The sequence below is a fragment of the Polymorphobacter sp. PAMC 29334 genome (assembly GCF_019431245.1).
GTDB lineage: Bacteria > Pseudomonadota > Alphaproteobacteria > Sphingomonadales > Sphingomonadaceae > Polymorphobacter_B > Polymorphobacter_B megasporae.
Genome location: NZ_CP080242.1, coordinates 228143 through 285813 on the forward strand (window position 1 = coordinate 228143; position 57671 = coordinate 285813).

Annotated in this window: 45 protein-coding genes and 3 pseudogenes; 26 read left to right on the forward strand and 22 right to left on the reverse strand. The window is 60.6% G+C overall.

Going from position 1 to position 57671, the window contains the following annotated elements; translation table 11 throughout:
* Positions 1–256: 256 nt before the first annotated feature.
* Positions 257–1297, forward strand: coding sequence for an IS110 family transposase (locus KZX46_RS01165; RefSeq protein WP_219774122.1), 1041 nt, complete (start codon positions 257–259; stop codon positions 1295–1297).
* Positions 1298–1934: 637 nt separating this feature from the next.
* Here the strand turns inward: KZX46_RS01165 and KZX46_RS01170 are convergent.
* On the reverse strand, positions 1935–2702 hold the full coding sequence (locus KZX46_RS01170) for a PEPxxWA-CTERM sorting domain-containing protein (protein ID WP_219774123.1): 768 nt from the start codon (positions 2700–2702) through the stop codon (positions 1935–1937).
* A 2494-nt stretch (positions 2703–5196) separates the two neighbouring features.
* On the opposite strand from KZX46_RS01170, the gene KZX46_RS01175 reads away from it, so the two are divergent.
* Complete coding sequence (locus tag KZX46_RS01175; protein WP_216711637.1) at positions 5197–5685, forward strand: hypothetical protein; 489 nt, start codon at positions 5197–5199, stop codon at positions 5683–5685.
* 486 nt (positions 5686–6171) lie between these two features.
* Here KZX46_RS01175 and KZX46_RS01180 read toward each other — a convergent pair whose 3' ends face one another.
* Entirely contained in the window at positions 6172–6927 is a 756-nt protein-coding gene (locus tag KZX46_RS01180; RefSeq protein ID WP_219774124.1) for an AraC family transcriptional regulator, read from the reverse strand.
* A 132-nt stretch (positions 6928–7059) separates the two neighbouring features.
* Here KZX46_RS01180 and KZX46_RS01185 point away from each other — a divergent pair, with 132 nt between their 5' ends.
* Complete coding sequence (locus KZX46_RS01185; RefSeq protein WP_219774125.1) at positions 7060–8964, forward strand: S9 family peptidase; 1905 nt, start codon at positions 7060–7062, stop codon at positions 8962–8964.
* A gap of 366 nt (positions 8965–9330) precedes the next feature.
* On the opposite strand, the gene KZX46_RS22620 is transcribed toward KZX46_RS01185, so the two are convergent.
* A complete protein-coding gene (locus tag KZX46_RS22620) occupies positions 9331–10050 on the reverse strand; it encodes a PEPxxWA-CTERM sorting domain-containing protein (RefSeq protein WP_226895882.1) in 720 nt (239 codons plus the stop codon).
* 625 nt (positions 10051–10675) lie between these two features.
* Here KZX46_RS22620 and KZX46_RS01195 point away from each other — a divergent pair.
* Together KZX46_RS01195 and KZX46_RS01200 are read left to right on the forward strand one after the other, a co-directional pair.
* Complete coding sequence (locus KZX46_RS01195; protein WP_219774126.1) at positions 10676–11155, forward strand: DUF2501 domain-containing protein; 480 nt, start codon at positions 10676–10678, stop codon at positions 11153–11155.
* 387 nt (positions 11156–11542) lie between these two features.
* A complete protein-coding gene (locus KZX46_RS01200) occupies positions 11543–13648 on the forward strand; it encodes a M3 family metallopeptidase (protein ID WP_370647446.1) in 2106 nt (701 codons plus the stop codon).
* Positions 13649–13932: 284 nt separating this feature from the next.
* On the opposite strand, the gene KZX46_RS23355 is transcribed toward KZX46_RS01200, so the two are convergent.
* The 7 genes from KZX46_RS23355 to KZX46_RS01240 all read right to left on the reverse strand — a co-directional run bounded on the left by KZX46_RS23355 (position 13933) and on the right by KZX46_RS01240 (position 20037).
* Complete coding sequence (locus KZX46_RS23355; RefSeq protein ID WP_370647436.1) at positions 13933–15552, reverse strand: LysR substrate-binding domain-containing protein; 1620 nt, start codon at positions 15550–15552, stop codon at positions 13933–13935.
* Positions 15553–15673: 121 nt separating this feature from the next.
* A complete protein-coding gene (locus KZX46_RS01215; RefSeq protein WP_219774127.1) occupies positions 15674–16000 on the reverse strand; it encodes an HdeA/HdeB family chaperone in 327 nt (108 codons plus the stop codon).
* Positions 16001–16153: 153 nt separating this feature from the next.
* Complete coding sequence (locus tag KZX46_RS01220) at positions 16154–16492, reverse strand: hypothetical protein (RefSeq protein WP_216711147.1); 339 nt, start codon at positions 16490–16492, stop codon at positions 16154–16156.
* A 771-nt stretch (positions 16493–17263) separates the two neighbouring features.
* Complete coding sequence (locus tag KZX46_RS01225; RefSeq protein WP_216711146.1) at positions 17264–17641, reverse strand: hypothetical protein; 378 nt, start codon at positions 17639–17641, stop codon at positions 17264–17266.
* Between the two features lie 150 nt (positions 17642–17791).
* Positions 17792–18631 (reverse strand): slipin family protein, encoded by an 840-nt coding sequence (locus KZX46_RS01230; protein WP_219774215.1) that lies wholly within the window; start codon positions 18629–18631, stop codon positions 17792–17794.
* A gap of 134 nt (positions 18632–18765) precedes the next feature.
* Positions 18766–19002, reverse strand: a complete 237-nt coding sequence (locus KZX46_RS01235) for an SHOCT domain-containing protein (protein ID WP_216711145.1) — start codon at positions 19000–19002, stop codon at positions 18766–18768.
* 267 nt (positions 19003–19269) lie between these two features.
* The gene (locus KZX46_RS01240) at positions 19270–20037 is read right to left on the reverse strand and encodes a PRC-barrel domain-containing protein (protein ID WP_216711144.1); all 768 of its coding nucleotides are present in this window, start codon (positions 20035–20037) and stop codon (positions 19270–19272) included.
* 234 nt (positions 20038–20271) lie between these two features.
* Between KZX46_RS01240 and KZX46_RS01245 the strand changes: the two genes are divergently transcribed.
* The 3 genes from KZX46_RS01245 to KZX46_RS01255 all read left to right on the forward strand — a co-directional run bounded on the left by KZX46_RS01245 (position 20272) and on the right by KZX46_RS01255 (position 24047).
* A complete protein-coding gene (locus tag KZX46_RS01245) occupies positions 20272–20841 on the forward strand; it encodes a hypothetical protein (protein WP_216711143.1) in 570 nt (189 codons plus the stop codon).
* 522 nt (positions 20842–21363) lie between these two features.
* A complete protein-coding gene (locus KZX46_RS01250) occupies positions 21364–22242 on the forward strand; it encodes an ADP-polyphosphate phosphotransferase (protein WP_216711142.1) in 879 nt (292 codons plus the stop codon).
* 179 nt (positions 22243–22421) lie between these two features.
* Positions 22422–24047, forward strand: coding sequence for a Na+/H+ antiporter (locus KZX46_RS01255; RefSeq protein ID WP_216711141.1), 1626 nt, complete (start codon positions 22422–22424; stop codon positions 24045–24047).
* A gap of 199 nt (positions 24048–24246) precedes the next feature.
* Here the strand turns inward: KZX46_RS01255 and KZX46_RS01260 are convergent, their stop codons facing one another.
* The gene (locus tag KZX46_RS01260; RefSeq protein ID WP_216711140.1) at positions 24247–28533 is read right to left on the reverse strand and encodes a chemotaxis protein CheB; all 4287 of its coding nucleotides are present in this window, start codon (positions 28531–28533) and stop codon (positions 24247–24249) included.
* A 183-nt stretch (positions 28534–28716) separates the two neighbouring features.
* Here KZX46_RS01260 and KZX46_RS01265 point away from each other — a divergent pair, with 183 nt between their 5' ends.
* Both KZX46_RS01265 and KZX46_RS01270 read left to right on the forward strand, forming a co-directional pair.
* Positions 28717–29076, forward strand: coding sequence for a response regulator (locus KZX46_RS01265; protein WP_216711139.1), 360 nt, complete (start codon positions 28717–28719; stop codon positions 29074–29076).
* Positions 29069–29686, forward strand: coding sequence for a chemotaxis protein CheB (locus tag KZX46_RS01270; protein WP_370647437.1), 618 nt, complete (start codon positions 29069–29071; stop codon positions 29684–29686). Before KZX46_RS01265 ends, KZX46_RS01270 begins: the two co-directional genes overlap by 8 nt.
* A 497-nt stretch (positions 29687–30183) precedes the next feature.
* On the opposite strand, the gene KZX46_RS01275 is transcribed toward KZX46_RS01270, so the two are convergent.
* Positions 30184–31755 carry an oleate hydratase gene (locus tag KZX46_RS01275; RefSeq protein WP_219774128.1) on the reverse strand — a complete coding sequence of 524 codons (1572 nt, stop codon included), beginning with the start codon at positions 31753–31755 and terminating at the stop codon, positions 30184–30186.
* On the opposite strand from KZX46_RS01275, the gene KZX46_RS01280 reads away from it, so the two are divergent.
* The 8 genes and pseudogenes from KZX46_RS01280 (at position 31748) to KZX46_RS01315 (ending at position 39549) form a co-directional block, all read left to right on the forward strand.
* A complete protein-coding gene (locus KZX46_RS01280; RefSeq protein WP_370647438.1) occupies positions 31748–32620 on the forward strand; it encodes a glutathione S-transferase in 873 nt (290 codons plus the stop codon). The genes KZX46_RS01275 and KZX46_RS01280 overlap by 8 nt on opposite strands.
* A gap of 118 nt (positions 32621–32738) precedes the next feature.
* Entirely contained in the window at positions 32739–34136 is a 1398-nt protein-coding gene (gene cls / locus KZX46_RS01285) for a cardiolipin synthase (RefSeq protein WP_219774218.1), read from the forward strand.
* A gap of 6 nt (positions 34137–34142) precedes the next feature.
* Positions 34143–34874, forward strand: a complete 732-nt coding sequence (locus KZX46_RS01290) for an endonuclease/exonuclease/phosphatase family protein (protein WP_219774129.1) — start codon at positions 34143–34145, stop codon at positions 34872–34874.
* 289 nt (positions 34875–35163) lie between these two features.
* A pseudogene (locus tag KZX46_RS01295) lies at positions 35164–35918 on the forward strand (IS5 family transposase).
* A gap of 262 nt (positions 35919–36180) precedes the next feature.
* Positions 36181–36546, forward strand: a complete 366-nt coding sequence (locus KZX46_RS01300; protein WP_216711281.1) for a hypothetical protein — start codon at positions 36181–36183, stop codon at positions 36544–36546.
* Positions 36543–36878, forward strand: a complete 336-nt coding sequence (locus KZX46_RS01305; protein ID WP_219774130.1) for a hypothetical protein — start codon at positions 36543–36545, stop codon at positions 36876–36878. The genes KZX46_RS01300 and KZX46_RS01305 overlap by 4 nt, the downstream gene beginning before the upstream one ends.
* Positions 36879–37111: 233 nt before the next feature.
* Positions 37112–38596 (forward strand): FAD-binding protein, encoded by a 1485-nt coding sequence (locus tag KZX46_RS01310; protein WP_219774131.1) that lies wholly within the window; start codon positions 37112–37114, stop codon positions 38594–38596.
* Positions 38597–38598: 2 nt separating this feature from the next.
* Positions 38599–39549, forward strand: a complete 951-nt coding sequence (locus KZX46_RS01315; protein ID WP_216711283.1) for an NAD(P)/FAD-dependent oxidoreductase — start codon at positions 38599–38601, stop codon at positions 39547–39549.
* 313 nt (positions 39550–39862) lie between these two features.
* Here KZX46_RS01315 and KZX46_RS01320 read toward each other — a convergent pair whose 3' ends face one another.
* The 9 genes and pseudogenes from KZX46_RS01320 to hypE form a co-directional block, all read right to left on the reverse strand.
* Positions 39863–40306 carry a hypothetical protein gene (locus KZX46_RS01320; protein ID WP_216711284.1) on the reverse strand — a complete coding sequence of 148 codons (444 nt, stop codon included), beginning with the start codon at positions 40304–40306 and terminating at the stop codon, positions 39863–39865.
* A 47-nt stretch (positions 40307–40353) separates the two neighbouring features.
* Positions 40354–41436 (reverse strand): zinc-dependent alcohol dehydrogenase, encoded by a 1083-nt coding sequence (locus tag KZX46_RS01325; RefSeq protein WP_370647439.1) that lies wholly within the window; start codon positions 41434–41436, stop codon positions 40354–40356.
* A gap of 43 nt (positions 41437–41479) precedes the next feature.
* The gene (locus tag KZX46_RS01330) at positions 41480–42250 is read right to left on the reverse strand and encodes a TorF family putative porin (RefSeq protein WP_216711285.1); all 771 of its coding nucleotides are present in this window, start codon (positions 42248–42250) and stop codon (positions 41480–41482) included.
* Complete coding sequence (locus KZX46_RS01335; RefSeq protein WP_216711286.1) at positions 42250–43701, reverse strand: NAD(P)(+) transhydrogenase (Re/Si-specific) subunit beta; 1452 nt, start codon at positions 43699–43701, stop codon at positions 42250–42252. The genes KZX46_RS01330 and KZX46_RS01335 overlap by 1 nt, the downstream gene beginning before the upstream one ends.
* Positions 43702–43706: 5 nt before the next feature.
* Positions 43707–44057: an NAD(P) transhydrogenase subunit alpha gene (locus KZX46_RS01340; protein ID WP_219774133.1), complete on the reverse strand. Its 351-nt coding sequence runs from the start codon at positions 44055–44057 to the stop codon at positions 43707–43709.
* Positions 44058–44076: 19 nt separating this feature from the next.
* The gene (locus KZX46_RS01345; RefSeq protein ID WP_219774134.1) at positions 44077–45198 is read right to left on the reverse strand and encodes an NAD(P) transhydrogenase subunit alpha; all 1122 of its coding nucleotides are present in this window, start codon (positions 45196–45198) and stop codon (positions 44077–44079) included.
* Positions 45199–45261: 63 nt separating this feature from the next.
* Positions 45262–46644 carry an NAD-dependent succinate-semialdehyde dehydrogenase gene (locus KZX46_RS01350; RefSeq protein ID WP_219774135.1) on the reverse strand — a complete coding sequence of 461 codons (1383 nt, stop codon included), beginning with the start codon at positions 46642–46644 and terminating at the stop codon, positions 45262–45264.
* An 869-nt stretch (positions 46645–47513) separates the two neighbouring features.
* Positions 47514–48125: an adenylate kinase gene (locus KZX46_RS01355; protein ID WP_216711290.1), complete on the reverse strand. Its 612-nt coding sequence runs from the start codon at positions 48123–48125 to the stop codon at positions 47514–47516.
* A gap of 220 nt (positions 48126–48345) precedes the next feature.
* Positions 48346–49391 (reverse strand): annotated as a pseudogene (hypE, locus tag KZX46_RS01360) (hydrogenase expression/formation protein HypE).
* A 400-nt stretch (positions 49392–49791) separates the two neighbouring features.
* On the opposite strand from hypE, the gene KZX46_RS01365 reads away from it, so the two are divergent.
* From KZX46_RS01365 to KZX46_RS01390, 6 genes and pseudogenes are all read left to right on the forward strand, one after another.
* Complete coding sequence (locus tag KZX46_RS01365) at positions 49792–51309, forward strand: NAD(P)H-hydrate dehydratase (RefSeq protein ID WP_216711291.1); 1518 nt, start codon at positions 49792–49794, stop codon at positions 51307–51309.
* An 8-nt stretch (positions 51310–51317) separates the two neighbouring features.
* Positions 51318–52307 (forward strand): zinc-dependent alcohol dehydrogenase family protein, encoded by a 990-nt coding sequence (locus tag KZX46_RS01370; RefSeq protein WP_216711292.1) that lies wholly within the window; start codon positions 51318–51320, stop codon positions 52305–52307.
* Positions 52308–52358: 51 nt separating this feature from the next.
* Positions 52359–52649: a hypothetical protein gene (locus tag KZX46_RS01375; protein WP_216711293.1), complete on the forward strand. Its 291-nt coding sequence runs from the start codon at positions 52359–52361 to the stop codon at positions 52647–52649.
* Positions 52650–52752: 103 nt separating this feature from the next.
* Positions 52753–53442 (forward strand): alpha/beta fold hydrolase, encoded by a 690-nt coding sequence (locus KZX46_RS01380; RefSeq protein WP_219774136.1) that lies wholly within the window; start codon positions 52753–52755, stop codon positions 53440–53442.
* A gap of 166 nt (positions 53443–53608) precedes the next feature.
* Positions 53609–54265 carry an alpha/beta hydrolase gene (locus KZX46_RS23360; RefSeq protein ID WP_216711295.1) on the forward strand — a complete coding sequence of 219 codons (657 nt, stop codon included), beginning with the start codon at positions 53609–53611 and terminating at the stop codon, positions 54263–54265.
* Positions 54163–55022, forward strand: a pseudogene (locus KZX46_RS01390) (peptidase S10); the annotation flags it as partial. The gene KZX46_RS23360 and the pseudogene KZX46_RS01390, both read left to right, overlap by 103 nt.
* Positions 55023–55337: 315 nt before the next feature.
* Here the strand turns inward: KZX46_RS01390 and KZX46_RS01395 are convergent.
* The gene (locus KZX46_RS01395) at positions 55338–55538 is read right to left on the reverse strand and encodes a hypothetical protein (RefSeq protein WP_219774137.1); all 201 of its coding nucleotides are present in this window, start codon (positions 55536–55538) and stop codon (positions 55338–55340) included.
* A 4-nt stretch (positions 55539–55542) separates the two neighbouring features.
* Here KZX46_RS01395 and KZX46_RS01400 point away from each other — a divergent pair, with 4 nt between their 5' ends.
* Together KZX46_RS01400 and KZX46_RS01405 are read left to right on the forward strand one after the other, a co-directional pair.
* Positions 55543–55719: a hypothetical protein gene (locus KZX46_RS01400; protein WP_219774138.1), complete on the forward strand. Its 177-nt coding sequence runs from the start codon at positions 55543–55545 to the stop codon at positions 55717–55719.
* 456 nt (positions 55720–56175) lie between these two features.
* Complete coding sequence (locus KZX46_RS01405) at positions 56176–57402, forward strand: M20/M25/M40 family metallo-hydrolase (protein ID WP_216711298.1); 1227 nt, start codon at positions 56176–56178, stop codon at positions 57400–57402.
* The last annotated feature ends 269 nt before the right edge of the window (positions 57403–57671 follow it).

A 57671-nucleotide genomic window follows, 5' to 3' on the forward strand; every position in this document is an offset into this window, starting at 1 on the left:
AAATCTGCAAGGTCGTGACGCTCTTCCGCCCGATGATCATGATCCATCGCCTGGAGCGAGATGAAAGAATGTCTGGAGTTTGGGAGGGCAAAATGAGCGCTATTTTGGGTCTTCCTGGCATTCCGAGGCAGCTGAACAAAAGTCCGCTTTGCCACGTCGGGCGCCCGTAAGCTGCCAGACGGCTACTGATGCGGTGGACGGCTCTCCTACCCGACCTGCGATATAATCTGCGGGTTGAGCCAGAAGGAGAGCGATGATGACGAAGGCAGTTGTGGCGACGATCGGGCTGGATATCGCGAAGTCGGTGTTCCAGGTGCATGGGGTCGATGGGGCAGGGCAGGTGGTTGTTCGCCAGCGCCTGACGCGAGGTCGGATGCTGGGGTTTTTCGAGAAGCTGGCACCGTGCGTGATCGGGATCGAGGCGTGCAGCAGCTCGCACTATTGGGCGCGGGAGTTGATCGCGCGGGGGCACGACGTGAAGCTGATGCCGGCGCAATACGTGAAGCCGTGCGTCAAGCGCGGCAAGAACGACGCCGCCGATGCCGAAGCGATCTGCGAGGCGGTGACAAGGCCGACGATGCGCTTCGTCGCAGTGAAGACGCCCGAGCAGCAGAGCGTGATGATGCTCCATCGGGTGCGACTGATGCTGAGCCGCCAGCGGACGCAGGTGTCGAACGCGATGCGAGCGCACCTGTCGGAGTTCGGCATCGTTGCCGCCATCGGACGCGGCGGGATCGAGCAGCTCCTGGCGGTGCTCGCGGACCCGAACGATGCGCGCGTCCCGCCCGACGCGCGGCTGTGCCTCGAAATGCTGGCGGCACAGCTGGCGGTGGTGAAGGCGCAGATCCTCGACAACGACCGCCGCATCCGGGAGAGCGCGCGGGAGACCGAGGTCGGTCGGCGGCTGATGGAGATCCCCGGCGTCGGCCCGGTGATCGCCAGCGCTTTCGTCGCCGCGGTCGCCGACCCGGCGGTGTTCAAGAGCGGACGCAACCTCGCGGCGTGGATCGGGCTCGTCCCGAAGCAGAACTCGAGCGGCGGCAAGGAGCGGCTCGGCGGGATCACAAAGGCAGGCAACAGCTACCTCCGCCAGATGCTCGTTGTCGGCTCGATGGCCGTGATCCGCACCGCCGAGCGACATGGCACCCGGCGACCGTGGGTGCTGCAGCTGCTGGCGCGACGTTCGAAGATGGTCGCCGCCGTCGCGCTGGCCAACAAGATGGCGCGGATGATCTGGGCGCTGATGACGAACGGCGAGCGCTACCGCGATCCCGTCGTCGCGACAGCCGCGGCATGAGCATGAGGACACAGAAATAGGCGCACGCACCGACGCGCCGACGAGGTTGGAAAGGGCGGACACGAGATAATGCACCAAGCCGGTCGATACCGCCGGATCAGGAAAACCCAGTGGGGCCGTGGCACCTTCGAGTGCGAGCAATCGATCGGGACCTGAGACGCGCGAATGGCATTATGGCCAGCGGCACATGAAACGGCCGCACCACAGGTCGAACACATGGCCGCACCGACCAACGAACGTGCAGATGCTCAAGAAACCCCTTGCCAACGGAGAGCCGTCCACACACGGCCCCATCCAAACCCAGATGCCGGGCCTGAATGAACGGGTCGGTTTTTGGAAGCCATCGGGCCGCCGAGTGTCGGCTTTTGGGTCTTAGCGGCTTCACGGGCTGCCTGAATGAAGGTCTGCTATCTATATTTGAGCAACCGGAAGCGGACAGGCGGCAACCGTCCCCTTTGCGAACATAAGCTGCGCAAGCCGGACGCTCGCACACCGGTGGGTCATTACCAAGGCGGCGGATCAGTTAGAACCGTTAGGGATTCCCCCCGCGGTCTACTCGTATTCGACACGGCCTGATGCCGGGCGAGGCGGAACGGCCAGGTAGGGCCGCCCCGCGCGACATGAGGAGGTTGGTAGCTTAAGCCGCGACGGTAGTCGGGCGACGGCGTCGAACGCTCAAGCCCACGAAACCGAAGCCCGCGACCATCATCGCCCATGTGGCTGGCTCAGGTACGCCACCGACCGGCGGGGTGACGACGATGTTGCTTGTGTCGACGTTGAAATAGAGCCCCGCACCGGTGACGTTGCGATCGACGTAGAACAAAGTGAAGTTATGCACGCCGGCGGCGAGGACCGATGTCGTCACGGGAGCCGCTGATACACCGTGAATCCCACCTTCTTGAGCGATGACATTGCGGTCGAGCGCAAGGAATGCGTCATCGTCGGCGCCGAAGCTGAAAGTGACCGATTCGGGCGCAGTCAGGTTAAACTGACCCGAAATCGTTGCGCCCTGGAAGCCGTGGGAATCGTCAGTTCCGGTCCCGTTATTCGGATAGAAATTATAGTTCGCGAACGGGCTCGTGACGGTCGCGGTGCCGGTATAGGTGACGTGGTTGTTGAGACCGGGGCTCCACCACGTAATCTGGCCGTCTGGCGTGGTGTCATGGATAAACGGGGCCGTCGAAGCCGTGTTATAAACCGGCAGGCCAAGCGCACCCAACGTCGGCTTGACTTCGTCATAGTAGGTCGGCGTGCAGCAGCCGATCGTGTTGAAATCGGGGTCGCCGCTGCCGCCGCCATAGGTTCCAGCAATCGTATAGTAGTTGATTGTGAACGGGTTAGCAGCCAGCGCCGGCGCGGCGACCGTCGCGGCGACACACAACACAAGTGAAATAGACCTTAGCATGCTGACACCCCTTCATCCTACACAGTGACCGAGCGCGACGTTGCGCGACATCGTCATGATTAATGAATGATTTCAGTGCGTCCGTCTTCCTGCATAAGCAGGCAGGAACTGGTATTTACCTGCATTGCGACGTCGGCTCAGAGCAATTAGCCTCCACGCCAGCTCGGCAGAGCGTCCGATGTCAGCTAATCCCAGATCGATGGCAGAGGGGGCCGAAAGACGCCTGACCGTTTCTCTGCATCGGGTCTTCTAACCATCACCATGTGCCGTCCTTCATCTTGCGCTGCCGCTCGCGCTCGCTGTGCTCATCGGTACCGAAGGCGATAGAACGAACACGATCTTTATTCGGAGCAGAGCGTTTTCAGGCATTAACCTGCATGCAGCTTTCATACAGTGACCCTCTTTGGGGGAACGCATGAACAAGCTTGAAGAAAACAGGTATAGCGGCGGCAATGCTACCGGATCGCAAGAGCTTTGCGGCGTCGAGACTGTTTCGTCGACGGTCATGCGCTTAATTCCCCCACTTCAAAGGCGGTCATTCACGCCTCGTCGGACCATCGCTTGAGCAGCACGTCGGGCGAGTTCTCCATTCAAAACCGCTGATCGATGGTGAAGGTCCCACCGCACTTCAGCGGGGGGATGCGATCGATGCCGCCCGCTCAGCCGAGCCATTGGCGGACGGACACGGCCAAAGCCAGACGCGTAAAAGCCCGATTCTACATCAACAGCCACCAGTCGGCGGCGGCTTCGCGCTGACAGCGTGAGGCTGTCAGCGATCGGTGCCCACAAGACCGTTCCGCCGCTCTCGACGAGAGGGAGGCGGGACATTGTGTTGTTGAGACCGCTGGGCATTGATTATTGTGTCTCGCTAACGGAGGACTCGCGATCGCCGCGACTAGTTCTCAGGGGCGACGCTCGTAATCTGGGTTGACAGAATGTTAACATAGGCACAGCTTGCTTAGGGCGCTTCGTTAGTGCCTCGAGCACGGGGGCGCTGCGACGTCCGCTGGCCCTGATCCCGCACCCATCAGAGCCAGCGGACTAGCTGCGCACCGACGGCCGCGCTTCAGTGACCAATCAACGCGCGGAGTATGACGCAACGCGGCTCGCGGCAGGCCTTCTCGAAGCTGTCGCCGAAGATGTCGAACCAAGTGAGCAGCTGGAAATCGTCAAGCTAGCGATGAGTAGTCGGGCACTGAGACAGGGTCAGTCCGCCGCGCGCCGTGCGCCAAGCCGCTCGCTTTCGTCGCAGATCCGACCGTAATCGAGCCGGCCTTGCAGCGTCTCGTTCGCCTCGTCGACTGCCTCGCCCTCTGGGAGCAGACGGATGCAGTGATGTTTGACTCACTGTCAGGGCGGATTATTGCGTGATCGCGGATATCGGCAAGGTGGTGCCTTACCGTGAGCGTGCGGCCTGTTCGTCGTCGGTGACGGCCAGCGAGAGCGGGGGCAAATCGGCCCGGCCGCCTGATATGCGTCAGAGATTGGATTCAACCGGATGCGGTCGAACGAAGTCGATACAGCCTTGGCCGTCTCGAACCGCCGTAAAGCGCTATCCCGAGCCGAACGGTCGCCCGTGCTTTAGCAGCCGCAGGAAGCGCCGTAACAGCGGGCAGGGCCGTAGCAGCGCGCGGCGGGTAACGCCGGGGCTTGCAGCGGCCACGCGGCAACGGCGCGCCGACTACTTCGAGGCGAGCTTGCACTGGCTCTGTTTAAGGCGAAGCAGAATTTATGGCCCGGCCCGTGACGTACGAAGCATTTTTATCCGACCGAGTTCGTAAAGACAGGCGAGGCAGAATAGCGCCATCGCGCATGGCAAGTTGTTATAGGCGACCGCGCGAAGCACTAGCCTCACCGCGCGGTCTGGGCCGTGGTACAGGGGGGCATACGACTTATTGAAGCAATGAGCATTAATCATCGAACCGCCAAGGCGACCGAATGGCGCGTCCGACCATTCGAGGATCCGCTATGCCATCATCCGCTTCTAGCCTGCCGGCCCTTGCGTGATATTCCGCCATCTCGACATGAGACTTCTTGGCGTCGGGATGGACGGCTTCTTCAGCCCATTCACGGTGCTGACGCTCGCGCTCGGCGTGCCGGTTTCGCGCCTGATCTTTCGTCATAGAGCTCCGATCGCATACGCGGGGAGCGCTATAGCGTCTCTCAGCCAACGACTCGCAGGTGAGTGCCATCGGTACGGCTAGGTACACTGTGCAGCTTGTACTCGCGAATCGGCAAACTTTGTCGTGGACGCGACCGACGCAGTCACCAGTCGACGCGTAGACGGTGCTTTACGCAAAGCCCGCCGAACACCACTGGCTGCGGGGCCTGACGGCAGCTCACCCGTGCAACATCGGCACGCCCCTACCCAACCTCGTCAAATGTTGGACGGCAGGAACTGGGACAGCCCGTGTAACCAGAGGGTCGATGGCTTTTGACTGGGGGCTTGGTATGCTTATGCCGATAACTATCGACCGACCGTTGGAGCAGGCCAATGATACGTATGACTTTTGCTACGCTATTGACGTTTTGCTTGTGTGCCTGTGGTTCGAACGGCACAACCTTCTCGCACGACAGCAATGGTAACGATACGGTTACGACCTCGATGGGCGCTGGTGGGCCGGAAATGAAGGCGACACGTTACGCCAACGCGTCAGTGCCTGCCGACATGCCCGCATGGGCTCCAGCCTACCCGGGCGCAAAAGTGATTCAAGTCGCCGGCGTGGACTTGCCGACTGGTCAAAGCGGTCCAACCGGACTGCAAAAACAGGTACTCTTGATGACGTCCGACCCGGTGGCGACGGTCACGGCATTCTATGACAAAAAGCTTGCCGCACTCGGCATTGTCCCAACATCGTCCAGCAATACGGCGGAAGCCAACGTGCGGATGGTGAGCCCTAATCAATCTCATCAAAGTACTCTGATGGTTGCAAAGAACGACGCCCAGACGAGTATCGTTATCAGCTATGGAACTGCTCACTAAGGCACCGATTTACCGAACGAACTATCTGATTCCGCGCCCCCGTCGGGATCCGTCGATCGAGGCATGGTCGAGCGATCTTGTTATTGATGGTATTTTGGAATGGCTGACCCCGCTGATCCAATCTAGGCTCGAACCCCAACTCCGTTGAGCGGCGTCGGACGCAAGGGGATTAAGAGCAGTTATCGGCGTTATCCGTCGCCTCGTCGGTCGCGCTGACAGCCGTCCAAGGCATCCGCTTCCCCGAAGCTGTTCCCGATTGCTCTTTTTCGAAATTGCCGCTCGGAGATGGAGTAACGGGATGATCGCGCTCAACGAAAGGCGGGTTTTGAGGCCTAGATCGCCAACCTGAGCACCAGAATTTGGGGCATAAGCTCCCGGCAGCGTCGTCAGTCGGCGAACGGCAGTTATGCCGCATTTACAGCCTTAAAGCGGTCAGACCGCTTCCGGCCCCCCCCACAGTCTTAAAACTGCTTTTGCCGTCAACGATTATGAAACGCTCGATCGATACTGCGATGGTGTCACCCCGTGATAAGCGATGAACGTGCGGCAGAGGTGCGAATGGCTGCTGAACCCGCATTCGAGCGCGATCTCAGTTAGGCTTAACCCATGCTGCCGAAGCAGCCGAGCGGCATGTTCGACCCTCGATTGCCGAATGTATGTGCCGACCGGTGTGCCAAAATGCCGGCGGAATTCGCGCGCGAGATGGACTTCGTGGCGACCTGCCGCTGTGGCTATCTCCGCTAAGCCGAGAGGTCGCGCGGCGTTTGTATGAATGAAGTCGAGTGCCGTGCGCAGCCACGCCGGCGGTCGTCCACACGTGCCGTCCTCAATTTCCCGGCCGAACGCCGCCACAATTTCCGCCATGAGCCCGTCACAGGCGAGGGCCGTGAACGCGTCGTCGACGCGCATCTCGCGGATCAGCCGGTCGCCTAGGTGGTGGAGGGCAGCCGAATGCACGTGGGGCGCCCGGTCGAGCGCGACGCGGCTATCCGCGAGGTGCTCGATCCACGCAGCCTGCGGCTCGAAGATGATCTGCCGCGCCCCCCGGGGGCCAAATGCCTGCGCATGGGCCACGCCAGCCGGGAAGAAAGCGGCATGACCGCAGCCGTAGTCGCGCTCGCTGCGGCCGACTTGCTCCTTAAAGCCACCCCGGACGACGATGCTCAACGTCGCCTCGCGGTGGTCGTGCACCGGCATCGCCGTGTCGGCCGGATAGTCACGGAGGCTCGGACGTGTCTGCACGGGCACCTGCCGATCGCGACGACTGTCCGCTGAGATAAGCAGACGCGCTAAGCCCGTGCAAGCGCGCTAGCCCCGCGGAAGACGCCGGTCCCTCGCCGTCCTAAGCAACCATCACGACAGCGAGGTGCGACGATGAACCGGAAGACGATGCTCCATCGGACCGTGGCGCTGGCCATGCTCTCCGCATCCGCCGCCGGCCGATGCGCCGTCGCGGTCTCCACGCCGGCTCAGGCCCTGTCCTACGTTCGCGCGTCCGATCTTCGTCTGTCGCCCGACGGATCGCAGCTGGCCTACGTGGCGGTCAGCTACAACTGGGACGCCAAACCTCATCTCCGCGTCCTCGATATCGCCGCCGGCACGGAGCGGGAGTTGACGCCGGCAGGCAAGTCGGATCGCTCGCCCCAGTGGTCGCCCGACGGGACGACGCTGGCCTACCTGTCCAACGTTGGCGGCAAGACGCAGGTCTACACGACCCCGTCCCGCGGCGGCACGGCGACCGCGCTGACCGCGAGAAAGTTCGGCGTCGACCGCTTTCACTGGTCGCCGGACGGACGGACTATCGCCTACCTCGCGCGGGACGACGACGCACAGCCGCACGGGATCGGGCCCCAGGTCGCCGACCGCGAAGACGACCTCTCCCGCGTGTGGCTGGTCGATCTCGGATCGGCGGCGAGCCGAAAGCTCGGGGTTGACCGTTGGAGGATCGACGAGTTGCAATGGAGGGACCCGACCCATCTGCTGCTCGTCGCGACCGAGCGGCCTAACGTTGAGGAGAACACCGACGCCGTCTACGCCCTCTCGACCGCGACCGGCGCGGTCGAGCGCGTCGCCGCGCCACCGCAGCCGTTTGACGCCCTGCTGGTGTCTCCGGACGCACGGACCTACCTCGTTCGTTCGACCGTCGCCGGCGGCCCGTCGGAGCGCGATCTTCTGGTTGGATCTGTTCGGGGCGGCGAGCTCAAGGCGTTGACTCCGGTGCCGGACCTGGCGATCGCGGAGGTGAAATGGCGGGATCCCTCGGCGGTCTGGGCGCGCGTCGTCGATGGCTTCTGGAACCGGATCGTCCGACTGGCACCGGGCGCGGCTGCGGCGGCCATCGATCTGCCACTCTCGGTCGCCTCGTTCGACGTCGCCAGGGATGGCGAGCTGGTCTTCGTCGGAGAGGACTTCGATCACCTCCCCGAGATCTACCTCCGCACCAATGTCGGCCGTGTGCGGCAACTCACCCATCTCCAGCAGGGCTGGGACGGTGTCCAGTTGGCCATGACCACGGTGTTCCAAACGCGCAGCTTCGACGGCACAATGATCGAGGCGGCGTTGATGAAGCCCGCCGTCGGAGCCGTCAGCCGGGCGCCGCTCGTGCTGCTCGTCCATGGAGGTCCGTCGTCGAATTTCACTGCCGGCTTTAGCTGGGAGGCGGCATGGGCGCAGATGCTCGTCGCGCACGGTTACCAGGTGCTGATGGTCAATCCGCGCGGCTCGAACGGCTACAGTGAGGCGTTCCTCAAGGCCAATCGCGGCGACTGGGGTGGCGGCGACTACAGGGACCTGATCGCGGTGCTCGACGCCGTCATCGCGAAGGGCGAGGTCGATCCGGAGCGCCTCGGCATCGGCGGCTGGTCATACGGCGGGGAGATGACTGCTTGGGCCATCACCCAGACGCACCGGTTCAAGGCTGCGGTCGCCGGTGCCGGCGTGTTCGACCAGCAAGCCGAGTTCGAGACCGAGGCGCATCCGGACGGCGACGAGTGGTACTTTGGCACGCCGTGGGAGCATCCGGACGTGTTCGCGCGCAACTCGCCGGCGACCTACATCCGCAACGCCCGCACGCCGACGCTGATCCTCGACGGCGAGGACGACGCCAGCAATCCGGTCGGACAGTCGAAGGGGCTTTACCGAGCGCTGAAGCACTTCGGCGTCGAAACCGAGATGGTGCTCTATCCAAACGAGGGGCATTCACCGCGGCTCGGCTCGAACAACATCGATATGTTCGAGCGCATTCTCGCTTGGTACGACAGTCATCTTCAGGCCAAGTGAATGAATCGCGAAGGTCAACCAACGTCCGCTTCGTTCCATCCAACTCCATCAAGCTGCCAGGCGGCTTCCGGCCCCAAGGTCGCGCGGGACATCGAAGCCGCGCCAGTGCCCCGTTGCGCGTTGCAAGCCTGACCATTCCCAAAATTCCATCCTTTCCGCGCACGCTCGTGACGCGACCGACCGAGCGCCATCGTCTAGCTGTCGGCGTGCATTCAATACGAATCGATGACCGGAGTTGGGATGTCGGAAACGGGATGCAACGTCCGGCTTCTGGGTCGAGTAAGCAACGCGCCTGAGCCAATGCGACGGCGCATAGCTGTCACAGTAAGTATTGGGGGGCGGAGAGTGTTCACCGCCCCCTCAAGGTCAACTGGAGACCATCACGGCATTGGCTGATCTGCGTCGGACGCCGCCGATGAGAGCGAAGCCGACAAGCATCATCGCCCATTGTCCGGGCTCGGGAACGGCACCCGTACCAAGCGACGACAACGACACTGCGTCTATGCCCATCACGCCGGTCAGGCTCTGGTTGCCGAGCGAAAAAGTGACGCTGTTTGAGAGCGCGGTGAACTCGAGCACTGCGGAAGTGAAGTCGATCACATCGTCGCCGTATGGACCCTCGACCGGAGCAGTGAAAATTTGTTGCGCTAGGATATCGCCGCTTCCGTTCAGGCCGTCGGAAGCAACCACACTGATCCGCCCGTCGGACGCACCGTCGAGATTGGCGAAGTGGACATTAAGTGCGTATTTCTGACCGATCTCGAACCCGCTGACCGACTGTGACTCGATCGATCGAAAGCTTCGGCGATAAACCGCATTGAGGCCAAGATACTGGCTGCCATACGGCGTAGTACCTATGAAGCGGTCGTAGGTGTCAGTAATATTTCCGTTGATTATATACTCATGAGCGTTTCCACTAATACTATTACCCGTGCACCCTGGCGTTCCCGTAAGTGTTATTTCATTCAGGCTATCGGTAGAAAATGCTTCGGACTCAAAGCTACCATTGATAATAATAGGCTTAGATAGAGCTGGCACGGCAATGCCAATACTCGATACAACAAAGGCCACAGCTAAGCGATACATGACTCATATTCCCTATTATTATGAGTGACACAACGGTAATTCTTACCCAGAGGAATTTGATCGTCGACATCTTTTACCACGGTGTCAATTCATTTTAACCAAACTCTTCGCGATCATCGCCGAATTGAGGAGTTGGCCTTCCTGCGGTGCGAAGCGTAGCGAGGGATTCGTCGGGGAGGTGTCGCGACTTGCTGGAACCGCTCTCGGCAAATGCTAAAGGCGACCGCACGCTGCCAGCTAGTAATTGTTCCCACGCACACCCGCTGGCTCTTGGCCCGTTCAGAGCCCATCTCGGGATGGTTCATAAAGCCGCCACGCCTGCGAGATGAATGAGCGTATGTTTTCGAAACTTTGAGAGGGCGAGTTGGATCACCGACTGTGGGTCGAGGCAGCGAGCGCCGCGAGCTGAACCAACGTCCGCTACTGATACATTGTCGCCTCAAAGCTGTCAGGCAGCTAACGGCCCGACGCGGCTTCACGCGATGTCAGGGTGGGTGCGCCAGCCAGAGGCGTTAACACCTATCCCGCCGAGCATTTTACATTGAAAGTGGGCGTGCGAAGCATTGTAGCGTGACCCCGCCGGCCTTCGGCGGTACAGAGAGGAGCCAAGCGAGGGAGCGGGACCATGCAGCATACCCGAAGTACAAGTCTTAGCATCTTGATTGCAACCGCGATCGTCTCGATTGTTGTTACCTCGACCTCCGCCCGCGCTCAGTTCAGCCTTCCCGGCGGTCTTGGCGGTGCGGCGTCCGGCCTCGGGGGCGGCGCCTTGCCGGGCCTTGGTTCCGCCAGCGCGGGCAATGTCACTGGCCTGCTTGGCTACTGCGTCAAGAACAAGCTCGTCAGCCAGACCGGGGCCGGCAGCGACGTGCTCGCCAAGTTGCAGGGACGGCCCGAAACCGTGCAGTCGCCCGACTATAAGGTCGGACTTGCGGGCAACCTGCTCGGTGGCAAGTCGGCTGAAACGGGCCGCGCCGGCACAACCGGCATGCTCGGCGGCCTTACCGGCAGTGCGAACAAGCCCCTCTCGCTCGATAGCCTGCCTGCTGGGGTGCGCACGAAGGCATGTGACACAGTGTTGAGCCACGCGAAAACTCTGCTCTAACGAGACTGGGCGGTGCGAAGCGGATAGGCAGTGATCGGGCACCGGCTGAGCGCTCCGCTCAGACTACGCTAAAACCTCAGCGAATGACCGACGTGATGCGCATGCCGATGGCAGCTATCAAATTCGACGCGTCCAAGAGCAGACAGATAGATACCGGCCCCTTAAAAATGCATGGCCGACCAGCCCGAAAACGCCAAAGAGTCGCGGCAAGTGGTCGAGCATCGTTGAATCGCGAAACTACGGTGTGACCGCCTTGATGGCAGACCGTGTTCATTTTGCTTGATCATACGATTGCAATGTCTCAATTCGGTGTCGAACGGCCGTGCGCCGCATCCAACCCAAAGGGATTTCCGAGTGAGAAGTCGCGGTCTTCGCAATGCCATATTGTTGCTTGGGGCCGGGTGGATCGCCCTGCCGGCGGTAGCGCAGGTTCCGGGTCAATCGCGCGCCAATCCGTTCGTGATGTCCAGCTCGTTACCGTTCGAGGCGCCGCGGTTCGATCTCATTAAAGACAGCGATTACCAGCCCGCCTTCGAGACGGCGATGGCCAATCATCTCGCCGAGGTGGGCGAAATCGCGAACAATCCCGACGCGCCAACCTTCGACAACACTATTGGCGCGCTGGAGAAGTCGGGCCGGATGCTCGATCGCGTCAGCCTCGCCTTCTTCGGCGTTGTCCAGGCCAACACCGACGATACGCTCGACAAGGTGCAGGAAGCCGAGGCGCCGAGGCTCTCGCAGCATCAGGATGCGATCAACCTCAACGCGAAGCTGTTCCAGCGTGTGAAGGCGCTGTGGGATAAGCGCGCCGCGCTCAAGCTGACACACGAACAGATGCAGGTACTCCAAATCTACTATGGCGGCTTCGTCCATACCGGCGCCCAGCTGTCGGTCGCCGATCAGACCAAGCTAAAGGCGCTCAACACTCAGCTCGCCAGCCTAGAAACGAGTTTCCAGCAGAAGCTGCTGGCCGCCGCCAAGGCCGGCGCGCTGGTTGTCGACGAGAAGTCCAGGCTCGCGGGGCTCGACGAGGGCAAGGTTGCGGCTGCGACGAACGATGCCAAGGGCCGAGGACTCGACGGCAAGTGGCTGATCCCGCTCCAGAACACGACGCAGCAGCCGAGCCTTGAGGACATGACCGACCGTGCGACGCGCGAGGCCCTGTTCGCGAACAGCGTGTCTCGCGCCGAGAAGGGTGACGTCAACGATACACGTCCGGTGATCCAGCAGCTGGCTATGCTGCGGGCGCAAAAGGCGCAGCTGCTCGGCTATCCGAACTGGGCCGCGTATACGCTCTACGATCAGATGGCGAAGACCCCACAGGCGGCCGAAGCCTTCATGCGCCAGCTCGCCGCCTCGACGGCGCCCGAGCAGAGGCGGGAAGCCGCCGAACTTCAGGCACAGATCGACAAGGACGGCGACAAGATTCGGTTAAAGCCGTGGGACTGGGACCATTATGCAGCGCAGGTGCGCCAGGCGAAGTATGATCTCGACCAGAGCGAGGTGAAGCCCTATTTCGAGCTGCACACCGTGCTGGAACAGGGCGTGTTCTATGCTGCCAACCAACTTTACGGTGTGACGTTCAAGCGCCGTACCGACATTCCCGTCTATCAGCCGGACGTGATGGTCTATACCGTTTATGACCGGGACGGTTCCGAACTTGGCCTGATGTATTTCGATTACTTCAAGCGCGATAACAAGTCGGGCGGCGCCTGGATGTCGAACTTTGTCGGGCAGTCCAAGCTGCTCGACACCAGGCCGGTGATTTACAACGTCGCCAATTTCCAGAAGCCGGCGGACGGCCAGCCCGCGCTGATCAGCTCGGACGACGTGACGACGATGTTCCACGAATTCGGCCACGCACTGCACGGCCTGTTCGCGAACCAGGTCTACCCGACCGTTTCGGGTACCAACACGGCGCGCGACTGGGTAGAGTTCCCGTCGCAGTTCAACGAGCATTGGGCGCTCGATCCCAAGGTGCTCGCCCATTATGCGAAGAACTACAAGACCGGCGTCGCCATCCCGCAGGCGCTCGTCGACAAGATCAAGAAGGCGGCCAACTTCAACCAGGGCTATGTGCTCGGCGAGGTGATCGCGGCGGCCATGCTCGACATGGACTGGCATTCGCTGCCGGCGAGCGCGGGCAAGCAGGACGTCGATCAGTTCGAGACGGCGGCCCTCGCGAAGACCGGCCTCGACGTGATCGACGTGCCGCCACGCTACAGGTCAAGCTATTTCCTTCACATCTGGGCAAACGGCTATTCGGCCGGCTATTACGCCTATCTATGGACCCAGATGCTGGAGCATGACTCCTATCACTGGTTTGTGGATCATGGCGGCCTAACCCGTGCGAACGGCCAGCGCTTCCGTGACATGATCCTGAGCAAGGGTCACACCGAGGATTACGGCCCGATGTTTCAGGCGTTCTACGGTAAGGACCCGGATGTCGGCCCGATGCTCGAAGAGCATGGGCTGGCGCCGGTCGCTAAGTAAGGCGGTCGCTAGCAGCCATCTCGGCCACCTGCCCGGACGGGAGGTGGCAGATTTGCTTAGAGCGCGGTCTGGGTAATGGTCGACGGCTCAACTAATGGGCCGTCGCTACCGATGAACAGCAATAGGTTCGCGCCGGAGTGCGCTCCGCGAACGTCTGCAATGCCGCATTAAATCCCGAGAGCGGTCAGACTGGTACCGGCCCCCCTCCGGCCGGGCAACTTCGTGTATTGATTGTCCCGCCTTCGCAACGCGGGTAGACCGCGCCCAACTTCGGCGGCCCGCGATTACGCGAACTGCGCTTGCAGGTTGCTGAGCAGCCAAGATCCAGCTCGGCCAAGATGCTGGTCGCGCATGTGCGCTGCATAGATGGTCAGCGATCCCTTTGGGCCGGCCGGATCGTCCGCGATGGCGAGTGGCACGAGCCGGGCCGCAGCGAGGTGCGGTGCCACGAGACGCTCGGGCATCCTGCACCACCCCATTCCTGCCAGCAGGAAGTCGAGGCGGCGGCCGAGATCGACGAAACGCCATTGGCGCGGTCCGACCACACCGTAACGCGGCCCCTCCGGCGCAGAGGGGTCGGACAGGACGAGCTGAACGTGCTCGGCCAAGTCGCTGCGGGTCACCGGTCGGTTGAGACGCGCTAGTGGATGATCGGCAGACACCACTGGAATGAGGTCGATGCCGAGCAGCGGGTGAGCGACGACATGCTCGGGAACGCTCGGCAGCAGGATGCACAACGCAAGCGTTGCCTCGCCGCGCCGCAGCCGCCGCTCGGCACCGCCCAGCCCCTCGGTCGAGAAGCTGACCGACAGGCAGGGGAACTCGGAGCGCAGCGCATGCAGGCTATCGATGAAGGCTTCGGTCGGTACTAGCGGGTCGATCGCGATCGCCAGTTCGGGTTCTACGCCATCGCGCGTCGCGGCGGCCATCGCCTCGAACCTTGCAGCTCCCGACAACACCGTGCGTGCCTGAGCAACAAGGACGCGTCCGGCGTCGGTCATCACCGGCCGAAAGCCCGAGCGATGCCCTGCGCATGCTCGAGCGTCGCGATCATCTGGCTGATCGCCGACTGTGCGCGATTTAGCCTGCGTCCGGCGGTGTTCGGGAAAGGCGTGTTTTAACGCGTTGATCACCAGCTCCGTGACGATAAGTCCGATGCTGACCGATGTATCGGGCGCGACGCTGCTGCCGTCGGCATCAACGGCGATAGCTAACTGATTGTGATCGGCAATCATCGAAGCTCCGATGCTGCGGCAAAGCTGATCAAGGTAAGTCTTAATAGCCACATCTGTCAGATTCGTAACAGCCAAGTGCCGCTGAAGCTCGGCAATCGACATCACTCGACTATGCGCGTTGGTGAGGTGATCGCGGAGCTCTTCAGATTGCGTCTTGCGCGCGCTTTGCATCAAGACGCTGGCGATGATCTGCAGGCTGTTGGCTACGCGATGCTGCAGTTCCTGCAACATGAGGGATTTATCACGGACCAGATCATCGCGCAGCCTATCATTGGCCCGCGCCTCGGTCACATCCGTTATGGAAACGAGCAAACGGACGGCCATTCGGTCGTCGTAATCGACACGATGAGCGCTGAGGCACAACCGGCGAGCACCGCGTTCCCTCAAGTTCAGGTCTAGTTCGTAGTCTTCGACCCTTGCGCCGCCCGAAGCCACCGCCGTCAGCAATGACCGTAGCCGTGGTGAGTCCCACTCCCCTCTTCCAAGCGAGAATATCGCTCGACCACCAACCTGGGCCGGATCGACGTTAAAGTCACGGCAGAATGCATTGCTTGCGGCAACAACGTCGAGATCGCCGTCGATTAGGAGTAACGGCATCGTGGCAGATGTCACCATAGCCACGGCGAGGGGAAGTCCGTCCGAGACTGAGGGCGGCACCGGAAAATTCATGGAATGGCACTTTCAGTGGACCGGTGCTCGCAAGTCGTTAGCAGCTCTCGATTTCACGTAAGATCACAGCATTGGAATGAAATCGCGGCATTAATGTCCACCCCGCGCTTAGATGAAACATCTAAAGGCGGCGATTCACCGAAGCCTCTAATTTTTTCCACGACGCATCAAGCTTTGCCCAGAACGAGGCTTGAGGAGCCGCCGAACACTGTTCCACTATGATCGGAACGACGCGGTCAACAGAAGTGACGTCAATGATCGCATCTTGAGGACGCCCCTTATGCTTCGCGCCTTCGGCCCAATAGACGACCTTCGGCCGCTGCACTTCCGTCAGGGACATGAAGTCACTGCACCTCATATCGCCGCGCAAAGGCGCAGCGGTCACCTGGGATGCAACGCCACCAATCGCGATCAAACAGCCGACCATCGCGGATCCTAAAACCTTCATCGCCGACACACTCCTAAATCATTGTTTGTCATGGATAAGTCGCGCTAAATGATTTGCGATGAGAGCCGCTAAGGTTATCAGGCCAAGGCCATTTGCACGATGAAACATCGCTCGTCAGATAATTCTCAGGTCCGTCGGACGGCGTCCGCAATGTTAATTGCTGACGATCAGTGTCGGAATTTCAAACGGGAAAGTTCTGATGCTTCCGTCCTTGCCTTCGACCGTGGCAACGCCAATTTCAAAATCCACGGCGACAACGCGCTTGGCAGCAAATTGTTTGGAGATGTTGTTCAGAAGCATGGTTTCGACGATACCACGCACTGTCTGCTTTCCCTTCAAACGAGCCTCGACCTGACTTCGTACCGTCGGCGACAGCTGCGCCAATTCTGCGCGCTGAAATGGTGTCGGCATTTCAGCGAAGGCCGTATCGGCCATGAGGAACGTTGTCGCGAGTGCGGCGCCAGCGATGACGCGTCCGGTAATATGTCGCATTTTTCAGCATCCTCGATAGACGACAAGTCTTCTACCGGTCCCGAGTGCGGGTCCGGCTTAGCGTTGGAAACCGTCTTACTAAGGCTTGGGTTAATATTGGAGGCTCGGAAAATACCTACGGTCTTCGGCGCTGACCCTTCGAAGATCATACCATTATCGCGCTGTAATTCCCAGGAGCAGCTAATCAAAGTCGATATGCCAATGTGAGCATTTTCCGAACCTGCAAGGCTTTCCGCAAACGGCCAAAACTGCACGACTTCGAATGCGTGTGTTCAGCTTCTCCGTGGCGCCGCGGGCTTGGCTCCCGATCATCGGAGGGGCCAATCGAGCCAATCTCGCTATGCGAAGGCCAAGCGCGATTATCATGCCGCAACGTATCACTACACCGTCCAGACGGCATTCCGCGAGGTTGTCGACGGGTTGGCCCGGCGCGGACCGATCGTCGCCAGCGCGCAGCGCAGGCTCCGCTGTTTAAATCATCGGCGACCAGCTACAACTTGCCGACGCCCAGTACCGCGTCGGTAGCGACGCTTTCTTCAAGCCCTGATCTCGCAGTCCAGGCTCTATCCGGCGCGCCAATCACAAGTGTCAACCATCCTCGCGGATCTTGATAGCCGTATTCACTCTACGATTGTATCGGATTGTATGATCCTATTTGAACCAATATTAAGGGCCATTGAAGTGTTCTCAAACGACCAGCATGAAAAGGGCTGCACGTCGCGACCGGCGGGAAAACAGCTGCAGACGCTCGAAATCACGTTAGGACAGGGATCAGTTGTAATTTTCTGCGATCTTGGCGACTCGAGTCGAGAAGGATTTCAGTGCATCTTGCTTTCCGGTTTCGTCGAGCGTCCGATCCGTTTTGATTTTTGGGCAGAAGCCGGTGATCAGATAGTTGACTATTTCGCTCGTAGCCGCTTTCGGATGGCGTGCCTTGATCGTAGCGACTGCCGTCGAGATATCGTTTTCGCTACCCGCACCGAGCCGTTCACCGGCGATCGCAATTTGCTTCGGCGATTCACCTAACGTGCTGCCGGCGTTACGACCTTCGGGCAGCGGACATTGCAATTTGGTTTGTGGATGAGAGCAGCTGGTAACGAGTCCGATTAGACATAGCTGGAAGAGATAGGGAGCCACCAAGCGTTTCACGATCATCCTTTCTAAAAGGCAGTTTCTGCTTCTCGTCTGCCCTGCGGGCTTCAACATCAGAAGCCAACGTCGGCCGTCAGCAGAGTAATGACGACTTTGTAAAAGCTCAGCCGGTTGTCAGCCGCAGTGCGGTTCCGAGGCCTGGCTGACCTATCGACTTGCGATGGCGTGCGCAGATTGCGGGGTGGCAGGCGGAGCGACCGGTCTCGCGTCTCCATTCGCTTTGGCGGTCTTCGCGGCCTGCTCGCGCAGGTCGAGGAAAGGCTTGATGATGTCGATCGGCATCGGAAAGATGATCGTCGAGTTCTGCTCGGCGCCGATCTCGGTCAGCGTCTGCAAGTAGCGGAGCTGCATCGCGGCAGGAATACTCGAGAGAATCGTGGCAGCGTTGACCAGTGTCTGCGACGCTTGGAACTCGGCTTCGGCGTGGATGATCTTGGCGCGGCGGTCGCGTTCGGCCTCGGCCTGCTTGGCGATCGCGCGGACCATATTCTCGGTCAGCTCGACTGTCCTGATCTCGACGTTGCTGACCTTGATCCCACAAGTCTCGGTCTGGGCGTCGAGGATGCTCTGCACGTCTGCGCTGAGCTTCTTGCGCTCGGAAAGCATCTCGTCGAGTTCATGTTGTCCGAGGACGGCACGAAGCGTCGTCTGGGCGAGCATATTGGTCGCCGGCAAGTAGCTTTGGACCTGGATTATGGCCCGTTCGGGGTCGACGACCTTAAAATACAGCACCGCGTCGACCTTCATCGACACGTTGTCGCGCGAGATGACATCCTGAGTGGGGATTTCGATGACCTGAATTCGCAGGTCAACGCGCACCATTTCCTGGATGAACGGGATCAGCAAGACCACGCCCGGCCCTTTCACTGCTTGGAATTTGCCCAGCGTGAAGACAACCGCGCGCTCATACTGGCGCAAAATCTTGATCGTCGCAAACAGGCAGGCAACCGCGAAGACGACCAGCAACGAACCGAGGTAGAACGACATAGGAAACATCTGCCTATACCTTCAATATTCGCCTGAGAATTTCTCGGGAGTGAAAGCCATTCCGTTTTTAATCGTCATCGGCTTCGACGCTAACCGGGCTCTCGCGATAGTTACGGGCCGCATCGCCTGCGTGATCATTTTGCGAGTATATCCGCCTTCAACTGCACGAACTGCTCGCGGGTGATTTCACCCCGCGCATATCGCTCGTTGAGAATATCGAGCCCGCTATTGGTTATACCGGAATCGTATCTCCGATGGGCGCGATAGGTGTAACCCCAGTTGCCAAGACCTGAAAAGAACAGGAAGATAAACCCAAACCACAGGATCCAACCCCAACCGAAGTACCAGTCGTTCCAGTAGGTGTGAGTCATCTGCGGAGTCCTCAAATCAAGCAGCAGTTCACTAGGCCGGGCATCAGCGCGAACTCACCACCATGGGCCAAAGTACCCAGCTACCGATTAGCGTTCGCAAGTCGGATTAATACCGACTTTCACGTCACAACCGCTGGATTAGCAACGCTGCCAATTTAGGCCCCATCGTGGGATGTGATAGGTTCGGAAACTACTCAGCTACCACATTAGGCGCGCAAATTTGCCGCTGTGTGCACGACCGTGATACCGTGCGTCGCTTGCGGTCGGCTATGCCGGTTCCAATGCCAGCAAGTCGTCATAGTAACCGTGAAATTGACGTTCATAGGCACGATCAACCGCTTCCGAGCCGTCATACGCAGGGCTGTCCTTGATCTGCTGACGGGTAACGTCGAGATCAACGGTCCGACCAGGCCAATTAGTTTTCAAGACCGACCGTGGCGAAACAAGAACCGCCTTCCCGAACCACCACACAGAAGTGTCGGCGATCAGATAGTGGATACTCCAGTCGCCATCCTCGACAAGGAAATCTGCAACGCAGCCGATCGTGCCATCGGAGGCGTGAATATGATACCCGTCGACTTCGTGCACGCTGCGGAGGTGTCCATCGCTCGCGTTCTCCGGGCCTTTGCTAATAGCCGGTCCGGGCGCGAGCCGAGATGCCGGCTCGACGAGCGATCCAGCATCGGAGTACCCTCCCGTATAAAAACTTTTCGACCAATACGGTCTCCAGCCGTAGTAATTGTAAAGGTCCTTTTCCGTCGCTCGCGAGACGGGCTCGTCGGATTCGACGCCAGGGCTATCTTTGATTTGCTGTCTGGACAGTCGCACGGCGTATTGGTGGCTGACATCATTGGCATAACTCAGGGCGGAGGGCGGAATCAGCACCTTGCGTCCGGGGAGGAGGTCGCCGGTATCCACGACCAGCCAGCGCACCAGCCATGTAATATCGTCGAAGAGGAGATCGACGGTTGACCCGATCGGCCCGTCGGTCGCTACGATGGTGCAGCCTCGAATTTGCGAGCTTCGGATCAACATATCGGGTTCCCAGCCCGCAATCGAGCCTAGCTTGATATGCACAGGAAAAGGTAGATCGGGAGGACTCGGAATCTACGCAGTCCACCCCGATTGTAGCTCGGCAAAAAGCCAATTCCGCCTCGCTTGCACGTCAACCATCAAAAATTACGCTTTTTTACGACATAGGTAGTTTCCGATGCTGAACATCGGCGGCTTTGGCGCTTTATTAGATCTTAGGCATTTTGTTTTTATTACGTGCTCCGCGATACCGAAGACTCAATCAACGGCCGTATCCGTCGATTAAAGGTGAATCTTATGGCTGGAAGCTCTCAATCAACGTCGGCTTTGACCCTGCGGCCTGACTTCGATGCTTTTCTGTTCGCGAGGGTCGATGAGGTTGCGCGCGACGTTCCGCTAAGAGTAGTCTCCGTGCTGGCGCGCCTTGATCTCGACCCATGGGCGGAGGCTGCTGAGCTGACACAAATGCCCAAGGATACCGCAGTTCACCGGCTGACCGCTCTGTTAAACATTCTACCAGATGGTCCGTCCACCGAAACAGAATCGCAAACAATCGCCGCGCGCCTGATAAGCTTGTTGCCCGGTTCGGCCGGCCGTCCCCGCGGCTGGTCCTCGCCCAGCACCGAGGAAGGCGTTCCCGCAGGGGTCAATTTCGCTCTATTAGTTATGATCTCCATGTTCATGATGATGATCATCTCAGCCACAATGCATCTCGCCAGCCGTCCGATGCCGGGCGATGCCAAGGCGGTGCCGGCGGGCCCTCCGGTATCGCCCGTTGCAGAGCGACCGTCAGGCACGTTACCCTGAACACTTTTTAGCCATCAAGCGGCCGACACGATCACGATTACCTCACGAACGCCGGCGAAGTGCTCACTAGCACCGGCTTGGCTGAACGGCCCGCAAGATGACCGCGTCGAAGCCATGTCCGAGAAATCGGGAGTTCGACAATGGTGGAGGTACAAGGAACAGTGCCGCACGCAACGCATCCCACGCGGCAGCGGCGAAGGGCAATGAATATCCGTCGCGAAAAGAGGCGGTCAGCGCAACGCCGGGTTCGCTGCCCTCTTTTCTCGAAGTTCGGTGAGATTCGTTCGCTCATATTCCTGAATAACTCGCGCGGAGTCGAAACTTATGGTCAGGCAAGTAATCGCGGCCGCAGAGCTCTCCGATGCGCGTGCACGATCAACCGAACTTTGCGTTGCGCCTGCAGCCTGAGCGGCAGCGCCGGCAGAGCCGAAGCCGCATCGATAGCCAAGAACGCCCGCCGTGAAAGCCGTTGAGGACCGCACGAGCCAGACCTTGCACCCCTACGCTGTCGAAAGAACGAAGATGAAGATCCATACCGGCGAATTCCGCGTGCATGAGGACGCGACGGTCGATCTCGCCGATTGGCCGACGAACGTCGATCCGGTCTACAAATCGAAGAAGCAATACAAAGCGCTACTCCAAAAACATGTCGACCGGCTTAGCGATGCTCAGCGCCTACACTACGCATCCAACCGCCATGCCCTGCTCCTGATTTTCCAGGCGATGGACGCGGCGGGCAAGGACGGGGCGATTCGACACGTCATGTCCGGCGTCAATCCGCAGGGGTGCCAGGTCTTCAGCTTCAAGCATCCAAGCGCTGCCGAGCTGGAACATGATTTTCTCTGGCGTACCACCCGCGATCTGCCAGAGCGGGGCCGGATCGGGATATTTAACCGGTCCTATTACGAGGAGGTGTTAATCACACGCGTCCATCCCGCAATTCTGACTGCTGAAGGGCTTCCGGATCAAGTCGCGAACGACGACAGCCTATGGCACGACCGTTACCGTTCGATCCGCGACCTCGAGAGACACCTCCACAGCAACGGAACACGCATCATCAAGTTCTTCCTCCATCTGTCGAAGGACGAGCAGCGCAAGCGGTTCCTCGCGCGGATCGACGAGCCTGAAAAGAACTGGAAGTTCAGCATGAACGACATCGTCGAACGCGGCTTCTGGAACGACTACATGAAGGTCTATGGCGAGTGTCTCGGCGCGACCAGCGGCGCGGATGCGCCATGGTACGTCGTGCCGGCCGATGACAAGGAAAACGCTCGGCTGATCGTCTCCCAGATCATCCTCGACACTCTCGATAGCTTGAAGATGGCATATCCGAAAACGACCGTTGCCCGTCGGAAAGAGTTGATGGCGATTCGCAAGAACCTTGAAACGTCGAAGGGTTGATCGGTGAACTTCATGGAGTTTGCGCATCACAGAAGTTTCGATTGCCAATATGGTCTCACTGTCCGTTGACGACGGTCTCGCAATGGCGGCAAGCGCGGGAGCCGAAACGTTAGCTAGAAAGTTCAAAAGTTCGTTTGGTCGGATTGACCGCGCGCATTCCGCGCGCCAGGAATTGAGCGTTGGAAATAATCACGATCGTTCTTGCGCTCCTGGTTGCCGTTGTCGCCAGCGGGATTGCGTCACGCCTCCTACCACTCCCAATACCCCTCCCCCTCGTTCAGATCGTGCTTGGCGGGGTGATTGGCCTGGCGGGCGACTGGCGGGTGACGCTGAACCCAATTGTTTTCTTCTTGCTGCTTCTGCCGCCGCTGTTGTTCCTTGATGGCTGGCGCATCCCACGTGAGAAGGTCCTGCACGATGCTCGACCTATTTTGGGCCTGGCACTGGGGCTTGTCGTTTTCACGGTGTTCGGCGCAGGATGGTTCATCCACTGGCTGATACCGGCAATGCCGTTGCCTGTTGCATTCGCGCTGGCAGCGGTGATTTCACCGACCGATCCTATAGCGGTTTCGTCGATCGCGCAGCGCGTGCCCATTCCCGACAGGATGATGCACATTCTGGAAGGCGAGTCGCTTCTCAACGATGCGTCGGGCCTGGTCTGCCTGCGCTTCGCGATCGCCGCAGCGCTGACCGGCACATTTTCGCTTTCGAGTGCGGCACTCGAATTCCTGTGGCTCGCGGTGGGAGGGCTCGCGATCGGTGCGGGGCTAACTTGGGTCGTCGGTCGAACAAAGAACTTGATCAGCCGACGACTTGGTGAGGATAGCGGCTCCCAGATTTTGATTAGCCTTCTGATCCCGTATGGGTCCTATCTCCTGGCTGAGCGGAGTCACTGTTCAGGGATCCTCGCCGCTGTCGCCGCCGGTCTGACGATGAGCGTCATCGAAGGGGGCGGGCAGGCGCTGGCCACCACGCGCCTGCGTCGCAGTACTGTCTGGGACATAATCCAATTGATCGCGAACGGCATCATCTTCGTCCTATTGGGCGAACAACTGCCGACGATCCTTGCGCGTGTGGGCGATACGGTTCGGCTCGCGGGACACCAGACGCCTTGGTGGTTGGCCTTCTATGTGCTGGCAATAACGCTCGGCCTTGGGACACTGCGATGCGCCTGGGTTTACGTCTCGTTGCGGGTCACCCTATTCCGGAGAAAGGGGGCGTCGGCACCACCCAACTGGCGCGTCGTTGCGGCCATGTCCTTTGCCGGCGTGCGAGGAGCTATTACGCTGGCCGGCGTCCTTACCATTCCACTGACGCTGGCCAATGGATCGCCGTTTCCTGCACGCAACCTGGCGATCTTCCTGGCGAGTGGCGTGATCGTCACCTCGCTGGTTGCGGCAAGCATCGCCTTGCCTTGGCTTCTCGCCGGTCTACAGATGCCGCCAGAGCCTTTGCGGCAGATTGAGGAAGATACCGCGCGGATTGGCGCGGCGAAGGCGGCCATCGCTGAGATCGACCGGGTCCAAAATAGCCGTGCTAAAGGAAGCAGCGACGCGGACCTCTATGTCGCCGCCGCCGCGAGGGTGATGGCAAGCTACCGGCAGCGCATCGACAACCGTGAGGGCAACGCGGAGGCCAACGCATTGGGCCGGCTATCCGAAAAGATCGAGCTTGACCTGCGGCTCGCAGCGCTGAGGGCCGAACGAGCCGAACTGTTTCGAATGGTTCGACGAGGCAAGATTGCGAGCGATGTTGCCCGAAAGCTGGTCAGGGAGTTGGACTTGGTTGAAACGCGTTATGCATAATGGAGCCGCTGGAATTTCATTGGCACCAAAGTAGAGGTCATCTCTCAGCTGGTCGACTGCGAAATCTGAATTGAACCCGACGACTCGAGGTGCACGTACAGACCGGCGTCGATTGAGCTGACGAATGAAAGCGTTGCAGCGTACGTAAGTCAGGCTTTGTTTCGCACGAGCTCGCAGTGAGGCGCTTCGGAGTTTCGCATCAGATGCTAGGGGCCAGCGATTCTCGCGCGGAGAGCGCCATCCGCGCGAGCTCGGGCAATGATTTCGTGTTCGTCTTGTGCATGATCGCCGCTCGATGGTTTTCGACTGTACGCTGACTGATATGTAGGTCTGCAGCGATGTTCTTGCTTGGATGGCCGGCAAGCACGAGGGTCATGATCTGATGCTGACGCGGTGTCAGTCGGGCGACATACTCTGCCGCTGACGCGCGTCGCCGCGCCAGTGCCGCATCGTCGTGATCTGTATCAAGCGCCCGATTGACCGCCGCGACCAACGCGGCTGCGCCGATCGGCTTCTCGAGAAAGTCAATAGCACCGGCTTTCATCGCTTCGATCGCCATTCCGACGTCGCTTTCGCCGGTCATAATGACGGTTGCCAGGGCATGGCCGTCCGCACGTAGGCGGCGCAGCAGATCGAGGCCGCTCAGACCAGGCATATAGGCGTCGAGCAGCAGACATCCGGCGGTATCGTTCGTGTAGCGACTGAGAAATTTCTCGCCCGACGCGAATGTCTCAACTGTGTGGTCGCTACCTTCAAGCACGTCGCGGATGCTATCGCGGACCCCACGGTCGTCATCGACGACGAAGACGGTTCCCAAATTATGCTTGCGAATTAATTTCGACGGTTCGCCTTTGCCCGATAGCATTTGAGCGATCGCCTCGAGCAATTTGCCGATCTTGACCGGCTTGCTCATCTGGCGGCAGTCGTGAGAGGCGACATCGCGCAGCGTTTCAGTCGAGATTTCGCCGGTGAGCACGATGACAGGCGTCGCAACGTTGGCGAGTGACCGGAGGTGGAGGGCCATTTCAAGCCCGTTGAGATCACCGGGCAAGTTATAATCCGTCAGGATTAGATCCGGACGAACGCCGGTCTGCAATAAGACCGCCGCCGCGCCATCCCTCGCAACGAGTGTGTCGTGACCGGCGTCGCGAAGCGCCATATCGAGCAGGTCACGAATTTCCGGATCATCCTCAACGAGTAGGATCAGCGCCTTTTGTTCGGGAAGCGGCTGTGGAAGTGGCTCGGTAACCGCCCGAACCGGTGCGTTGGCGGCGATCGGCACTTCGAGCCAGAAGATCGAGCCGCGTCCAAGCTGCGAGCGCACATGAACCGGGTGGCCAAGAAGGTCACCGAGCCGGCGGACGATCGCCAGCCCGAGGCCGAGGCCGCGGCTGCGTTCTCGGGCGGAATTGTCGAGCTGTTCGTATTCGCCGAAAATACGGCCAAGTTCGGCTTCCGGAATGCCGATGCCGGTGTCTAGCACCTCTACCCTGAGCATCTCGCCATGTCGGCGGCAGCCCAGCAACACCTTGCCGTTTGAAGTATATTTCAGCGCGTTCGATAACAGGTTGCGCAGAATCTGCTCAAGCAGTCGCGGATCGCTCGTTACTAGTTGTGTGGACCCGACAACCCGCAATACGAGCCGTTTCGCCTCGGCGTGGTACGTAAACTCATCCCGCAACCGCTCGAGCAGGGGGCCGATCGCGAGGCTTTCGGTCTGCGCGCGCAATGTGCCGGCCTCGATCTGATTGATGTCGAGCAGCGTGTTGAGCAACCCCGTCATCGCGCCAAGCGTCTCGTCGAACCGGGCAACCAGATGCTGTCCACGATCGTCGTCGACACGGTTCGCAAGCAACCCCTGAATCAGTGCCAATGTTTGCAGCGGCTGGCGCAGGTCGTGGCTGGCGGCGGCGAGAAAACGGGATTTGGCAAGGTTGGCCTCGTCTGCTGTGCGCCGCGCGGAGTCGAGTGCGGCAGCAACGCGTTTGCGTTCGGTGATGTCGGCGAAAGTGATAACGACACCCTCAATGCTGCTGTCCTGCGCCCGGTAGGGAAGTACCGTGCGACACCATTCTCCCGCGGCGGTCACCACCTCGCGCTCGATTGCGGCTTGGCCGGCCATCACTGCCCGGGCATCGTCGGCCAACGCTGCGTCCGCCGCGAACGAATGAAGGTCGGACAACGGCCGCCCAATGTCGCCGGTGATGACATGAAACAGCGCCCTCGTCGCGGGGGTGAAGAAGCGGATCTTCAGTTCTTTATCGAGGAAGAGTGTCGCGACGTCGGTGCTGTAAAGAACGTTCTGCAGATCGTTCGAGGTCGTTCGTTGCGACCCGAGCGTTTCCTGAAGCTGGCCATTGAGGGCAGTCAGCTCTTCGTTGAGAGACTGGAGTTCCTCTTTCGAGGTTAGTAGTTCCTCATTGGTCGATTGGAACTCCTCATTGACCGACAGTGCCTCCTCGTTGACCGATTTCTGGTCGTCGGCGGCGTGCTCCAGATCATCAAGCGCCGAACGCAATTCGAGCCGGGTCGCGGCTAGCTCGTGTTCGAGTTCGGCGATGCGGGTCGCTTCTGGCGCTGAGAGCAGCGTGGGCTGTTTCGCGTTCGCAAGTCGGTCGACGAAGCAGACCAGCGACATCGCCTCCCCGGACGCGACCACGGGCCGGACGACGATGGTATAGCCGGGGCGATCAGCGGTGCCGCGAGGACCGGTAACATCAACTGGTTTGTTGTCGGCGGTGGCTCTACCGATTGCCGCTCGCAGCTTGGCCCGCAGGCTCGGAGCAACCAATCCGCCGATATCGATCGACGGCTGTCCAGCGGATACGGTTAGATATCTTTCGACCGGACCGAGCGAATACAGGACGGTTTGGCGTGCATCGATCAATACGGCAGCGGGGGCATAGTTTTCGAGGACCAGCTTGCGACACACCTCGGCATACAGAGGTATCCGGCGTGGCGTTGGCGTCCCGGTTCGCGACGACACGCGGGCGGCATCGTGCGTCGTCTGGACGCCGAAGCCGCCGGGACGATGGCGGCCAACATGTCGGTACAGGCAAGCGGTTTTCGACACCAGTTCGAAGCGACCGTCGATCTCACCGGGCGTCTCGGCGCAGCCCAGCAGCAGCAGCCCGCCCTCGCGCAGCGAGAAATGCAGCAGCGCGATCACCTTCGCCTGTGCGTCCCGGCCAAGGTAGATCAGCAGATTGCGGCACGACACCATGTCGAGCCGCGAGAACGGCGGATCGGCGAGTAAATCCTGAACGGTGAACACCACTGTCTGACGGAGTTCGGGCAGCGCGCGGTAGGTCTCGTCTTCGCGGACGAAGAAGCGCGCCAACCGTGTGCGCGACACATCGCGTTCAATCGTCTTCGGGTAGATACCGGCGCGAGCCGTCGTCACTGCATCGCCGTCGACGTCGGAGGCGAACATCTGCAGACGCACGCCCCGCTTGTCGTTTGCAATTGCCTCGTGGAACAGCATCGCCAGCGAATAGGTCTCCTCACCGGTACTGCATCCTGCGGTCCACACCCGCAGCGGCCGATCGGCGGGCTGAGCGCGAACCAGTTCGGGAATGATTGTCTGCGCCAATTCGTCGAAGACCGTGGCGTCGCGGAAGAAGCTGGTGACGTTGATTAGAAGGTCCTTGGCGAGAGCGGTCCGCTCGTCCTCGTTACCGCGCAACAGGTCGAGGTAGCGGGCGCGCTCCGTCAGCTTGATGCCGGCTAAGCCCATCCGCCGCTCGATCCGCCGCTGGAGCGTGCCGGTCTTGTACGGGTGGAAGTCATGCGCCGTGCTCGTCTGTAACATGTCGACGATCTTAGTCAGCCACGCTGGCGCCGTATCGTCCGCGTCATCTGGCGCGGTTTCGGCGGGCTTGGCCGTCGTTACGGAACCGCGTGGCGTGGAGAGCGCGGCCGGCATGTCGGCAATTCGGCAAATTCGGTCGACGTGCCCGGTGTCGATCGCTGCTTGAGGCATCCCGGGGAAGTTCGCCTCTTTCGGGTCTTGCGCGAGCACCCGCCCGCCGGCTGCGTGAAGTGCAGCAAGCCCAACACTACCGTCGCTTCCGGTGCCCGACAGGATGATCGCCGTCACGTGGGTCGCATCGCCGAACGCGAGCGATCGGAGGAGGTCATCGATCAATTGGCGGATACCCTTGGCCGTCTCGGGCGGTCCGGTGTGCAGGTGTCCATTCGCCACCGTGAGAGTGGTTCCGGGCGCGATAACATAGACGTGGTTCGGTTCGATCGACGTGTCGTGCCGCGCTTCATCGACCGGCATCGCCGTGTGGCGCGCAAGCAATTCGACCAAAAGGCTGTCGTGCAACGGATCGAGATGCTGGACGATGATAAAAGCGCAGCCCGTGTCGGGTGCGAGAACGTCGAGTAGCAGGCGGCAAGCTTCCAGACCGCCCGCCGAAGCGCCGATTGCGACGATGGGGCATAATGCGTTGGACGATTTACGGCTGCTTGCGGTCGACATCGTAGACGACCCTTCCTTCCGCCGACCGGCGGCCAGATGAGGTAACACGTCATCGGGGAAAATGTCCCGAAGTTAATTTACGGCTTATGGGTAGATTCCGAAGCTGGCAAGCGAAGCACTCCCATGGAATTTCCTTGGTGAGCACATTGGTCCGGTTCGCGGCCGAGGCGGGGACGTTAGCCGATGGGTCTGAACATTCTTATCGTCGAAGACGAGGCAGTCATTGGCCTACTGCTTGGCGAAGTGCTGGCTGAGATGGGCCATCAAGTCTGCGGAATTGCAGCAACGGCAACCGAGGCGATCGCTGTGGCTACTATGCACCGTCCGGATTTGATGATCGTCGACATCAATCTCGCGGGCAAGAACGGCAGTGCTGACGTCGCAGATCTCCGAGCACAATCGCCAACGCCGTGTCTCTTAGTCGGCGGTGACGAGAATATTCTGGAGGTCTTTGCCGGGCGTGGCGACGCCTTGGTCAAGCGTTATCAGCCACAGCAGAGCGAGATCGCTATAATGCGCGAGCTCATCGCCGCCCTTGCTTAAGCCGGTGCCCGCTCGTGAGGTGCCAATCATATGCGTTGGTGGCTCAGCAGGGGGATTGGACGCATATCAGCGCCTTCTGGACCATTTGCCGGTGGATCTCGGGGCGGCAGTCGTCATCGTAAATCATCTCAGGACAGTATCGACGCTGCTTCACGAGATACTCCCACGCCACACGCGCATGCCGGTCGATCTTATCGTTGACGGTCTCGACATTCGACCTAATCGTGTTTTCATCATTCCGCCGCAGCGAGACCTGCACGTCTTGAACGGCGAGTTCCGGTTGCGACCAATATCCAAACCGCGGGGATGGCCAGACGTGATCACGGTCTTTTTGCGGTCGTTGACAAAGCACTGGCATGGCAAACTCGTCGCGGTAATCGTGTCAGGTTATGATGGCGACGGTGCCGACGCATTATGCCAAATCCGCGAGGTTGGCGGTATAACGATTGCTCAGTCGCCCGCCTCGGCAGGCCAGCCAGATATGCCAGATAGCGCCATTGCGAGCGGATGCGTCGATTTCGTTCTGGCACCCGAGCAGATCGCTGCGCAGATTTCCGGCCTGATCAGATCTCCGCCTTTCCGCGAAACGAAACGGTCGCAGTGCGTTTAATGGGTTACGTCCTAACCAGCTGAGGATCGGTTTCGTTATATGTCAGAAACGGATAAGCCGCTGTATGAGCAGATGACCGATGCAATGGGGGCCATTCGCAGACAATTGGACCTACTTCGCTTAGGGCCGAGCGTCGGCGGTCCCTCCGATGACCGCAACGTAATCGCAAATCTTGAAGCTGAGTTTCAGTCGTTGAGAGTAGGTCGGGCCAACCTGGGCCCCGACGATCGCTGAGCCGCCCCTGATTAGATGTGTTAGCAGCTGATTTGTGGTGAAATCGTGTTGGAGTGTGCAATACTTGCGGCATCTGCTCGGAACACGCCGTTGACACGTGCTCACCCGCAAGCCGCAGGTATCCTCACTCAGGTGGCTAGACATCACCACCCAGCGGTCGACGCCTACTGAGAAGCTCTCATCGTCCACCTAGGCACGAATATGACGAGGTTCCAGTTCGACAGCGATCCAAACCCGATAGTCCATAGAGCGAAAGTTGCACGCTACCGATGCAACGTCCGGATCGCATCGACGATCACTTTCGGGCTGTGCAGACCTTTGTACACCGGCGGTGGGGTCTTATCGATCTTGAGCAGCGTATAGACTGCGGTCATCGCGCAGCGCACGGAATATTCTACCGTGAACACCACGTCGTCGGGCTGCTCGGCGTATTGGCCGAGAAAGGCGAGGTTGGTCGATCCATCGGGGACCACCTTTGGCCGGTCGCCGAGCTTACGCATCATGAATTGGCTGGTGATATAAGGCATCGCGCAGGGGATACAGATCGATGCCGCCACGACCGCGGCCTGGTCCGCCGCAACAAAGTTTAGATGGCCGAGCACTTCCTCGAGGATTTCGGCACCGGTGCACTCGACCATCGGTTTCTTGACGAAATCGCCCGGGCGATCATGGAACAGGCCATAGCCCCACCACACCGCAACGCTTTCGGGCTGGTTCGGGAAGAACGGCTGATGATAGATCGAGATGGTGATCAACCAGCTCGAGTCCTTGAAGGTGATGAGCCCGCCGGTGCCGGCCGCGCTGCCGCTGAAGCGTTCCATTAACTGCAGGAACAGCGGGTCCTTGACCGTGACGGTGTACGAGATCCACGAGCTTTCAGCGAGGTTGCCGTTGAACGCGGCCGGATTGCCGAAAGCCGGGCGTCCCTGCGCGAGCTTTTCCCACAGGTTCCACGCACCCGAATGGTTGCTCGGATTAAGGCCGGGCGCTTTCGTCATCGATCCGAACACCTTGTCGGCGGTCATCGAGCCGTTGGTGACGAACACGCGGTCGTCGGGGGCGACCGGAATGATCGCGGTGCCGTCGGCGCCGCGCGTGGTGATGCTGGTGACGGTGATCGCGTCGCTGCCCGACGCGAACCCCAGATCTTCGACGCGGACGCCATAACGGAACTGCACTCCGCGCGCCTTGAGCCAGGTGACGATAGGCACGATGATGCCGTCATACTGATTATAGACGGTGCGATAGATGTCGTGCTGCACATCGATCGTCGAGAAGTGATGCACGAACCGCCGCAGGTAGCGCCTGAACTCGATCGCGCTGTGCCAGGATTCGAAGGCGAACAGTGTGCACCATTCCATCCAAAAATTAGTCTCGAAGAAGTGCCGTTCGAAGCAATCGGTGATGCGCTTGTCGTCGAGCAGGCTCTCGGGCTCGGCGATCAGCTTGGTCAGATCGATCCGGTCGCGCTCAGTGAAGCCCATCGTGTGGGCGTCGGGGATGCTGCCGTCGCGACTGACTAGGCGAGCTTTGGCGTCCCACGGCCATTTGGCGGCGGCGCGGTTCGTTTCTTGCGTCACCGACATGGTCGGGTCGGTCGCCGAGGGAATCGAATCCAGCAGATCAAAGGTGCAAAGGTACTTTGCCTCGAACATGCGGCTACCGCTCATGAAATAGCCGTTCTCGGCATCGCCGTGGGCATCGAATGCACCGCCGGTCTGATGGCTTTCTTCGAGGATCGTTATGTCCTTGCCCTCGACCGCGGCGTCGCGAATGAGGATCACCGCGCCGGCTAGGGATGCGATGCCGCTGCCGACGAAGGTGTGCGTGGCCATCCAGGAACGTCCTTTTTTAAGGGCTCAAACTACCAGAGTCGCTGCGGCGCCCGGCAGCCTCGGAAATTACCTAGGGTCGCGTAAATGCGACGGCATCGACAAGTCGAACGTTCGTCCGTCGGCGGCGTTATGGTCGTTATCCCGATTTGACTGGAACACCTGCATGGCGGACTATGACCTCTACTATTGGCCGGTACCGTTCCTGGGCCAATTTGTGCGCGCGGTCTTGGCGCATTCGGGCAAAACCTGGACCGAAAGCGACCCTGCCGCGATTGCGACACTGATGGACGGGCCTGTAACGCGGATGGCGGTCCCGTTTATGGGCCCGCCACTGCTCGTCGACAAAAAGACTGACTTCGCTATCGCCGAGATGCCCGCCATTTTACTATATCTCGGCGAGACGCTTGACTTGATGCCATCCACCGCTGGCCGTCGAGCCATGAGCATGAAGACGATCAACGACGCCAACGACGTCATCGACGAAATCAATCTCGATGGAGGCCGCCAAATGTGGACGGTCAAACGCTGGGCCGATTTCGTTCCGCGTCTAAAGCGATGGATGGCGTTCTGGGAGGAAACCGGCAGGCGTCACGGCCTAACGGCACACGCGGGCTACCTGTTGGGTGGTGCGACTCCAGGTGTCGCCGACGTCGTAACAGCCACTCTCTGGTCGACAATGACCGATCGTTTTCGACCGATCCACACTATGCTTGAGGATGCCGCGCCAATGACTGCCGCTCTGTCGCGGCGTATTTCCGCGCTCCCCGCTCTAGCGGATCTCACGGCTAAGGCGAAGCAGGACTATGGCGACGCCTTTTGCGGCGGCGAGATCGAGGCGTCGCTGCGCGACGTGATAGAGTCTTGAGACGCGCGCGCGCGCTGGGGGTGATAGCCCCCACAAACTGTCCTGGCACGGATTCTGGTGCCATTACTCGACGGGCTCGGCGACGGTGATAGCCGCGTTTCCGCCCGTTTCGTCGCTTCTGTCGTGGGGTACCGCATATGTGATCGTCATCTGGACGATCCGCCTTGGTTCGATTGTCTTCGTGCCGCTGCGGCGGTCGCCACAGGCCGCAGCGAGCTGGCTGCTGCTGATCGTCTTTCTGCCGATACCGGGATTGCTCGTATACCTCGCGATCGGACGACCGACATTCCCAAAATGGCGGGCCAACCGATTCGCCAAGCTTACTCCCTTCTTTGTCGATACTGCCAGTCGGCTCGCTGAGCACGCGCCTTCCGGACACGGCAACGCTCAGGACATAATCGACCTGGCCACCAGACTTTGCGGCCTGCCGGCTGTCGGTGGCAATGAAATTAAATTCCTCGATGTCTATGACGAAATGATCGATCGGCTGGTGGCCGATATCGACATGGCGCGCCAACATGTCAGGCTTCTCGTCTATATTTTTGCCGACGATTGTACTGGCCGGAAGATCGTCGCGGCGCTGGCACGCGCCGTTGCTCGCGGAGTCGTTTGCAATGTTCTGCTTGACCCGGTCGGGTCGCGGTCTTGGCGCCGACGAACGTTGACGGCGCTCCGTGGCGCGGGTGTCGATGCCCGGGAAACGCTGTCCGTGACTCTGTGGCGGCCACGTGATCGGAATGACATGCGCAATCATCGCAAGCTGTTCATCATCGACGGGCTGATTGGCTATGCCGGTTCGCAAAACCTGATCGCAAAGGACTTTCGCCCTCGCATCACCAACTTGGAGATGGAAGTGCGGGTAACCGGCCCAGTGGTTGCGGCGATGACGTCGATCTTCATCGCCGATTGGTTCATGGAAACCGAGATCATGCTGCAGGCCGTCGTCGTCGTGCCGCAACCCACCGGCACAACAGTCAGCCAGCTGCTACCGAGTGGCGCAACCTATCGGCTATCAGGTTTTGAAACGCTCCTCGTCTGGCAGATCCATAACGCCCGCCATCGTGTTATCCTAACGACGCCATATTTCATCCCTAATGCAGCGCTCATTAGCGCGATGCGCACGGCAGTGGCGCGCAGTGTCGAGGTCGTCCTGATCGTCTCGGCTGTCGCAGACCAGAAGCTCGTGCGTCTCGCACAATGCTCTTATTATGACGATCTCCTGTCTGCCGGTGTCCAAATCTATCTCTTCGGCCACTACCTTCTGCACGCCAAGAACGTGAGCATTGACAGCCGCCTGGGCATCGTTGGCTCAAGTAACGTCGATATCCGCTCGTTCAAGCTTAATGAGGAGGTTAGTTTGTTGCTATTTGACGCTCCGACCATCGCCGAGTTACAGGTTCTTCAGGCCCACGCGCTAGCGCAGAGCCAAGCCATCGACCTGCAGACGTGGCGGCGGCGGCCGATGCTACATCGGGTTGGCGAGGGTCTGGCGCGCCTTGTCAGTCCGCTGCTTTAGCAGAGCATGTTGATCAAGGTCGCGACTTACAACATCCACAAGGCCGTCGGCACCGACGGTCTCTATGCACCCGACCGCATTCTCGCCACGCTCGAAGAAATCGGTGCCGACGTCGTCGTTCTCCAGGAGGCGGATCGCCGATTCGGCACTCGCGAAACCGTTCTGCCGTTGGCGAGGATCGTGGAGCGCACACCCTATCGCCCGGTGGTATTCGGCCATAATTCGGCCAGTCTCGGCTGGCACGGCAATGCGGCGCTGGTCTCGGAACGTTTGACGGTCACGGCCTCGGCTACGCTTGACTTGCCGACGCTCGAGCCTCGCGGTGCCATCCTCATTGAGACGCTAACCGACGGCCACCCGATGCGGATTGGTGGCATGCACCTTGATCTGACCGGCCTGCGGCGACGGCAGCAGGCTCGCTCGGTTCAGGCGCAGGTCCTTGCCCGTTCCACTACGATGCCAACGCTTCTGATGGGCGATCTTAATGAGTGGCGGGCGGCGCGCGGCTGCCTCATCGATTTCGCGGAAAACTATCACATCGCTCCCACCGGTCCGAGCTTTCCCGCGCGCCTTCCATTTGGGCGCCTCGATCGCATCATGGTTGGAAGGGGCATCGAGATCGTCGACTGCGGTACCCATCGGTCATCCTTGTCGCGGGTCGCGTCTGACCATCTGCCGGTCTGGGCGACGTTGCGGCTCAGCCCCAATCAATCGGCAGTATCACTCCTATGTAGTTAAAGCGCATCTGATCCGCGCGGCGTCGCTCGCTAAAAAAAATAAGCATCAGACCCCGAACGGATATGTCTCGTCCTCGCCTGCGGTGACTGATGTGGGCAGAGGGATCATTGCACGGGTCTCGTCAATCAAGCGAAGGCGTCGTATTGATTGGGAAGCGCTGACGAGCTGTAATGGCTCCAGCGCACCGTCTCCGGCGGATGTATGCAAACGATCTAGGCTCAGGACCTATTAAAGTGCTTGCGGAGACGGTGATCGGTTGATTCAATGGCGGCGCTGAGGAGGCGTCGTGATGAGTGATTTGATCTGGTTGTCGGCGGCACAGATGCGTCGGATCGAGCCGCACTTTCCCCTGTCGCATGGGGTGCCGCGCGTTGACGACCGGCGAGTGATCAGCGGGATCATCTTCGTGATCAGGAACGGGCTGCGCTGGCGCGATGCGCCCAAGGACTACGGTCCGCACAAGACGATCTACAACCGCTTCATCCGCTGGAGCCGGCTGGGTGTGTTCAACCGTATCTTTGCAGCGCTGGCGGCAAAAGGCGGCAAGCCCGACCAGTTGATGATCGATGCGACCCACCTGAAGGCACACCGAACCGCCGCGAGCCTCCTCAAAAAGGGGCTCTTCCCCGATGTATCGGACGCACCAAAGGCGGCCTGAACTCCAAGCTGCACGCGGTCTGCGACGGCCAGGGCCGACCGCTGGTCATGCTCCTCACCGAGGGGCAGACCAGCGACTACAAGGGCGCAGCGCTGATGCTCGACGCCCTGCCCAAAGCGAGGGCCATGCTCGGTGACCGCGGCTATGACGCCGACTAGTTCCGCGCCGCCCTGATCGCCAAGGGCATCACACCCTGCATCCCATCGAAGGCCAACCGCAAAACCCCGATCCCGCATGACCGAACTCTCTACCGGCAACGTCACCGCATCGAGAACATGTTCGGCAGGCTCAAGGACTGGCGGCGTATCCACACCCGCTATGACCGCTGCGCGCACGCCTTCTTCTCGGCCATCGCGCTCGCCGCGACCGTCATCTTCTGGCTGTGATCAATGAGTCCTGAGCCTAACGCTCGAGCCGAGGCTCGATGCCGTGGTCGAATCCGAACTGTCGCATGCGTCGAGTTCATCGAGCTGCGTGCTTCGTGGGTTGCGCCGGCCACGTATGGTGGACCACCTTGACTTCGGGATCCAGTGGCCCAACTCAGATCAGTGCCGCGCTCCGCATAAGTAGTTTCCGAAACTGATGTGGCGTCACCCGAAAGCCTACATTAGGCAATTGGCCGGACCGTGTTGATGGTTTGGTGCCGGAATGGAAGACCTGACCATGTCCAAAGACGCTTTCGCAATCGACCCCGATCATGCCGGTTCACTTTCTGGTACCCATCTTCACGCGCTCGAAAAGGTCTTTCAACACCCCCTCTCGCACAACCTGTCGTGGCGTGAGGTGAACAAGCTGTTCGCGACAATCGGATCCATTGAGCACCGACACAACGGTGACCGTGTGCTGAACGTCGGTGGAGAGAAGCTGATCCTGGAGCCAGAGAAGGGCAAAAATCTCGATGCGACCGACGTCATGGATATACGACATTTGTTGGCCCGCGCCGGATGGGCAGCGAAACCGTCCAACCCGGAGACGGTCGCAGCCAACACGATGGTACGCGGGGACCGCCAGTGAAATTACACATTCTTGGTCTCGGCGCGCTGCTTGTCGGCGGCGGTACGGTATCGGCCCAGATTGTCGGCAAAGAGCTCGCGCGAAGCGCAGCCCATTATGACATGCCTGCTGCCAGGTTGGTTGCCCAAGCGGTTCTCGACCGCGGCCGGCAGGGCGACGTGCAGATGTGGTCGGAATCGGGCAAGACCGGCAAGGTCCATCTCCTTGATGGCGGCGGAGCGTCAAAATGTGGTCGTGTCCGACTGACAGGGATACACCGTGGCGTCGAAACCCACGGCTACATCTTTCGATACTGCCGGAACGCTGCAGGGGATTGGCGCACCTTAGGCTGACAACAACGCGCTTTTCTTCCCGCACTAAAGGTTGCCGGAGGCTTGCGACGATCTGCACAGCTAAAGGGACCTGACGTCAAGCTCAACAGCATTTAACGCCGGCCAGCCTTCCGATGGCGGCCGCGTAAGTAGTTTCCGATGCTCCTAAGGCGGATGGGTCGGCGGCACTAGAGTTTCGGCTAGTAATCGGGCGAGCATCGCCTCTCGGGTCCGGCTAGTCACGGAGGACGGCCATGGTCGAAGCGCTTCCAGACTGGGACAGTGAATACGACGTTATCGTCGTCGGCTATGGCTACGCCGGTGCCACCGCGGCGATCACCGCCCACGACGCCGGTGCCAAGGTTCTGCTCCTCGAGAAAGCCCCGGAAACTGACAAGGGCGGCAACAGCCGCGTGTCCGCCAACCTCGTTTTCTGGCCGAATGACATCTTGATGGCAAAGGCCTATTTCCGCGCGCTTGCCGGGCCCTACACGGACGACATATCCGACGGGATGATCGACGTTTGGGCGACCGAGATGCACGCCAATCGGGCGTGGCTAGAAAACCTTGGTATGACGCCCTTCGACCTGCCGTACATCGAGTTCCCCGAGATGGCGGGGTCTGAGTGCGTTCGCGTGCTGATGAACGGTCCGGGGCCGATGGGCGGTGAACGCCTGTGGCGGATTATCGAGGCTGCCGTTGCGGCGCGTGATATCGCTGTGCTGTATCAGTCGCCCGCGGTCAGCCTCGTCAAAGACGACTGCCAAATCCTCGGCGTTGTCACGGAACAGCATGGCGAGCGTGTTGCTATCCGCGCAAAGCGCGCGGTGGTGCTCACGTGCGGCGGCTTTGAGAATAACCCGGCGATGGTCCGAAACTATGTCGACGGCTTGCCCCGGATCTTCCCGAACGGCACCCCGTACAATACCGGCGACGGCATTCGCATGGGCCTCGAAGTCGGTGCTCAGCTTTGGCACATGAACAATATCTCGGGTCCGATCCTGTCGTTCAAGGCGCCCGAGATCGCAGTGGCACAGTGGCTCAACCTGCCGAAGGGCACGAGCTACCTGTTCGTTGCGCGCGACGGATCACGGTTTACGATGGAGGGCGATCCATGCATCACCGGCGACCTGCACGGCAAGGTCAAGCGTCACGGCTACTGGGGGCAACAAGTGCTGCCGATCCCGATTTACATGATCTTCGACGAAGATTTCCGCAAATCCGGCCATATCGGTAGGGCCACCGCCGACTGGGATGTCAGCCACGGCAATCTCTATAACTGGAGCGACGACAACCTGCGTGAAGTCGAGAAGGGGTGGATCAAGAAGGCCGACACGATGGAGGCCTTGGCCGCGCTGATCGATATCCCAGCCAAAGCACTCGTTGGCAGCGTCGCCCGGTTCGACGCGCTCGCAGTGGCCGGCGAAGACACTGACTGGGGCCGTTCTGCCGGTAAGATGGCACCTCTCGCGGTTCCGCCCTTTTATGCGATCGAGTTGACCCCGGCGTTTGTGAACACTCAGGGCGGCCCCCGTCGAAACGAACATGCTCAGGTAATTAGTACGAACGGCACCCCGATCGGACGGCTCTTCTCCGCAGGCGAGCTTGGCTCGATTTACTCGTTTCTTTACCAAGGCGGGGCCAACATCGGTGAATGCTTTGCCTTCGGCCGCATCGCGGGCCGCAACGCTGCGGCGATGGCACCAGCGCTCAGCGCTGCGAAGCAACTGGCGGCCTGAAAGTGACAGATGTACCGCTCGACTGCCTCATCGTCGGGGGCGGACCGGCTGGTTTGACGGCAGCTACCTACCTCGGGCGCTTCCGCCGGGATGTCACGATCGTAGACAAGGGGTGGAGCCGTGCCGAGTGGATTACGCGCAGCCGCAATGTGCCGGGCTTTTCGGCGGGGGTCGGCGGCTCCGTCCTGCTCGATCTCATGCGGACCCAAGCGCGCTGCTTCGGGGCCGTCCTCGAGCACGGCACCGTCGAGGCAATTGGCCGCGGAGCCGATGAGCTATTCACCGCCACTTTCGGCGGTGCGTCGGTAACTGCATATACCGTTCTGCTCGCCAGCGGCGTCGTCGAGAACAAACCGCCGTTGGCGCATCTCGCCGACGCAGTGAAGCGCGGGCTAATCCGGACCTGTCCGATCTGCGACGGCTACGAAGCGATCGACATGGCCATCGCCGTCCTTGGCAATGGTGAGCATGCTGCTGCTGAGGCGCTGTTTCTGCGCACATATTCGGCAGCCATCACGCTGCTCCTTACAGCCGCCGAAACTGCCGACTTGTCGAGTGCGACGCGAGCGGCACTGCAAGCCGCGGGCATAGCGCTCAGTCATATCATCATCGGCTCAGTCAGCGTTGATTTGAACGGCGTCACGGTTTTGACTGTCGAGGGCGGCCAGCAGCACCGGTTCGACCTCGTATACACCGCCTTCGGGACTACCCCCCAAAGCGCGTTGGCAGCGGAGTTGGGCGCGCGCGTCGAAGCCACTGGCCGACTATGCGTTGACGAGCATCAGGCCACGTCGGTGGCTGGACTTTACGCTGCCGGCGACCTCGTGCGAGGGCTCAACCAAATTAGCGTCGCCGCGGGCGAGGCCGCGATTGCTGCCACGGCAATACATAACGGTCTTCATCGCACTTTCGCTGTTCGCAGTGGCGCCGACAAGCAACCGACAATCAGATAATCTTGCATACTGCGGATTCCGGGACGCGGGCGTCAGCGCTGCTTCGATCCGGGCGAGCCTTTTCCGTGGGGGTCTATCGACCAGCTGGATCTTCCTCGTCGGCCGGCTATGGGTGCCGTGTTCGCTGTCTTGTTCGACTGCGTTCAAAGAGGTGCGCCAAGCGCCGTGAGGAGTTTATTTGCGCATGGGGCACCTGCTCGCGTAACATTTGGCGAACGTCATGTATTCTCCCGAACTGCTGCCGAGCTCTTTCAAGCGCTGTACCAGTCGAGTTAAGGCGTCGCCGATGGCTTTTTCGTTTGCATCGGGTGAACTAATTCGGGGGTGTTAGCCTGATAACGACCCCGCCTGCAGCAAGACTGACTTCCGCGCCGATTTCTTTTGCCCGGAATTCGATCACGACGCCCTTATGGTTCTTTAGGCTGGCGCTACCGCGCTGGCCCTTGCTGATCGTGCTGCCGGCACCGGCGGTGCCATAGGTGCCAGCAAAATCCGCGACATTTGTTAAATGATAAATTTCGCCGGTGCCATTTATACTATTCATACCTAGTCCTACGGCGCTGAGACCATCGACCTTGAAGGGATACGTTTTACCCCTAAACGTCAGCACTCCATTACCCCAGGTGAAAACAACGCCGACCGCGACGGAATCACCCGAAAATGTCGCTGTTGCCGAGGGCATTGTCTTGGCCTCGGCTGGCGCCAGCGTCGCGGTGGCAGCAAAGATAGACAGCGCGATTATGAGACTTGATTTCATAACATTACCCTTGTTCCGACGCATAGTTACCCGGCGCCATTTCGGATTCAGGCGGAGGCGGGTTGCCTCACCTCGGCTTTTGGCTTTTCGGTGGTACCGCCGGTCAAATCGAGCACGACGCGCGAGGGCACCTCACCCTTCTCAAGTCGTTCCAGGACCGAATTGATCGAAGCGAGTGGTTGCAGCTCAATATCTGCCTTGACCTTACCTTCGGCGGCAAACTGCAGGCATTCGGCCATGTCCTCGCGGGTGCCTACGAACGAGCCGCGGATGGTGATGCAATTTGCCACCACGTCGAACAACGGTGTCGGGAAATTGCCTGGCGGCAGGCCGACGAGGACGCAGGTGCCCCGCTTGCGGGTCATCTCCACGCCCTGCTTGAACGCGGGCAGGGACGGCGCAGTGATCAGAACGCCGTGCGCGCCGCCACCGATCGCCGCCTTGAGCATCGCCGCCGGGTCCTGGGTCTTGGCGTTGACCACCATGTCGGCCCCAAGCCGTTTGGCGTGGTCAAGCTTGCCGTCGTCGATATCGACCGCGCAGACGTGGAGGCCCATCGCCTTCGCGTATTGTATCGCCATATGGCCAAGACCGCCGCAACCCGAGACGGCGATCCATTCGCCCGGCCGCGCCTCGGTTTCCTTGATACCCTTGTAGGTCGTAATTCCGGCGCAGATCAGCGGGGCCGCCTCGGTGGGGCTGAGCTTCATCGGGATATGGGCGACGTAGTTTGGGTCGCCGAGAAGATATTCGGCGAACCCGCCGTTCTGCGTATAGCCGCCGTACTTAGCCTCGGGGCAGACCGTCTCCCAAGCCGACAGGCAGTATTCGCAGTGGCCGCATGCCGAATAAAGCCACGGTACACCGACACGGTCGCCTTCTTTGACGAGCGTTACGCCGGCGCCAAGCGCAACGACGATGCCAATCGCTTCGTGACCGGGAATGAATGGCGGCGTCGGCTTCGCTGGCCAGTCGCCGTTGGCGGCGTGTAGGTCGGTATGGCAAACCCCGCACGCCTCAGTCTTGACGAGGATTTGACCCGGACCTGGCGTCGGCACATCCCATTCCTGCAGTTGCAACGGCTTGCCGAAGGCGGTGACGACAGCAGCATGCATTTTCTTGGCGATCATGGTGCGTTCCTTTTCGAATGAATGGGGGATGGGCGTGGCGGGTTCAGAAGCCCACCCTGACCGAGCCGACGTAATGCGGGCCGTAGAGCCTGCCGTCGGCATGAGAGTCGGTGTCGGAATATCTAAATCCCACGGCAACATGCTTGTTGAGGGCATAGGCAGGGCCGAGGTTCCAGGTGGTAAAGCTGTGGCCTGCATCGATTTCCTGGCGGCCGATCGCGCCGCGCAAGGTCAAACCATGAACGATCGTATACGTAGCGTTGCCCTCGAAGTAGTTCGCGGGCCGCTTCGTGCCGAAATACTCGAAGGCGTGATGGAAGCTGGCGCCCAGCTTGAGCGGGCCGATGGTCCGCGCAACGGCGGCGTGGAGTTCGATCGTATCGATCGACACGCCGGCCGGTGCGCCGATATAGCCGTAGCGGATAAAGCCGAGGTCGAAGTCGAACTTGGTTAGCGACGGTGTCCAGCCGCCGGACAAGTCATACTCGGTATTGATCCCGTTGTGGAAGTCGACGTTTTCTCCGCCCGCGGCAAGATAGAAGTGATCGTAGGCAACCTTGGCGCTGCCGAAGATCGCGACGTGGTTATCGGTCTGGCTAACGCCGCGAAAGATATAATCCGAGGCGCCGGTGAGATTGACGCTGAGCACCGGCGGCGGCGGCTCCGCTACTGGAACCTCGGGCAGCATTGTTTCCGTGTCCGATCCATGCACTTGCGCGTCCGCCGGGCAGAAGCCGCTGCAGAACAGGGCCAACGTCCCCGCGATTACTACAAAGCGCGACATCAGTTTTGACTGGCGCGTGCTATCGGTCATCACGCTGCTGCCGCGCCGAGGCCGCGAACCGCCTCGATCATCTTGATCATTACCGCCTGCGCGTCGCCGAAGACCATGTTGCAATTGGGCATGTAGAACAGGGCGTTGACGATCCCCGAATAACCTTTGCCCTGGCCGCGTTTGATCACGTAAACCTGTTTGGCCTTGTCGGCGTTGAGGATCGGCATGCCGAAGATCGGCGAGGACTTATCGGTGCGAGCCGCCGGGTTGACGACGTCGTTGGCACCGATCACCAGAACGACGTCCGTGGTCGCAAAATCGTCGTTGATTGTGTCGAGCTGAAAGATGAGATCGTACGGCACCCCCGCTTCGGCGAGCAGCACGTCCATCTGCCCCGGCATCCGCCCGGCCACCGGGTGGATTGCGAAGCGAACCTGGACCTTCGCGGCGAGCAGCAGCTTGACGAACTCGTAGAGCTTTTGCTGGGCCTGCGCCGCGGCAAGGCCGTAGCCCGGCACGATGATCACGCTGCTCGCATAGCGCATCTTTATTGCGGCGTCTGATGCCTGGGTCTCGCGCTCGGTCCCGGTGATCGCACCATGCTTCTTCTTTTTGGACGTCTCACCAAAGTTGGCAAAGAGGACGTTAGCGACCGAGCGGTTCATCGCCTTGGCCATCAGCAGGGTCAGCAGCAGACCCGCCGCGCCCACGACCATGCCGGCGATCATCAGGGCCGGGTTGCCGAGGACAAAGCCTTCTAGACCGACGGCAAGTCCGGTAAAGGCGTTGAAGATCGAGATCACCACCGGCATGTCGGCACCGCCGATAGGCAGGGTCATCAGGATGCCGAACAGCAGCGCGAGGCCGAAGAAGATGGTAATCCAAGTGGCGACCGGAAGCATCGGTGCCGCGCCGCCCACCGCCACAAACACGATCCAACCGCCGACCACGACCGAGGCGAGGAAGGCAACGCCGTTCAAAATCCGCTGGCCCGGAAAGCGGAGTGGCTTTTTGATGACGCCTTGCAGCTTCGCCCACGCAATGACTGAGCCCGACATCGACACGGCACCGATGCAGGCACCGAGCAACGTCACCACCAATTGTGTGACGCCGTGCGCCCGGTTGCCGAATAGCTCGACGGCGGCGATGCCACCGGCCGCGCCGCCGCCCATGCCGTTGTAGATCGCCACCATCTGCGGCATCGCAGTCATGGCCACCCTGCGGCCGACGACCCAAGCGCCGCCGCCGCCGATAGCGAGCGCGACGACCGCCAGTCCCAGATTGACCAAGATGTGTGGCTTCGCAGCGGCATCAACGGTGAAGAAATAGAGAAAACTGATGAGGACAGCGGCCGCCATGCCGATGCCCGCGACGCGAATGCCTGATGTTGCGGTCGCCGGCGACGACATCCGCTTCAGCCCGTAGAGGAATAGGAAGGCGGCAACGAGATCGGTGGCGCCGATCGCGATCTGCGAGAGTGTGACGAGCATGTCCCTCACCCCTTCTTCTTGAAGTGATGGATCTTGGCTGAGGTGTGGTGTTTTGCGGCCGCGCCGCTCACCTTGAACATCGCCAGCATTCGGTCGGTCACGGCATAGCCGCCGGCCACGTTCCCGGCCCCGAGCAGCACCGCGAAGAAGCCTATCCCCTGCTCGAGAGGTGTGTTGGCGTTGAGTAAGGCGAATAAGCCACCAACGACGACGATACCGTGGATGAAGTTCGACCCCGACATTAGCGGGGTGTGGAGGATCGCCGGCACGTTGCCGATAATCACCCAGCCGGCAAACGCGGCGAGCATGAAGATGTACAGCGCGACGAAGCCTGTGATCGTGATGTCGAAACTCATGGTTGGTGTCCCATCACGGTCACGCCGCCTTTGCCTGCTTGGGGGTGTCACACAGCTTGCCGTCGTGAGTGAGCGCGGTCTTCGCGAGAATCTCGTCGCTCCAGTTGATCGTGATGACATTGTCCTTCAGCATCAGCGCGAGCAGGTTGAACTGGTTCTTGGCGTAGAGTTCGCTGGCGTCCGTCCCCAGAAGCGACGGCACGTTCAATGGCGCGACGATGGTGACGTCACCGACGCGGATCGTCTCTCCCGGCTGGGTCATCTCGCAGTTGCCACCGCCCTCGGCCGACAAGTCGACGATCACCGCGCCCGACTTCATCCCCGCAACCTGCGCCTTGCTGATCAATTTGGGCGACGCCTTGCCGGGAATAGCGGCGGTGGTGACGATCAGGTCGGATGCCTGGATATGTTTTGTTAGCGCGGCGTCGACCTTGGTCTTTTCCTCCGCCGTGAGCGCACGTGCGTATCCGCCCTTGCCGGTGGCATCGACGCCGGTGTCGACGAAGGTCGCGCCGAGCGACAGCGCCTGTTCCCTGGTTTCCGGGCGAACGTCATAGCCCTCGACGACGGCTCCCAGCCGATGGACGGTGGCCACCGCCTCCAGCCCGGCGACGCCGAGGCCCATCACGAGCGCTTTCGCCGGGCCGATTACCCCCGCAGCCGAGGTGATCTTGGGCAGCACGCGTGTCATGTGCGTCATACCCAACGCGACGGCATAATAGCCGGCCAACGCCGATTGGCTCGACAGCGCGTCCATTGCCTGCGCCCGCGAGATGCGCGGGATCCGCTCCATCGCGAAGCAGGTGATGCCGCGGGCGAGCATCCGCTTCACGAGTTCGGGTTCGTTGGCCGCATAGACGAAGCAGATCAGGATCGACCCCGGCTTCATCGCATCGACTACCGCCAGCGCCGGCGGCTGGACGCAGAGCACGACGTCGGCGTCGGCGACCATCGCGGTGCGGTCATCCATGAAAACGACATCGCCGTACGCGGCTGCCGGCACCCGGATCGCATCGGCCGCGCCGGTCTCCATGTGGAGCCGCGCGCCGAGCTTGGTCAGCTTGGGCACCAGCGACGGGACGAGCGCGACGCGACCCTCGTTCGGCTGCTTCTCTTTCAGGACGGCGACATTGACGTACATTGGGTGCTCCGGACTGCGGCTGCTGCGGGACGCCCGGCAGAATTACCGGACGTCCCTGACAGCTCAGGCGGGCGCTTTGGCGTTGTGGGTTCGGACCAGCTTCATGTTGACGAACTGTTGAATGCCCATGTCGCCGAGCTCGCGGCCATACCCTGAGTCCTTGATGCCACCGAACGGCAGCTCGGCATCGGTCCAGTCGATGTTATTGATGAACATCATGCCCGTCTCGACGCGGCTGGCGACGCGCTTGCCGCGAGCGACATCCTTCGTCCACACCGAGCCACCGAGACCGAAGTCAGAGTCGTTGGCGAGCGCGATCGCGGCATCCTCGTCCTTGACCCGGAAGAACAATGCTACGGGACCGAAGAATTCTTCACGGAAAGCGGGATTTTCCGGTTTGATGTCGGTCAGGATGCTAGGCTCCATGAACGACCCCGGACGGTCGATGCGCTTGCCGCCCAACGCCAGCTTCGCACCCTTGGTGACCGCGCCGTCGACCTGCTTGAGCAGCGCAACCAGCGCCTCTTCGGTCGATAGCGGCCCGAGCGTCGTCTTCTCGTCCATTGGGTCGCCGGCCTTGAGCGCACCGAGCGCGGCCTTGAACTTCGCCAGGAACGCGTCGGCCATGCTCTCCACGACGATGAAGCGCTTTGCCGCGCAGCAGGTCTGGCCCGTATTGTACATCCGGCCCCAAACTGCCCATGGGATGGTCAGGTCGAGATCGGCGTCCTCAAGCACGATGAAGGCGTCGCTGCCTCCGAGCTCCATCGACGACACTTTCAGATTCTTCCCGGCGCGCGAGGCGATGCTGCGGCCCGCAGCGACGCTGCCGGTCAGCGCGACACCCTTGATCCGCACATCCTCGACCAGTTCATCCGACTGCTCGTGGCTGATTAGGAGATTGGTGTAGAGGCCAACCGGCGCGCCGGCTTCGAGGAACAGCTTTTCGAACGCGATCGCGCACTGCGGGACGATGCTGGCATGCTTCACCATCAGCGTGTTGCCTGCCATCAGGTGCGGACCGGCGACGCGGGCGAGCTGGTAATAGGGAAAGTTCCACGGCTCGACGCAAAAGATCACGCCGATCGGGCTGCTCTCCATGTGGGCCTCGCCGTTCGTCGGGTTGAGCTTCACCGGTGCAAGGAAGCGTTCGGCGTTCTTGGCGTAATAGGCCAGGATTCGCGCGCTGAACTCGACCTCACCGCGTGCTTCGCCGATCCGCTTGCCCATCTCGGTTGTCATGATCCGCGCGAATTCGTCGGCACGGGCGTGGAGAATCTCGCCGGCCTTGGCGATAATCGTTGCGCGCTCGGCGTACGACTTGTGGCGCCACGTCTGGAAGCAGGCGTCCGCCGCAGCAATCTTGTTCTCAAGTTGAGGGTCGCCCAGCACCTTGAAGGTCTCGACGAGCTTCCCACTGAACGGGTTGAAGCTTTGATAAGTCATCGGTTTTCCTTTTGCGCCACGCCAAGTTCAAAGACTGAAATCCCATCTCGGCCGTTTTAGAATCACGGGGTCAGGTCGTTGCGGCAGCGACTATTTAGGGAATTTCGTTATTGTTTCCGTCCTGATCGCAGCAATCAAATAAGTGCGATCGCTTTGTTCCGGCAGGTTCGGAATGTACCTACAGGCTGCCATAGCCGCGCCGACGGAAGACGGTTATGGACCGATCCGATACGTTCCAAACTCGACGACCGCGAAACCGCAGTGATAAAGCCTGCGGCGCAGACCGGGCATCGGAGATCCTGCTGGTCCCTCACCTTATCGCAGGTCTTCGGGCTAGAACGAGGGTGCTTATCAGTAAGTCTTGAAATAACTTGCCCTGGATGCTATGTCAGCAACTATTGTTGTGGATGTGAGTGCGCCCAGTTGAGATACGCGCTTGCTATTCCGTTGATCCTAGCCGTCGCAGGGTGTGGACGATCACCGTCACGTGATATTGGGCTTTGCCGCAGTGAAGTCGCGCCTCGAAATTCCGAGGTTGGCAGTTCCCCTATTTTGGGATGCATGGAAGCGAAGGGGTATAAGTTTCATAACAAGAACGGTTGCATCCCTAATTCTGTTGCTTGTTACGATGCACCAGGTCGGCCGCCAGCCAATTACCCATTTCCACGAAACTAGGACTCCAACTGCCGATTTGACCCCGTGCAATGCTCACCGTGGCGTGGCGGAGCACTCCGTGCGCAGCTTCCAATGGTTGCGTGTACCTCGTGAATAAAGTAAGCCGCAAATCGCCGTTAGCATCAGATTGCGCGAGCAGAAAACGTTCTGATTGCGATAGGACGTACTGAATTACGGGCGAGTCAATTTAAGAGTTATCGTATCGCAGCTCTACGACAAAGTCGGCGCCGTTGACTGCCCCACGCGTTATCAACACGGGCAATCTCATCGCTAACTACAGTGATTGTTTCCATGATGTTCTCCATCTCCAGCTTTCCTTCCCCCTGATAGAAAGCAATCAGCGCTGGTGCCGTGCGGTAATAAATCACTAGCCGGTTCTTCAACGTTTCAGCAGTGTCGTCCGGTCGCGCCGGTCCATCCACTTTGCGCACCTCTATTCTCTTAATAAGTACATCGTCGTCAATTATTAGGTTGAGCACGAGATCGACCTTCGCCTGTTGTCCGGCCAGTAGCTTGTCAAGTGCCCTTGCTTGCCTGATCGTTCGGGGAAAGCCGTCGAATATAGCGCCGTCGGCACAGTCGGCTTCTCGCAGGCGCTCGGCGATCAGCTCTAAGACGATATGAGCTGAAACGAGGTCGCCGCTAGCCAGGGTCGCCTCCACCGATTGGCCAAGCGCCGAACCGGATGCGACAGCGGCTCGCAGCATGTCTCCGGTCGAAACCCGCGGGACACCTATATGCTTTGAAAGCAATTGGCCTTGCGTTCCCTTGCCCGCACCGGGCGGTCCCAGGACGACAATATTCAATATTTCAGCTTGTTTGGTAAAGCGTTCGATAAGAACCGGCGCTGCAACTCGCCGCTGCCCAAAGCACCGCTCGCGGAGGGGCCGGCGAGTGTCGTCCTCGCCCAGGCCGCCAGCTTGGAGGGTGCTGGCAGGCGAAAGGGATCATCGGTATGCCGACGTGAGTAGTTGGTGTTCCGCGCCACAAGCGGTTCGGGTATGGGCACGGTGTTTGACGATGAGGTCAGCATATCCGCGGAAGCTGCTCGCCGCGAGCCGATCGATGATCCGCCCGCCGCGAAACGACGTCGTCATCTGGACAAAGCGTTGATCGTCGGCGGTGACTGTGCCGATTATGGCAGCGTCGCGCCCGAGCGGATGGGCGCGCATCGTTGCTAGAAGGTCATCAGCAGCCCCTGGCACGACCACGGCGACGAGTTTGCCCTCATTGGCGACGTCGAGGGGGTCGAGACCCAGGAATTCACACGCGGCCATGACTTCCGGCCGAGCGGGTATGCGGGCCTCTTCAATCAGAAAGCCGCACCGCGACTGCTGAGCGATTTTGTTGAGCGTGGCGGCCAGACCGCCGCGGGTCGGATCGCGCAGAAGACGGATCGCGGAGCCCGCAGTATCGACCATCGCGGCGACTAGACCGTGCAACGCCGCGCTATCAGACACGATCTCGGTTTCAAACCCGAGATTGTTCCGCTTCGACATCACTACGACCCCATGATCGCCGATCGAGCCGGATACGATCACTTTGTCGCCGGGCCGGGCCCGGTCGCCCGAGAAGTCAATATGCGGCGGAATGACGCCCACACCGGTGGTGGTGATGAACACGCCGTCGGCCTTGCCGCGTTCGACAACCTTGGTGTCGCCGGTGACGGTAGCGACTTCCGCCTCCCGCGCGGCGTCTACCATTCTGACGGCGATGCACTACGGGTCGGCGGGGGTAAAGTCTTCTTCTGTGATAAAGCTGGCAGCCAGATGCAGCGGCCGCGCGCCCGCCATCGCGACGTCGTTGATCGTGCCGTGCACGGCCAGCGAGCCGATGTTGCCACCAGGAAAAAACAGCGGCCAGATCACATAGGCGTCGGTCGAAATCACCATGCGGCCGGGCGGCGGATCAAAGGTCGCCTGGTCGTTGCCTTGACCGAGGTAGGGATTATCGAAAGCGCTGCGGCAGACTTCGTCGATGAGTTCCGCCATCGCGCGACTTCCCGCGCCGTGCGAGAGATCAACCGTCCTTCTCTTATGTCGAGCCCTCGTACGCCGCCGCGGCGCTGTCACGCGACAGTCTCGGCCATGCGTTCCTTGGCGTTGGCGCGGAACCGGCCATACACCCAGTAGGCCGCACGGGCATTGCTACGACGCGTCTACTTAACATAGCAGACCGCCAAAAGGAACGGCCAAGCACGGCCCGGTGAGCAAAAAATAGGCAATTCGGGTTGCGGGCCAGGAGGATCGGAATTTACTTAGTTGGCGGGTGATGGGGTGCCTTGGACGGATGTCAGCACGGCTAGGTATTTCCCGACCCTGCCGCGGCCCTGATTCTAGCATTAGTTTTCGATAGAGCGACCACCGCATCGATTTTCAGATGCGGTCCCGTCGTCTGGAGCGTGACTGCAATGCGAGTTTGCCGACCGAAACCTCGCGGCCACTCCGACATGCTGCTCCGGGCCACAGTTTGATGAACAAAGTCGCAACCCGAGGCGCAGCGCCAGGTCACGCGGCGCGGCTGGACGATCACGCCCTGCTGACGTCCGTGGAAATGGGGGCCGTCGATCGTCTTGCCGCCGCCGGTGTCGTTCCCGCCGGTGGATTCATGGAAGCCGCGGGGGCGGCGGTCGCGGTCGCCATCAGCGCGCGCTGGCCGATGCGGCCGGTGACTGTGCTGTGCGGTCCAGGAAACAACGGTGGCGACGGATACATCGCCGCCCGGCATCTGTCAGCTGCGGGCTGGCCGGTTACCGTGGCCGTGATGGGGTCGCGGGCCGCACTATCGGGCGACGCTGCGCACGCCGCAAGTCTGTGGACTGGGACGATAGTTCCGTTCACTGCCAAATGTCTCGACGGTGCTGGCCTCGTGGTCGATGGGATCTTCGGCGCGGGCCTGAGCCGTCCACTGTCGGGAGCGGCGCTCGCTATTGTTGAGGCCCTGAATGATCGTCCGGTCCCGGTTTGCGCGATCGATTTGCCAAGCGGGGTCGACGGGTCGACCGGTGCGGTCTTGGGTGCTGCCGCATCTGCCGACCTGACGGTGACATGTTTCCGCAAAAAGCTTGGCCATCTGCTTTACCCGGGCCGAGGTCTGTGCGGCGACGTCGTCCTCGCCGACATCGGCACCCCGGTGTCCGTGCTAAACACGGTCAGGCCCATGGCGTGGGAAAACGATCCGGCACTGTGGCTCGATCGATTCCCGTGGCCGCAGGCGGAAAGCTATAAGTACACCCGCGGCGAGGTCCTTGTACTCGGCGGCGAGGCAATTACCGGGGCCAGCCGCATGACCGCTATAGCGGCCTCGCGCGGCGGTGCGGGCATGGTCACGCTCGCCGCGCCGGCCAAGGTGTGGAGCGTCTATGCCACGTCGCTGATTAATGCGATCGTTCAAAGCTTCGATGGACTGGCCAACTTCAGCGCGATGCTCGCCGACGTCCGCCGCAACGTCATCGCGATCGGACCGGGCGTAGGCGTCGGGGCCGCGACCCGCGACTATGCGCTCGCGGCGCTCGCCACCCAACGCAGCGTGGTACTCGACGCCGACGCCCTGACGTCGTTCGCCGACGCCCCGGAAGACCTGTTCGCGGCGATCAAGGGACCGTGCGTGCTCACGCCCCACGCGGGCGAGTTCAAGCGCCTGTTCCACTTCACCGGCGACAAGCTTCATTTGGCCCGGTCGGCTGCCAAACAGTGCCAAGCCATCGTCGTATTGAAAGGGCCGGACACGGTGATCGCCGCCCCCGATGGCCGCGCGATCATTAACGCCAACGCGCCGCCGCAGCTGGCGACCGGCGGCAGTGGCGATGTCCTGACGGGGTTCGTCGCCGCCATGCTGGCACAGGGTCTGCCTGCGTTCGAGGGAGCAGCCGCCGCGGTGTGGCTCCACGGAGCGGCGGCCGCCGCGTTCGGGCTTGGCCTGGTCGCCGCCGACCTTCCGGATGCGTTGCCGCATGTTCTGCAGCGGCTCGCTGCCCAGACCAAAAGTTAGGACAAGCCATGCACGCGATGGTGCTGAATAAGCCGAAGACGCGGCTAGTCTGGACCGAACTGGCCGACCGCCAGCCTGGCGCGAATGAAATTCGCGTTAAGGTGCTGGCCTGCGGCGTCTGCCGGACCGACCTGCACGTCCTTGATGGCGAGCTGCCGCACCCGAATTCACCGATTATTCCCGGTCACGAAATCGTCGGCCGCATCGACGCGATCGGCGCGGGCGTGACGGACCTCAAGATCGGCGAGCGCGTGGGTATCCCGTGGCTCGGCCACACCGATGGGACGTGTCCCTATTGCCGCACCGGCCGCGAAAACCTGTGCGATGCGCCGCTGTTCACCGGCTATACGCGTGACGGCGGCTTCGCCACATCTACGATCGCCGATGCTCGATTTGCCTTCCCGCTGGGCGAAGACGGCGACGACGTCTCGCTGGCCCCATTGCTCTGCGCCGGCCTTATCGGCTGGCGCGCCCTCGGAATCGCTGGCAACGGCAAGAAAATCGGACTCTACGGCTTCGGCGCTGCTGCGCATATCCTGGCGCAGGTTATCAAATGGCAGCGGCGAGAGGTCTACGCCTTTACCCGGCCCGGTGACACCGCCGCGCAGGCATTCTCCAAGAGTCTTGGCGCAGTATGGGCGGGCGGGTCCGACATCGCACCCCCCGACCAGCTCGATGCGGCGATCATTTTTGCGACGGTCGGTGCCCTCGTGCCACTGGCGCTGAAGGCCGTTCGAAAGGGCGGGCGCGTCGTCTGCGCCGGCATCCACATGAGCGACATTCCGAGCTTCCCGTATCAAATCCTGTGGGAAGAGCGCCAGATCATGTCGGTCGCCAATCTCACCCGCCAGGACGGCCTCGATTTTCTCGAGCTAGTGCCAAAGATCGGCATCGTCACCAAGACGACGACTTACCCGCTTGCGAAAGCCAATGAGGCATTGGCCGATCTTCGCGCCGGTCGCTTCGAAGGGGCGGCCGTGCTCGTGCCCGAGGCCTGATTTGTGAGGCTGCCTCGCTGAGGAACAATTTCTTCCATACGGAGACAATCGATGCTGTTTGCGGTCATGGGCTTTTTCAAGCCAAAAATTGATTCCGAGGCCGTTGAACTTCTGCCGGCGCTTAACGCTCATCTCGGTCAGCCTGGTTTGTCAATCCGCTTGGCGGGGTTCTTAAAGGACCGAGATGGCAATCGCGCCGGCCTTCTAGTTTGTCTTGAATCTGATGGATTTGCGGCGGCCGACGCCTACTTGAAGGAAAGCCCTTTTGTTGAGCACGACATGTATCAGCGTGTCGAGGTCGTCGAGCTGTGTCTCGAGGTGGGGGCAGGCCAGCTGCGGTGACAAAGTCTATTTGGATCATTTCCAGGCGCGACAGCCGCGGCGCGCACGGCGTGGCGCCAGCGGCGCGACAGGTACGGAGCAGCGTCCTGCCAGGCAACAAACCGTGACCCGGCTGGTCTTCGCCCACTATTTCGGTGGTTCCGCGCGATCATGGGTGCCATTAGTTCACGCGCTCACAAATTACGATTGCAAGGCACCAGATGTACCGGGATTTGGCGGCACGCCGGCGCCGACGGTCCCGTCGCTCGATGCATATGCCGATTGGCTAATCGCGACCGCTGGATCTGACCCGTGGGTTGCCATTGGGCATTCGATGGGCGGCAAAATCGCGCTGGCGGCGGCGGCGCGGCAACCGCCAAAACTGACCGCGCTGATCCTGCTCGCGGCGTCGCCGCCGACGCCCGAGCCTATAAGCGACCGCGACCGCGCGGCGATGCTCGATGCCTTCGGCAACCGCCGCCTCGCGCGGGCGCAGCTCGCAAGAACTGGCAGCCTCCTGCCACCTGCGATGCTCAAGGTTGCGATCGACGACGAGTTGCGCGTGGCCGAGCCAGTATGGCGCTGGTGGCTGGAGACCGGTAGTTGCGACGACATCTCGGCGGCGACTGCTGGCATCGACCTGCCGGTGCTGGTCGTTGCAGGCGATCGCGACGAATCGATGGACCCCGGCGTCGCCCCGGCGATCACTCGCAGGCTTCGCCGCGCTGAATTATGTGTTATCGCCGATGCCGGGCATTTGCTGCCGCTCGAGAGACCGCGGGCGGTCGCCGATCTTATCGCTGCGTTCGTCTGAGTAATGCGATCCACCTAGACGACCTGCACCGACTGCCAACGCCGGAAGAGGACCGCGGCGTCATGGCATAGCCGTATGACTATATTAGGAGATCGCTGGTGGGAAAGCGCCGCTTCATGGCTCCTATCGAGTTCCACAGGGTTTCGCTCGAGGACCTGCGGTTCTGATGATCGCCGGTTCGGGGCCGACCGACCGCAACAGCGACAGTACGATACCTGGCGTCAAACCGGGAAGCTTTCGCCTTCTGGCTGACGATCTCGAACGACAAGGTATCCCATCTCTCCGCTTCGACAAGCGCAGTATCGGCGCGAGCGCTGGTGCCGCGCGACTGGAAGCGGATCTGCGCTTCGACGACTTCGTCAGGGACGCAGCCGACTGGGCGGCATTCCTCGGGAGCCGACCTGGTGTCACTTGTGTTGTTATATTCGGGCATTCGGAAGGAGCACTGATTGGTGCCGCCATCGCATCTCATGTGCCGGTATGCGGGCCTGTCGAAGCATCGGGCGTCGGTCGCCCGATGGATGCGGTTGTCGAGGCACAAGTCGCTGCTGCCGGAGCACCGAGTGAGGTCCAAGATCAGGTGCAAGCGATTTATGAGGCTCTAAAGCAAGGCAGAACAGTCGATTCTCCGCCAAAGTTGAGGGGCCTGTTTCGTCCTCCGGTACAGCCCTACCTGATTTCTGCGTTGAGGGTACGATCCCGTAGCGACAATCGAGCTAGGGCAGCTACACAGACGTTGCGCTTAACGGCATTATACTCATCTCGACCATTCTCGACTTCAGCGAGGCCGCGGATGCACCAGGCAACGAGCTGGGCTATGTGACCAATCTGCCCTCGATGGCCGCGACGGCATGGTATCATGATAAGGTGGCGAATAAGCCCGCTACGGTCGAGGAGTTCGTTACGCAAGCAAAGGCGTTTGCCTTCGGACCGTACGCGACGGCCTTGTTGAAGGGCAGCCTCATCCCTGCCGGCGAACGGGCGTCGATTGCTTCCCAGCTATCGCGGTTTACGGGCATCTCCGAGGGCTTTCTCGAACGGGCTGACCTTCGGTTGACACCAAACCGTTTCTTCAAGGAGCTGCTCCGTGATCGCGGCTTGAGCATTGGCCGTTTGGACACCAGATACACCGGGAAAGACTACGACAACGCAGGTGAGTCGCCTGACAACGATCCTAGTTTCTATGGTATTGATGGCGCTTACACTGCGGCGATGAATGAATGGACCAGGGAAGGATTGAAATATTCGCCAAGTGTGGTCTAATCCTCAATCGGGGGCGTGAAGGATTGGGACTGGAAGCTCGAAGGTGAGCCACGAGGTGGTGAGGGTTACCTCAATGTAGCGCCTTACATTGGTCGCGCTTTGAGGGGAATAGTGGTCTTCGGGTCTTCGTCGGGCAGGGATATTATGATTTTGCAACCCCTTTCGCCGGCGCTGAGTATTCACTGAGCCGCACGGGGATGCCCACTGATGGACGCATATCGTGGCATTATTATCATGCCGGGCATATGATGTATGTCAGAGACGAGGATCTTCGGAAACTTTCATCTGACATCAGGGCGTTCATCCACGCAGGATGATCCCTATCTAGAGGATTGACCCCCTGTTTCGGTGTTTCGCTGTCCACCGCCAGCCGGAAGGAAGCTCAATGGGCCAGATGCTTTACGGAAGCGGCGTAACGGCTGAGGAAGTCCGTTGGACGAAACAGCAGGCTCGAACGTGCTCGAGGGTGTTGGCAATGCGCAACGACGTTAGGGTTGTTGGCCATAGGGGTCACTCGGATCTCAAGACACATATAGGCAGATCCGTTTGAACCTTACGATAGATACCTCAACGGGATACGCCCGCATTTTCTCGGGATTTGGCATGCGTCTGGCACTGCGAGCCCTGTCCGTTCAATGGACCTCTTCGACGAGGACAGCGGCTTGGTAAATTACATTACCTTTAAACAACAATATGAGCAGGCGGCACGATCTGGGAATGGGGATAATCAGCGAGACGGTGGCGCGGCGAAAGACAGCCTCGTTGGCAAGCATGACACGGACCCAGTTCTGCGTCCGCGCGACGCTTGACGTCGAGGCCTTGCCGAGGATCATCAGCTTGTTCGCACAGCGCGGGCTGGTGCCCGAACAGTTCTACTGTCGCCGCAGCGGAGCGTTGCTGATCGTCGACATCGATGTCGAGGCGGTCGACCGGACGCTTTTCGACATCCTCCTTCAGAAGGTGCGGGCGCTCGTCCTGATCGACCGCGCCAGGATCGTCGGAAGTCGCGCATGACAGCCCGCCGTCCTCGATTCCTTTGCAGCCCGGCCTTGTTGCACATACCCCAGTTCTCATCGCGTTGCGGCGTCCTGTCGGCCTTCTCCTATCTCGCTGAATGCATATCCGGTGAGCTCATGACGGCACCGCCGGATTGGGCCTGTGATGCCGGTTAGGTCACCAGTCGTGTCCAGCACTATCGCGATGATCACCAGGCAATCGGAGTGACGCATGATTACGTCGAATCGGAATTCAAAATCTGCGTTCGTTCAGTTGTCGGGCGCGTGCATGGCGAGGAATAGGATAGTTGCCGCCGGGTCCAGGGGCGTGCCGACTGAGGATGCACCAGCGGCTGAAAAATCACCTCGTCTATGGCGGCTCCATTTCGGGTATCGCTATTGGCCGGTCCTCGGCTACGACGGATTCGGTCGTCGGCGATCCATCGCGGACAATGGCGGCGAGAGGGGTCTCGTGATGAGCGATGAACATGTCCATTCGAGGCTTTCATGCGTCCTTCGGGTCATCTCCGGCGTGATGGCTCTCGCCGTAGCATCGCCAATTCTTGCTCAATCGGCGGCGACGGATTCCGTGCGCGTGCTGGTGAATCGACTCGATCTCACGAGGTATAAGGCGACGATCAAGGACCTCACCCAGTTTGGCGACCGCCGCCAGGGAACGGCGCGCAACGGTGCCGCGATCAACTGGATCGAAGCCCAACTCAAGAGCTACGGCTGCACCAACACGGAGCGCGTGAAATACACCTTCGGCGAGGAGCCCGTGCACACCGTCGCACCGGCGAGGGCGACGGTCGCCGCCGCATCGGACGAACCTGGCCTGTCGGTCGGCGGCGGTCGCTCCCGCGGCTTCACGCGCGAGACCGGTGTGAACAGCGACCCCAGTGCCCAGCCCGACGCTAGGATCAGGACGCTGGACACGCCGCCGGCAGTCCCGGGGCCGCGCGAGGAGGTTTATTGCACCAAAATCGGGACCGGCCATCCGAACGAGATGTATATCGTCAGCGCACACATGGACGGTATAGGCTTTGGCGAAGCGGCCAACGACGATGGCTCGGGGACGGCGCTGGTGATGGAGTTAGCGCGGGTGTTCAGCAGCCCCGACGTGCAGACCGACCGTTCGATCCGTTTCATCCTGTGGAACAACGAGGAAACCGGGCTGAACGGCGCCAAAGCCTATGTCGAGCAGCGGGCCACCCTGCAAGGCAGGGAATCGCCTGCCGGATCGGGCCATTACCCCGAGCCGAAATGGCTCGGAGTAATGCAGCACGACATGATGCTGTTCGACCACGGCATGCCCCGGGCCGATGGCAGCATGAGTCCGGTGCAGCGTCCCGAGGCCGACGTGAACATCGAGTTCCAGTCTATGTCGAAGTTCGCCGCCAAGGCCCAGGAACTGGCCTGGGCCCTCGAAGCGGCGAACGAGCGTTACGCCACGGATTATCCGGCCGCGGTCGGTCGGCACATGACCAACACCGATTCAACCCCGTTTATGGACCTGGCGCCAGCAGTCAGCCTACGCGAGAATGACCGCGGGGCCCAGGTCGGCAGCGGCTGGGACCCGCAATGGCACCAGCCGACTGACCTCTATGCTACTTACAGCGACAAGGACTTCCTGCTCGGGCTGAACGCGGCTCAGACGACCCTGTCGGCTACGGCGCGGCTGGCGGGCGCGACCCTGCGTTAGCCTTGCTCAGTGACCAACGATGCTACGTTCGCCTCGGATGGCTTTCTTCCCTGAAGCGGACGCTTTCCGTAGATGGCACTCGCGTGTCGCAAGAACAATTCGACGATTTGGCTTAGGGTCGGGTGCAGCCCTCTGTTCTGCCTGTTGGTGCGTAAGCGCCGGAAGGCGGAGCGCAGCGGAACAGAAATCCTGATCAGGACCGGGGTCTGGCAGTCGTAGAATTTTTGCACGGGTGGATATGAGATTGAGGTGAGAACGACTTCTGCGTC

Coding starts and splice junctions, on each gene's coding strand:
- KZX46_RS01290 (WP_219774129.1), top strand. CDS start 34,143: ATGTTGATCAAGGTCGCGACTTACAACATCCACAAGGCCGTCGGCACC.
- KZX46_RS01375 (WP_216711293.1), top strand. CDS start 52,359: ATGCTGTTTGCGGTCATGGGCTTTTTCAAGCCAAAAATTGATTCCGAG.
- KZX46_RS01230 (WP_219774215.1), bottom strand. CDS start 18,631: ATGTCGTTCTACCTCGGTTCGTTGCTGGTCGTCTTCGCGGTTGCCTGC.
- KZX46_RS01345 (WP_219774134.1), bottom strand. CDS start 45,198: ATGTACGTCAATGTCGCCGTCCTGAAAGAGAAGCAGCCGAACGAGGGT.
- KZX46_RS01340 (WP_219774133.1), bottom strand. CDS start 44,057: ATGAGTTTCGACATCACGATCACAGGCTTCGTCGCGCTGTACATCTTC.
- KZX46_RS01300 (WP_216711281.1), top strand. CDS start 36,181: ATGGAAGACCTGACCATGTCCAAAGACGCTTTCGCAATCGACCCCGAT.
- KZX46_RS01405 (WP_216711298.1), top strand. CDS start 56,176: ATGAGCGATGAACATGTCCATTCGAGGCTTTCATGCGTCCTTCGGGTC.
- KZX46_RS01265 (WP_216711139.1), top strand. CDS start 28,717: ATGGGTCTGAACATTCTTATCGTCGAAGACGAGGCAGTCATTGGCCTA.
- KZX46_RS01365 (WP_216711291.1), top strand. CDS start 49,792: ATGAACAAAGTCGCAACCCGAGGCGCAGCGCCAGGTCACGCGGCGCGG.
- KZX46_RS01330 (WP_216711285.1), bottom strand. CDS start 42,250: ATGACCGATAGCACGCGCCAGTCAAAACTGATGTCGCGCTTTGTAGTA.
- KZX46_RS01260 (WP_216711140.1), bottom strand. CDS start 28,533: ATGTCGACCGCAAGCAGCCGTAAATCGTCCAACGCATTATGCCCCATC.
- KZX46_RS22620 (WP_226895882.1), bottom strand. CDS start 10,050: ATGTATCGCTTAGCTGTGGCCTTTGTTGTATCGAGTATTGGCATTGCC.
- KZX46_RS01235 (WP_216711145.1), bottom strand. CDS start 19,002: ATGACTCACACCTACTGGAACGACTGGTACTTCGGTTGGGGTTGGATC.
- KZX46_RS01220 (WP_216711147.1), bottom strand. CDS start 16,492: ATGCGACATATTACCGGACGCGTCATCGCTGGCGCCGCACTCGCGACA.
- KZX46_RS23355 (WP_370647436.1), bottom strand. CDS start 15,552: ATGAATTTTCCGGTGCCGCCCTCAGTCTCGGACGGACTTCCCCTCGCC.
- KZX46_RS01170 (WP_219774123.1), bottom strand. CDS start 2,702: ATGCTAAGGTCTATTTCACTTGTGTTGTGTGTCGCCGCGACGGTCGCC.
- KZX46_RS01185 (WP_219774125.1), top strand. CDS start 7,060: ATGAACCGGAAGACGATGCTCCATCGGACCGTGGCGCTGGCCATGCTC.
- KZX46_RS01195 (WP_219774126.1), top strand. CDS start 10,676: ATGCAGCATACCCGAAGTACAAGTCTTAGCATCTTGATTGCAACCGCG.
- KZX46_RS01350 (WP_219774135.1), bottom strand. CDS start 46,644: ATGACTTATCAAAGCTTCAACCCGTTCAGTGGGAAGCTCGTCGAGACC.
- KZX46_RS01275 (WP_219774128.1), bottom strand. CDS start 31,755: ATGGCCACGCACACCTTCGTCGGCAGCGGCATCGCATCCCTAGCCGGC.
- KZX46_RS01250 (WP_216711142.1), top strand. CDS start 21,364: ATGAAGATCCATACCGGCGAATTCCGCGTGCATGAGGACGCGACGGTC.
- KZX46_RS01325 (WP_370647439.1), bottom strand. CDS start 41,436: ATGATCGCCAAGAAAATGCATGCTGCTGTCGTCACCGCCTTCGGCAAG.
- KZX46_RS01370 (WP_216711292.1), top strand. CDS start 51,318: ATGCACGCGATGGTGCTGAATAAGCCGAAGACGCGGCTAGTCTGGACC.
- KZX46_RS01215 (WP_219774127.1), bottom strand. CDS start 16,000: ATGAAGGTTTTAGGATCCGCGATGGTCGGCTGTTTGATCGCGATTGGT.
- KZX46_RS01165 (WP_219774122.1), top strand. CDS start 257: ATGACGAAGGCAGTTGTGGCGACGATCGGGCTGGATATCGCGAAGTCG.
- KZX46_RS01395 (WP_219774137.1), bottom strand. CDS start 55,538: ATGATCCTCGGCAAGGCCTCGACGTCAAGCGTCGCGCGGACGCAGAAC.
- KZX46_RS01320 (WP_216711284.1), bottom strand. CDS start 40,306: ATGAAATCAAGTCTCATAATCGCGCTGTCTATCTTTGCTGCCACCGCG.
- KZX46_RS01310 (WP_219774131.1), top strand. CDS start 37,112: ATGGTCGAAGCGCTTCCAGACTGGGACAGTGAATACGACGTTATCGTC.
- KZX46_RS01240 (WP_216711144.1), bottom strand. CDS start 20,037: ATGTTGATCCGAAGCTCGCAAATTCGAGGCTGCACCATCGTAGCGACC.
- KZX46_RS01335 (WP_216711286.1), bottom strand. CDS start 43,701: ATGCTCGTCACACTCTCGCAGATCGCGATCGGCGCCACCGATCTCGTT.
- KZX46_RS23360 (WP_216711295.1), top strand. CDS start 53,609: ATGATCGCCGGTTCGGGGCCGACCGACCGCAACAGCGACAGTACGATA.
- KZX46_RS01175 (WP_216711637.1), top strand. CDS start 5,197: ATGATACGTATGACTTTTGCTACGCTATTGACGTTTTGCTTGTGTGCC.